The sequence below is a fragment of the Mesorhizobium sp. M7A.F.Ca.CA.001.04.2.1 genome (genome assembly GCF_003998485.1).
In the GTDB taxonomy this organism is placed as follows: domain Bacteria; phylum Pseudomonadota; class Alphaproteobacteria; order Rhizobiales; family Rhizobiaceae; genus Mesorhizobium; species Mesorhizobium ciceri.
The window spans coordinates 1-53,291 of sequence record NZ_RZQT01000036.1 but is presented as its reverse complement, the minus strand read 5'-3'; the positions used below and the strand labels follow the sequence as shown (position 1 = coordinate 53,291).

61 protein-coding genes are annotated in these 53,291 nt (G+C 61.6%); 41 read left to right on the top strand and 20 right to left on the bottom strand.

What is annotated here, in order from left to right:
• The 3 genes from EN955_RS14375 to EN955_RS35370 all read right to left on the bottom strand — a co-directional run.
• Positions 1-250, bottom strand: a 250-nt coding sequence (locus EN955_RS14375; protein ID WP_245492838.1) for a DUF6513 domain-containing protein, incomplete at its 3' end; no start/stop codon positions are given.
• The gene (locus tag EN955_RS14370) at positions 243-794 is read right to left on the bottom strand and encodes a flavoprotein (protein ID WP_013532041.1); all 552 of its coding nucleotides are present in this window, start codon (positions 792-794) and stop codon (positions 243-245) included. The genes EN955_RS14375 and EN955_RS14370, both read right to left, overlap by 8 nt.
• 3 nt (positions 795-797) lie before the next feature.
• On the bottom strand, positions 798-2,627 hold the full coding sequence (locus tag EN955_RS35370) for a (5-formylfuran-3-yl)methyl phosphate synthase (protein WP_024504384.1): 1,830 nt from the start codon (positions 2,625-2,627) through the stop codon (positions 798-800).
• Positions 2,628-2,877: 250 nt separating this feature from the next.
• Between EN955_RS35370 and EN955_RS14355 the strand changes: the two genes are divergently transcribed.
• Genes EN955_RS14355 through EN955_RS14330 form a run of 6 tightly spaced genes read left to right on the top strand, consistent with a single transcriptional unit; the run spans position 2,878 to position 7,920 of the window.
• Complete coding sequence (locus EN955_RS14355; protein ID WP_024504383.1) at positions 2,878-4,107, top strand: ABC transporter substrate-binding protein; 1,230 nt, start codon at positions 2,878-2,880, stop codon at positions 4,105-4,107.
• Between the two features lie 21 nt (positions 4,108-4,128).
• Positions 4,129-5,100: a YVTN family beta-propeller repeat protein gene (locus EN955_RS14350; protein ID WP_013532045.1), complete on the top strand. Its 972-nt coding sequence runs from the start codon at positions 4,129-4,131 to the stop codon at positions 5,098-5,100.
• Between the two features lie 29 nt (positions 5,101-5,129).
• The gene (locus EN955_RS14345; RefSeq protein ID WP_013532046.1) at positions 5,130-5,573 is read left to right on the top strand and encodes a hypothetical protein; all 444 of its coding nucleotides are present in this window, start codon (positions 5,130-5,132) and stop codon (positions 5,571-5,573) included.
• 57 nt (positions 5,574-5,630) lie between these two features.
• Positions 5,631-6,419: an ATP-binding cassette domain-containing protein gene (locus tag EN955_RS14340; protein WP_024504382.1), complete on the top strand. Its 789-nt coding sequence runs from the start codon at positions 5,631-5,633 to the stop codon at positions 6,417-6,419.
• A 35-nt stretch (positions 6,420-6,454) separates the two neighbouring features.
• Positions 6,455-7,291 (top strand): ABC transporter permease, encoded by an 837-nt coding sequence (locus EN955_RS14335; RefSeq protein ID WP_050580490.1) that lies wholly within the window; start codon positions 6,455-6,457, stop codon positions 7,289-7,291.
• Positions 7,292-7,344: 53 nt separating this feature from the next.
• Positions 7,345-7,920 (top strand): hypothetical protein, encoded by a 576-nt coding sequence (locus tag EN955_RS14330; protein WP_245265362.1) that lies wholly within the window; start codon positions 7,345-7,347, stop codon positions 7,918-7,920.
• Positions 7,921-7,936: 16 nt separating this feature from the next.
• Here the strand turns inward: EN955_RS14330 and EN955_RS14325 are convergent, their stop codons facing one another.
• Together EN955_RS14325 and EN955_RS14320 are read right to left on the bottom strand one after the other, a co-directional pair.
• A complete protein-coding gene (locus tag EN955_RS14325; RefSeq protein ID WP_013532050.1) occupies positions 7,937-8,137 on the bottom strand; it encodes a hypothetical protein in 201 nt (66 codons plus the stop codon).
• A gap of 187 nt (positions 8,138-8,324) precedes the next feature.
• Complete coding sequence (locus EN955_RS14320) at positions 8,325-9,263, bottom strand: LysR family transcriptional regulator (protein WP_013532051.1); 939 nt, start codon at positions 9,261-9,263, stop codon at positions 8,325-8,327.
• A gap of 123 nt (positions 9,264-9,386) precedes the next feature.
• On the opposite strand from EN955_RS14320, the gene EN955_RS14315 reads away from it, so the two are divergent.
• From EN955_RS14315 to gph, 10 genes are read left to right on the top strand one after another with little or no spacing between them, the layout of a single operon-like run.
• A complete protein-coding gene (locus EN955_RS14315; RefSeq protein WP_013532052.1) occupies positions 9,387-10,433 on the top strand; it encodes a class 1 fructose-bisphosphatase in 1,047 nt (348 codons plus the stop codon).
• A gap of 8 nt (positions 10,434-10,441) precedes the next feature.
• Positions 10,442-11,314: a phosphoribulokinase gene (locus EN955_RS14310; RefSeq protein ID WP_013532053.1), complete on the top strand. Its 873-nt coding sequence runs from the start codon at positions 10,442-10,444 to the stop codon at positions 11,312-11,314.
• Positions 11,315-11,324: 10 nt separating this feature from the next.
• Entirely contained in the window at positions 11,325-13,337 is a 2,013-nt protein-coding gene (gene tkt / locus EN955_RS14305; protein ID WP_024504379.1) for a transketolase, read from the top strand.
• 11 nt (positions 13,338-13,348) lie between these two features.
• Complete coding sequence (gene fba / locus EN955_RS14300; protein WP_024504378.1) at positions 13,349-14,428, top strand: class II fructose-bisphosphate aldolase; 1,080 nt, start codon at positions 13,349-13,351, stop codon at positions 14,426-14,428.
• Positions 14,429-14,449: 21 nt separating this feature from the next.
• Positions 14,450-15,943, top strand: coding sequence for a ribulose-bisphosphate carboxylase large subunit (locus tag EN955_RS14295; protein ID WP_013532056.1), 1,494 nt, complete (start codon positions 14,450-14,452; stop codon positions 15,941-15,943).
• Positions 15,944-15,961: 18 nt separating this feature from the next.
• On the top strand, positions 15,962-16,396 hold the full coding sequence (locus EN955_RS14290) for a ribulose bisphosphate carboxylase small subunit (protein WP_013532057.1): 435 nt from the start codon (positions 15,962-15,964) through the stop codon (positions 16,394-16,396).
• A 7-nt stretch (positions 16,397-16,403) separates the two neighbouring features.
• Entirely contained in the window at positions 16,404-17,342 is a 939-nt protein-coding gene (cbbX, locus tag EN955_RS14285) for a CbbX protein (RefSeq protein ID WP_024504376.1), read from the top strand.
• Between the two features lie 58 nt (positions 17,343-17,400).
• Complete coding sequence (rpe, locus tag EN955_RS14280) at positions 17,401-18,087, top strand: ribulose-phosphate 3-epimerase (RefSeq protein ID WP_013532059.1); 687 nt, start codon at positions 17,401-17,403, stop codon at positions 18,085-18,087.
• A 21-nt stretch (positions 18,088-18,108) separates the two neighbouring features.
• On the top strand, positions 18,109-18,666 hold the full coding sequence (locus tag EN955_RS14275; RefSeq protein ID WP_024504375.1) for a thioredoxin family protein: 558 nt from the start codon (positions 18,109-18,111) through the stop codon (positions 18,664-18,666).
• Positions 18,663-19,364, top strand: coding sequence for a phosphoglycolate phosphatase (gph, locus tag EN955_RS14270; protein ID WP_013532061.1), 702 nt, complete (start codon positions 18,663-18,665; stop codon positions 19,362-19,364). The genes EN955_RS14275 and gph overlap by 4 nt, the downstream gene beginning before the upstream one ends.
• A gap of 47 nt (positions 19,365-19,411) precedes the next feature.
• Here gph and EN955_RS14265 read toward each other — a convergent pair whose 3' ends face one another.
• The gene (locus EN955_RS14265) at positions 19,412-19,792 is read right to left on the bottom strand and encodes a cytochrome c family protein (RefSeq protein ID WP_024504374.1); all 381 of its coding nucleotides are present in this window, start codon (positions 19,790-19,792) and stop codon (positions 19,412-19,414) included.
• Positions 19,793-20,155: 363 nt separating this feature from the next.
• On the opposite strand from EN955_RS14265, the gene EN955_RS14260 reads away from it, so the two are divergent.
• The 6 genes from EN955_RS14260 (at position 20,156) to EN955_RS14235 (ending at position 24,894) form a co-directional block, all read left to right on the top strand.
• Positions 20,156-20,365, top strand: coding sequence for a hypothetical protein (locus EN955_RS14260; RefSeq protein ID WP_013532063.1), 210 nt, complete (start codon positions 20,156-20,158; stop codon positions 20,363-20,365).
• Between the two features lie 33 nt (positions 20,366-20,398).
• Positions 20,399-21,385 carry an ABC transporter substrate-binding protein gene (locus EN955_RS14255; protein WP_024504373.1) on the top strand — a complete coding sequence of 329 codons (987 nt, stop codon included), beginning with the start codon at positions 20,399-20,401 and terminating at the stop codon, positions 21,383-21,385.
• On the top strand, positions 21,382-22,206 hold the full coding sequence (locus EN955_RS14250) for an ABC transporter permease (protein ID WP_024504372.1): 825 nt from the start codon (positions 21,382-21,384) through the stop codon (positions 22,204-22,206). Before EN955_RS14255 ends, EN955_RS14250 begins: the two co-directional genes overlap by 4 nt.
• Positions 22,175-22,915, top strand: a complete 741-nt coding sequence (locus EN955_RS14245; RefSeq protein WP_024504371.1) for an ATP-binding cassette domain-containing protein — start codon at positions 22,175-22,177, stop codon at positions 22,913-22,915. The genes EN955_RS14250 and EN955_RS14245 overlap by 32 nt, the downstream gene beginning before the upstream one ends.
• 34 nt (positions 22,916-22,949) lie before the next feature.
• Positions 22,950-23,912, top strand: coding sequence for a quinoprotein relay system zinc metallohydrolase 2 (locus EN955_RS14240; protein ID WP_024504370.1), 963 nt, complete (start codon positions 22,950-22,952; stop codon positions 23,910-23,912).
• Positions 23,913-24,030: 118 nt separating this feature from the next.
• Positions 24,031-24,894 carry a quinoprotein dehydrogenase-associated SoxYZ-like carrier gene (locus EN955_RS14235; RefSeq protein WP_013532068.1) on the top strand — a complete coding sequence of 288 codons (864 nt, stop codon included), beginning with the start codon at positions 24,031-24,033 and terminating at the stop codon, positions 24,892-24,894.
• Positions 24,895-25,017: 123 nt separating this feature from the next.
• Here the strand turns inward: EN955_RS14235 and EN955_RS14230 are convergent, their stop codons facing one another.
• Complete coding sequence (locus tag EN955_RS14230; RefSeq protein ID WP_024504369.1) at positions 25,018-25,371, bottom strand: hypothetical protein; 354 nt, start codon at positions 25,369-25,371, stop codon at positions 25,018-25,020.
• A gap of 686 nt (positions 25,372-26,057) precedes the next feature.
• Here EN955_RS14230 and EN955_RS14225 point away from each other — a divergent pair.
• The 8 genes from EN955_RS14225 to pqqE all read left to right on the top strand — a co-directional run bounded on the left by EN955_RS14225 (position 26,058) and on the right by pqqE (position 33,604).
• A complete protein-coding gene (locus EN955_RS14225; protein WP_013532070.1) occupies positions 26,058-27,959 on the top strand; it encodes a methanol/ethanol family PQQ-dependent dehydrogenase in 1,902 nt (633 codons plus the stop codon).
• 178 nt (positions 27,960-28,137) lie between these two features.
• A complete protein-coding gene (locus EN955_RS14220; protein ID WP_127223430.1) occupies positions 28,138-28,662 on the top strand; it encodes a c-type cytochrome, methanol metabolism-related in 525 nt (174 codons plus the stop codon).
• Positions 28,634-29,527, top strand: coding sequence for a quinoprotein dehydrogenase-associated putative ABC transporter substrate-binding protein (locus EN955_RS14215; protein WP_013532072.1), 894 nt, complete (start codon positions 28,634-28,636; stop codon positions 29,525-29,527). The genes EN955_RS14220 and EN955_RS14215 overlap by 29 nt, the downstream gene beginning before the upstream one ends.
• Positions 29,528-29,547: 20 nt before the next feature.
• Complete coding sequence (locus tag EN955_RS14210) at positions 29,548-30,084, top strand: PQQ-dependent catabolism-associated CXXCW motif protein (protein ID WP_337122398.1); 537 nt, start codon at positions 29,548-29,550, stop codon at positions 30,082-30,084.
• 415 nt (positions 30,085-30,499) lie between these two features.
• Positions 30,500-31,438: a pyrroloquinoline quinone biosynthesis protein PqqB gene (pqqB, locus tag EN955_RS14200; protein ID WP_013532075.1), complete on the top strand. Its 939-nt coding sequence runs from the start codon at positions 30,500-30,502 to the stop codon at positions 31,436-31,438.
• Complete coding sequence (gene pqqC, locus EN955_RS14195) at positions 31,435-32,193, top strand: pyrroloquinoline-quinone synthase PqqC (RefSeq protein ID WP_024504367.1); 759 nt, start codon at positions 31,435-31,437, stop codon at positions 32,191-32,193. The genes pqqB and pqqC overlap by 4 nt, the downstream gene beginning before the upstream one ends.
• On the top strand, positions 32,190-32,486 hold the full coding sequence (pqqD, locus tag EN955_RS14190) for a pyrroloquinoline quinone biosynthesis peptide chaperone PqqD (RefSeq protein WP_024504366.1): 297 nt from the start codon (positions 32,190-32,192) through the stop codon (positions 32,484-32,486). The genes pqqC and pqqD overlap by 4 nt, the downstream gene beginning before the upstream one ends.
• A complete protein-coding gene (pqqE, locus tag EN955_RS14185) occupies positions 32,483-33,604 on the top strand; it encodes a pyrroloquinoline quinone biosynthesis protein PqqE (RefSeq protein ID WP_024504365.1) in 1,122 nt (373 codons plus the stop codon). The genes pqqD and pqqE overlap by 4 nt, the downstream gene beginning before the upstream one ends.
• Before the next feature lie 19 nt (positions 33,605-33,623).
• Here the strand turns inward: pqqE and EN955_RS14180 are convergent, their stop codons facing one another.
• Entirely contained in the window at positions 33,624-34,241 is a 618-nt protein-coding gene (locus EN955_RS14180; protein ID WP_024504364.1) for a hypothetical protein, read from the bottom strand.
• On the bottom strand, positions 34,234-34,755 hold the full coding sequence (locus tag EN955_RS14175; RefSeq protein ID WP_024504363.1) for a hypothetical protein: 522 nt from the start codon (positions 34,753-34,755) through the stop codon (positions 34,234-34,236). Before EN955_RS14175 ends, EN955_RS14180 begins: the two co-directional genes overlap by 8 nt.
• A gap of 164 nt (positions 34,756-34,919) precedes the next feature.
• Here EN955_RS14175 and EN955_RS14170 point away from each other — a divergent pair, with 164 nt between their 5' ends.
• Positions 34,920-35,279: a hypothetical protein gene (locus EN955_RS14170; protein ID WP_024504362.1), complete on the top strand. Its 360-nt coding sequence runs from the start codon at positions 34,920-34,922 to the stop codon at positions 35,277-35,279.
• A 14-nt stretch (positions 35,280-35,293) separates the two neighbouring features.
• On the opposite strand, the gene EN955_RS14165 is transcribed toward EN955_RS14170, so the two are convergent.
• From EN955_RS14165 to EN955_RS14115, 10 genes are all read right to left on the bottom strand, one after another.
• A complete protein-coding gene (locus tag EN955_RS14165) occupies positions 35,294-36,259 on the bottom strand; it encodes a DUF3592 domain-containing protein (RefSeq protein WP_024504361.1) in 966 nt (321 codons plus the stop codon).
• Between the two features lie 116 nt (positions 36,260-36,375).
• Positions 36,376-36,984 carry a class I SAM-dependent methyltransferase gene (locus tag EN955_RS14160; RefSeq protein ID WP_024504360.1) on the bottom strand — a complete coding sequence of 203 codons (609 nt, stop codon included), beginning with the start codon at positions 36,982-36,984 and terminating at the stop codon, positions 36,376-36,378.
• A 226-nt stretch (positions 36,985-37,210) separates the two neighbouring features.
• A complete protein-coding gene (locus EN955_RS14150; RefSeq protein ID WP_024504358.1) occupies positions 37,211-38,308 on the bottom strand; it encodes a GH25 family lysozyme in 1,098 nt (365 codons plus the stop codon).
• Between the two features lie 148 nt (positions 38,309-38,456).
• On the bottom strand, positions 38,457-39,245 hold the full coding sequence (locus EN955_RS14145) for a phosphodiester glycosidase family protein (RefSeq protein WP_013532085.1): 789 nt from the start codon (positions 39,243-39,245) through the stop codon (positions 38,457-38,459).
• Between the two features lie 71 nt (positions 39,246-39,316).
• Positions 39,317-40,189, bottom strand: coding sequence for an undecaprenyl-diphosphate phosphatase (locus tag EN955_RS14140; RefSeq protein ID WP_013532086.1), 873 nt, complete (start codon positions 40,187-40,189; stop codon positions 39,317-39,319).
• A 188-nt stretch (positions 40,190-40,377) separates the two neighbouring features.
• Positions 40,378-40,575, bottom strand: a complete 198-nt coding sequence (locus EN955_RS14135; protein WP_013532087.1) for a hypothetical protein — start codon at positions 40,573-40,575, stop codon at positions 40,378-40,380.
• Positions 40,576-40,760: 185 nt separating this feature from the next.
• Positions 40,761-41,159 carry a GFA family protein gene (locus EN955_RS14130; RefSeq protein WP_013532088.1) on the bottom strand — a complete coding sequence of 133 codons (399 nt, stop codon included), beginning with the start codon at positions 41,157-41,159 and terminating at the stop codon, positions 40,761-40,763.
• 187 nt (positions 41,160-41,346) lie between these two features.
• Positions 41,347-42,303, bottom strand: coding sequence for an alpha/beta hydrolase (locus EN955_RS14125; RefSeq protein ID WP_024504357.1), 957 nt, complete (start codon positions 42,301-42,303; stop codon positions 41,347-41,349).
• Positions 42,304-42,343: 40 nt separating this feature from the next.
• Positions 42,344-42,829 (bottom strand): SRPBCC family protein, encoded by a 486-nt coding sequence (locus EN955_RS14120; RefSeq protein ID WP_024504356.1) that lies wholly within the window; start codon positions 42,827-42,829, stop codon positions 42,344-42,346.
• A 199-nt stretch (positions 42,830-43,028) separates the two neighbouring features.
• On the bottom strand, positions 43,029-43,277 hold the full coding sequence (locus EN955_RS14115; protein ID WP_013532091.1) for a ParB N-terminal domain-containing protein: 249 nt from the start codon (positions 43,275-43,277) through the stop codon (positions 43,029-43,031).
• 197 nt (positions 43,278-43,474) lie between these two features.
• On the opposite strand from EN955_RS14115, the gene EN955_RS14110 reads away from it, so the two are divergent.
• A complete protein-coding gene (locus tag EN955_RS14110; RefSeq protein WP_024504355.1) occupies positions 43,475-43,891 on the top strand; it encodes an acyl-CoA thioesterase in 417 nt (138 codons plus the stop codon).
• A 15-nt stretch (positions 43,892-43,906) separates the two neighbouring features.
• Here EN955_RS14110 and EN955_RS14105 read toward each other — a convergent pair whose 3' ends face one another.
• The gene (locus EN955_RS14105) at positions 43,907-44,866 is read right to left on the bottom strand and encodes a LysR family transcriptional regulator (RefSeq protein WP_013532093.1); all 960 of its coding nucleotides are present in this window, start codon (positions 44,864-44,866) and stop codon (positions 43,907-43,909) included.
• Positions 44,867-45,001: 135 nt separating this feature from the next.
• On the opposite strand from EN955_RS14105, the gene EN955_RS14100 reads away from it, so the two are divergent.
• The 9 genes from EN955_RS14100 to EN955_RS14060 form a co-directional block, all read left to right on the top strand.
• Entirely contained in the window at positions 45,002-45,784 is a 783-nt protein-coding gene (locus tag EN955_RS14100) for an ABC transporter substrate-binding protein (RefSeq protein ID WP_024504354.1), read from the top strand.
• A gap of 64 nt (positions 45,785-45,848) precedes the next feature.
• The gene (locus EN955_RS14095; RefSeq protein ID WP_024504353.1) at positions 45,849-46,496 is read left to right on the top strand and encodes an amino acid ABC transporter permease; all 648 of its coding nucleotides are present in this window, start codon (positions 45,849-45,851) and stop codon (positions 46,494-46,496) included.
• Between the two features lie 12 nt (positions 46,497-46,508).
• Entirely contained in the window at positions 46,509-47,168 is a 660-nt protein-coding gene (locus EN955_RS14090; protein WP_013532096.1) for an amino acid ABC transporter permease, read from the top strand.
• Positions 47,165-47,929: an amino acid ABC transporter ATP-binding protein gene (locus EN955_RS14085; protein ID WP_013532097.1), complete on the top strand. Its 765-nt coding sequence runs from the start codon at positions 47,165-47,167 to the stop codon at positions 47,927-47,929. The genes EN955_RS14090 and EN955_RS14085 overlap by 4 nt, the downstream gene beginning before the upstream one ends.
• Before the next feature lie 8 nt (positions 47,930-47,937).
• Positions 47,938-49,581 (top strand): N,N-dimethylformamidase beta subunit family domain-containing protein, encoded by a 1,644-nt coding sequence (locus EN955_RS14080; RefSeq protein WP_024504352.1) that lies wholly within the window; start codon positions 47,938-47,940, stop codon positions 49,579-49,581.
• A gap of 1 nt (position 49,582) precedes the next feature.
• Positions 49,583-50,968: an aspartate aminotransferase family protein gene (locus tag EN955_RS14075; protein WP_024504351.1), complete on the top strand. Its 1,386-nt coding sequence runs from the start codon at positions 49,583-49,585 to the stop codon at positions 50,966-50,968.
• A gap of 3 nt (positions 50,969-50,971) precedes the next feature.
• Complete coding sequence (locus EN955_RS14070) at positions 50,972-51,901, top strand: 3-keto-5-aminohexanoate cleavage protein (RefSeq protein WP_013532100.1); 930 nt, start codon at positions 50,972-50,974, stop codon at positions 51,899-51,901.
• Between the two features lie 25 nt (positions 51,902-51,926).
• Positions 51,927-52,439, top strand: coding sequence for a GNAT family N-acetyltransferase (locus EN955_RS14065; RefSeq protein ID WP_013532101.1), 513 nt, complete (start codon positions 51,927-51,929; stop codon positions 52,437-52,439).
• On the top strand, positions 52,436-53,291 hold an 856-nt coding region (locus EN955_RS14060), incomplete at its 3' end, for a histone deacetylase family protein (RefSeq protein WP_164769877.1). The genes EN955_RS14065 and EN955_RS14060, both read left to right, overlap by 4 nt.

The window sequence follows — 53,291 nt, the reverse complement described above, 5'->3', positions numbered from 1 at the left end:
CAAAGGGCACGCCGAAATGCTCCGACAGGTGTTCGATGTTTCCCCGATAGCGTCCGGGCAGGATGACGCGGTCGACGTCTCCTGTCAGAGTGAGCCGACGCTTCACGATGTCCTCGCTCATCAGCGCGGCGACCTTGACGCCGACGTCGACGATTTCCCACGCGAATTCGGTTCTGCCCAGCCCGGTCAGCAGCCGTTCCAGCCGCGCCTTGGCCAGATGGCCGGTAAGAAAAACCAGCCGCTCAGCCATCGCTTGCGAGTTCGGCCTGGCGCCGTGTGAGCGAGGCTTCGAGATCAGCGAGCGACTCGACCACCAGGGTCCGCTCGAAACTCTTCAACTGTTTGGTATTTTCCAGGTCGATCCTGCGCGGATAGACCTTGACCAGTCCGTGCGGTGCCTGGGTTTCGAGTTCCGGCGCGGTGTCGCAAGCAAAGACGATGGCTGGCACACGGCACTTTCCCGCTTGGGCAAAGACATTGGTGGCGAGCGTGTCGGAAATGCCATGCACGCATTTGGCGACCGTGTTGGAAGTGGCCGGCGCCACCACGACCGTGTGATAGACACCGTGGTAGAATTCGCCGACCGGGATCGCGCTCGCGGTCTTGTCGTGCAGCACGCGCGTCGTCTCCGGGAAATCAAGTTTAAGCTTGTACATGCGCAGGACTTCGTTGGCGGCCTTAGACACGAAGACATCGCAATGTTCGAGCTGGCGAACAAGTGCGAAGCTCTCCGTAAAAAAATGCCCGGAACCCGTCAAAACCCACGCCCAGCGCGGCACATGCAGCTTCACCATCGGCTATCCCGCCTTCTTTGCCGACGACCCTGTTGAAGCCACTATCCGGATGCCGGGCAGCTTGCCCGACGCGAGCATCGCGCCGGCCCCGGCAGCATCCTTCGGACCGGCGAGATGGAAATCGATGCCGTCGGGCAGCATGGCGGCAAAGCCTGGGTCGACAATGCCTCGGGCCCTCAGGCTGTCAGCGGTATCGCTGTCGAAGAATGCACCGGTCTGCTTGATAAGCAACAGTGCGTTTGCGCCAAGCTTGCCGGCAAGCCAGGCGGCCAGAGAATCGGAGGTAATGTCCCAGGAGGCCGGAACATCCAGCGCCGCCAGTGCCAGTGACGACGGCAGCCACACCGGAACCTTCCCCGCCTCCAACACTCGCCCGATCTCGTCCAGCGACCGTGCCGGCGCCAGCCTTTCGTCCCGGTCGAGGATGACATGGCCGAACTGCTCCATGGCCAGGATCGCCATGGCATGAGCGGCGGTGTCGGAAAAATCCATGCTGGTCTGCGTCTCGCGCACATGATCGGCAAAGAGCCCGCCGCCGGGCACGATGACGATCGGCAGCCTGGAACCCGCCAGCGCTGCGATCCAGCTCTTCATCTCCGCCGCATGGGCCGTGCTGCCGCCAAGCTTGACGATGGCCCGTCGAAGCACTTCGGGGCGCTCCTGGCGCGGCCGGAAAACAACGCTTCGGTCTTTTCGGCCAGCAATGCCGGAGGCAGCACCGCGTCCCGCCGATTGGCGCTTGCGTTCGATCTCAACGCCGACGCCGCCAGGGCCGAGCTCGAGCTTTTCCACCCTAACCGTGACGCGCACGACACGCTGGTTCTCCAGGACGTGCGCTGCCACCTGCTCGGCCAAAGCCTCGCTGAGCTGGATATGGCCCCGCGCGACGATGGTGCGAATGCCGTCCATGACGATGTCGTAGGAGAACACATGGCGCATGTCCTCGGGATGGTCGGTGATTTGCAGCACGTCGGCGATCACATCAAAGCGCACTTTTTGAGTATGGCCATGCTCGAAGCTGTAGGCACCGATCTGGACCGGCAGAACAAAATCCCGCACAAAAATCCTGTCCGTGCCCAGTGTCGGGTCGGTGTCCGGCGAATAGCCTCTCGCTGCCAACAGGCGATAGTCGATACTCGATTGATCGCCGGTCCCGGATTCCGCTGGAATCAACTCGCGAATCTGCGAGACCGCCTCGGCGCTGATCGAACTCGTGCGACCGGAATGGCCACACAGCGCCCCCCGAAAGCCGAGAAAATCGGGAGCGAAAGGCAATAGGCGCGGAATATCCGGAGCTTCCAGCGATCCACTCAGGCCGACCATCAGACCGAGCGATTTCGTTCGATCGACGAATCCCGGAATACGCTCCGGCGGCAGATGATCGAGCAGCCGGCCCTTCCCCTTTTGCGCGGTATCAACCATCACGCCGTGGAAGCGATGCCTGGCGAACATCGGCAGAAGCTCGAAGTCCGGCGCCAGATCGGCAAACAGTACGGCAATTAGCTTCGTTCGTGCGGCGAGCGGTTCAAGCACCTGTGCGCAGGCAGAGATATTTGCCGAAGGAAAAAATCCAATCTTCACATAGTCGACGCCGGTCGCCGCGATCTCTTCGGCCTTGATGCGGATCGTTTCGGGTTCCATCGGCAGGTCGCCGCAGACAGCGCTGACCGGAGCCCGACCCGCGATGAAAGAGATCGTTCGGAGCATGGTTTCCATGGACACCGCGCCCAGGGCTCCCGCCTTCGGGTCCTTCAGGTCGACGATATCGACACCTCCAGAAAGAGCGATCTCCGCCTCTTCGATGCCGGTGACGCTTGCCAGCATTCTGGTCATTTGAACAGTTTCTCCAGTTTGGAGGACAAGACGCTTTTATAGAGGCGGTCGATCCCCCTGCGCCACGTCTCGCCGGTGTTGCCATGCGAATCGACGCTGGCGACCTTCCGCACCGTTCTGGCAGGCGCGAAAAGTCGTCCTATAGGGTTTGATAAATTTTGCGGGTCGGCTAAGTTGATCATGGGCACCTTGACTTGGCGCGGGTCCGGCAACCGTCGAACCTCTGCGCAAGAATGGGTAATTACTATCGATGACGAGCGCGGTGCCAGGCACTCTCGCTGCCTTTTTGTGCTTTTTTTCCCTGACCGTCAACGTTTCCGACGCGACAGGCCAGGAAACGGTGGCGAAGCCGGAAAAAAAGATAACTGAAATCAAGATAGGCTATTTGCGGGCCTACGCACCGCAATTGACGCTTTCCATGCTCGACCTGCCGCCACGTGACGAGGGTGTCGCCGGCGCCGAGGTGGCGATCGGCGACAACAACACGACGGGAAAGTTCACCAACCAGAAATTCAGCCTCGACGTGACCGAGGTCAAGCCCGACGGCGACGCGGTTCAGGCATTCGAAGGCATGATCACCAAGGGCGACCGCTATGTGGTCGCCGATCTTTCAGCCAAACAATTGCTGTCGATCGCCGACATCGCCCGCGACAAAGGCGTGCTGATCTTCAACGTCGGCGCCACCGACGACAGCCTTCGCGAGGAGGACTGCCGCATCAACGTTTTCCATATCGCGCCGACGCGCAGCATGCTGGCCGACGCGCTGGCGCAGTATCTCATGGTGAAGAAGTGGCCGAATTGGGTGCTGCTCTATGGATCGCATGAGCAGGATCATCTCTACGCCGATGCGCTGCGCCGCGCGGCAACCCGCTTCGGCGGCCAGATCGTCGCCGAGAAGGAATTCAAGGATACCGGCACAGCCAGGCGCACCGACACCGGCGCCACGCAGATACAGCAGCAGATTTCAGTGTTTACGCAAGACCTGCCGGAGCATGACGTGGTGCTTGTCGCCGACGAAAGCGAGGTTTTCGGCACCTACGTGCCCTACCGCACCTGGACGCCGCGGCTGGTCGCCGGCACGGCCGGTCTGGTTGCATCGTCATGGCATCCCGCCAGCCAACAATGGGGCGGCATCCAGATGCAGAGCCGCTTCCTGAAGACGACGAGCCGGCGGATGCTCTCCAAAGACATGTCGGCCTGGACCGCGGTGCGTGCGGTCGGCGAGGCCACCACGCGCACCAAGGGCGACGATGCGAAAAGGATCAGCGACTATATACGCTCTGACGATTTTTCGGTTGCTGCTTTCAAGGGGCAGAAGCTGACCTTCCGCAAATGGAACCTCCAGCTTCGCCAGCCGATCTTGCTTGGCGATACCAAGTCGGTCGTCTCGACATCGCCACAGGAGGGCTATCTTCACCAGGTCTCCGAACTCGACACTCTCGGTGTCGATCAGCCGGAAACGAAATGCGCTCTCAAGTAGAGTCAATCGGGAGGAATTTGCGTGCAGAAACGAGCTTGCGCATTCGCTATTCTCGCGGCCGGCTTCACGGCCAGCCCGGCATCGGCCTATACGGCTTACGTGTCCAACGAGAAGGACAACACGATGACCGTCGTCGACACGGCGACGATGCAGGTGGTGAAGACCGTCGAAGTCGGCCAGAGACCTCGCGGCATCACCATCTCGCATGACGGCAAATTCGTCTATCTATGCGCCAGCGATGACGACACGATCCAAATCATCGACACCGCGACACTTGAAATCGTCGGTACGCTGCCATCCGGCCCCGATCCCGAATTGTTCGTCCTCTCGCCCGACGGCAAGACGCTTTATGTCGCCAATGAGGACGACAATCTCGTCACCGCCATCGACGTCGAAAGCAAGCAGGTCCTGGCCGAGATACCAGTCGGCGTGGAGCCGGAAGGCATGGGTGTCAGCCCCGACGGCAAGACCATGGTCAACACCTCGGAAACCACCAGCATGGCGCATTTCATCGACACCGGCACGCATGAGGTGACCGACAATGTGCTGGTCGACACGCGCCCGCGCTTCGCCGAATTCAAGCCCGACGGTTCGCAGGTCTGGGTCAGCGCCGAGGTCGGCGGCACCGTCAGCGTCATCGACAACGCCAAACGCGAAGTGGTGAAGAAGATCCAGTTCGCGATTCAGGGACTGCGGGCCGAAACCATCCAGCCGGTAGGCATCGCCATCAGCGCCGATGGCAAGAAAGCCTATGTCGCGCTCGGCCCGGCGAACCATGTCGCGGTGATCAATACCGACACTTATGAGGTGGAAAAATACATCCTCGTCGGCCAGCGCGTCTGGCATCTGGCCTTCACGCCCGACCAGAAAACGCTGATCACCACGAATGGCAATTCCAACGATATCACCTTCATCGACACGGCCACCGACGAGCCGGTCCAATCGCTCACTGTGGGCCAGCAGCCCTGGGGTGTGGTCATTTCGCCCAAATAGCAGACATTGATCATCGGGAGGCTCAAGACATGAAACTTTGCCGTAGGTTTTTCTTCGCCGCGCTCGCCGGATTTGTCCTTGCTCCGATCGTAGCAAACGCCGACGATGCGACGTCAAAACCGTCGCGTGCCAGCAAGAACCTGCCGGAATTGATTATCGGTTCGGCCGATTCCACCTATGCGGTCAATCAGAAGGACTTCGAGCTGATCGCCGGCCAGGGCTATCGCTGGAAGATCACGTCCAAGGGCGGTTTCGAGTACAAGTTCGTGACCGATCTCTTCCGCAATGTCTGGATGGACCAGATCGTCATCAACGATTTGGAAGTGCATATGGACGGCGGACCGGCCTGGCTGGAATTCGACGACGCGGGAACGATCCAGGTGCAGTTCCATACCGTTCGCCCGGGCGAATATACCTGGTCGGTTCCCGACCTTGCCGACAAGGGACTGAAGGGCAAGATTACGATCAAGTAAGACAAAAGGCGATCAGGGGCGCCAATAGGCCAACGCGTCCTGAAGGAGCGATCCGGCATGCAGCATATGAGGACAAGCGGACCGGGAGACGAGGTGGCGGCGCTCGATGTCCGAGCCGTCAGCCATTCCTATGGCCAGAAGCGGGCGCTCAACGACGTCTCCTTCTCGATCGCGCCGGCGACTTTCACCGTTCTGCTCGGCCTCAACGGGGCCGGCAAGACGACGCTGTTCTCACTGATAAGCCACCTCTACGACACGCGTCACGGATCGATCCGCATCTTCAGCCATGACATTCGCCGCGCGTCCGGCGAAGCACTCAGGCGGGTCGGCATCGTGTTCCAGGCACGCACGCTCGATCTCGACCTCAGCGTCTACCAGAATCTCTCCTACCATGCCTCGTTGCATGGCATTGGCGGACGCGAAGCTCGCCAGCGCATTGCCGCGCTGCTGGAAACGGTCGACATGCAGGGCCGCCAGCATGACAAGGCACGCAGCCTCTCCGGCGGTCAGATGCGGCGCATCGAAATCGCCAGGGCGCTGCTGCACCGACCTTCCCTGCTCCTGCTTGACGAGGCGACCGTCGGCCTGGATATCGAATCTCGCGCGGGCATCCTCGCCACCATCCGCAAGCTCGTCCAAGCAGAGGGCATCGGCGTGCTCTGGGCCACGCATCTGATCGACGAAGTCGAAGACGCCGACCATGTCGTCATACTGCGGCGGGGTGACCTGGTCGCCAGCGGCAAGGTGTCGGATGTGATCCGTGCGAACGGCGGAAGTTCGATTCGCGAAACCTTTTCGAAGCTCAGCCGCGTCGATGCGGCGGGCATGACGGAGACGTCGCCATGAGCGCTCCTGCGATGCCCGGAAAAGTCGCCGGCATCATGCCGGTGCGGTCCGAGCCATTCGGCCTGCGCCACTATCTCATTTGCCTGAAAGGCGTCGTCCTGCGCGAGTGCCTGCGCTTCCTGCACCAGCGCGAACGCTTCATTTCCTCGCTGGTCCGGCCGCTGGTCTGGCTGTTCATCTTCGCGGCCGGCTTTCGCCAGGTGCTTGGCGTGTCGATCATCCCGCCCTACAAGACCTATGTGCTCTACGAGGTCTATATCACGCCGGGCCTTTGCGGCATGATCCTGCTGTTTTCCGGCATGCAGTCTTCGCTGTCGATGGTCTACGACCGCGAGATGGGCAACATGCGCATCCTGCTGGTCAGCCCGTTTCCGCGCTGGTTCCTGCTGGTGTCGAAGATGCTGGCCGGTGTGGCCGTATCGATCGTGCAGGTCTACGCGTTCCTGATCGTTGCCTGGTTGTGGGGCGTCAAAGCGCCGCCACTCGGCTATCTCTATGTTCTGCCGGCACTGTTCCTGTCGGGCATGATGCTTTGCGCGCTCGGCATGCTCTTGTCTTCGCTGATCAAGCAGCTTGAAAACTTCGCCGGCATCATGAACTTCGTCATCTTTCCCGGCTATTTCGCGTCTCCGGCGCTGTATCCCTTGTGGCGCATCCAGGAGGCGAGCCCCCTGCTCTACAAGATCTGCCTCTGCAACCCGTTCACCTATGCCGTCGAACTGATCCGTTTTGCCTTCTACGGGCAGATCGAATGGCTGTCGCTGGGCGTCGTCGCCGGCTGCACGCTGCTGTTCCTGGGCGGCGCCATCATCGCATACGACCCTTCGCGCGGTTTGGTGATCCGCAAACAGGACATGGGAGGAAACGCCTGATGGCGCGAATGAGACTTGTTCACACTCTGGTTCTGGTCACCACGCTTGCGTCGATGGAGGGCGCCGCCGCGGCAAACACCGATCCCGACTGGCCCTGCATGCAGCGTAAGGTGCCACAGCTCTCGCTTGGCCAGATCTGGAATGGGCCGGAGCTTCCGGCGACCGCGAAGGATTGGGCGAAGGATCCAGGCGTGTCGGCGCTTGTCGATGCTGTGGCGGCCCGGCGGACGCCGATTGCACAAGCCCAGAAGGAGATCAAGGATTTCGCGACTTCCCTACCGCCCGAGCAGGTCGCAACCAAAATGACGATGCTGGTGCAGGGAATGTTCGATCACATGGACGCCGAGCGTTCGCACGTGATCTCCGGCATCTCCCGCTATGCCCACAAACAGCTGGAAATGGCGGCACAGTTGCGCAAGGAAGCATCCGAAGTGGATGCGCTGCGCGCCAAGGCCGATGCGGATCCGGACGAAGTAGAACGGCGAACCGACCAACTGAATTTCGCGACGCGAATTTTCAACGAACGCGTCCAGTCGCTGACTTATGTCTGCGATGTGCCGACGATAATCGAGCAGCGGCTTTACCAGTTGTCGAAGACTGTCTCGGAAACGCTCGCGGTGAAGAAATAGACCTTGGCCGCCTGTCTCACGACTCTCTGCCAGGCAGCACACGCCAGCGCTGCACGAAATAACCGGGATGCGTCTCGATCCACCTTGCCACCAGCGGCTGCGCCTGCATGAAGGCAGTCCCGGGATTCATCGCCAGACCGTCTACCATTTCCTCGCGTTGTTCGCAGGTCCGCGGTCCATCCGTCAGGCAGACCATCATAACGAGTGTGTAAAGCATTACCCCTTTTCCCCATCGAATTCCCGAACCCATACCTGGGAGAGTTCCGAACAGTCTGCAGGGGTTACACATACAGATCGCTTACGGTGTGAAAGGACGTGGCCCCCGCTCTTTCGCACTGCAACATAACATATCGCTTATATAATACCAACGATCGCGGACTTTCATCCGTTGCGCTCGTGCAGTGTCATCCAGCCTTGTCTGGATACAGCTTTCCGAAAAGGGGCAGGTACATTGCGCCCTTGCGCATCAGGAAATCGTTGAATGTGGCCATCGCCGGCGAGATTGCGTGATCGGTTCGCATCACCGAGAACCATTGTCGGCGGATCGGCATGCCGACAACGTCGAGGATGACAAGCCGGCCTGCCTCGGTTTCCGCAGCGATGGTGTGAGCAGAGATGAAGGCGATGCCCAGACCAGCCATCACCGCCTGCTTGATCGTTTCGTTCGAGGCCATCTCGACACCGAGGTCGTCGATGCGCCCAGGCACGTCGCTCAGGAATATTTCCAACGAGATACGGGTTCCGGAGCCGGGCTCGCGAATAAGGAAATGCTCCTCGGCAATTCGCTCCTTGGAGATATCGCGCGCCGCCACCAAGGGATGGTCGGGCGGCGCGATGATGACCAGCGGATGATCACCGAAGACCGAAGCACGCACCGGAACCTCTTTCGCCGGACGCCCCATCAGCGCGATATCGATGTCGTGGTTCCTGAGGTTGTCGATCGTCTGGGCACGATTGCCGATGGCAAGCCGCATGTCGATGTCGGGATGGTCCTTCATGAACGCAGCCATCAGCCGCGGCGCGAAATATTTGGCTGTGGAAACGACGCCGAGCCTCAAGCTGCCGGTGCGTACGCCCTTGATGGCATCCATCTTGTCTTCGAGCAAACCGAGATGCTCCTCGATAACCTGCGCTGTCTCGACGAAAGCCAGACCTGCGGCAGTGGGACGCATGCCGTCCGACGTTCGGTCGAACAGAGCCAGCTGGAATTCTTCCTCCACTTGTCGCAGTTGGATTGTCAGCGCTGGAGGAGACAGGCCTAACATCTTGGCTGCGCTGACAATTTTGCCGCACTTGATGATTGCCTGGACGGTCTTGAAATGCTTGAGCGTGAGGTTTCTCATGTCGCATACTAAGTTATTTTTACTGACCAGGTAAAGTTATTGAATTTTACTTATCGTGTGACGTTTGTTTCCATTCCTCCAGTCCAGCCGCTCCGAGGAGATGCGGCCGGAGGGGAGGTTACGATGCCAGCGGCAACGCTCGACGCTTTTCTGAACTCCTATCTCGGCCAGCCAGACGAATTCCGCTCGGCCGTTGTGACGACCGTTCGTCAGTTGACACAGGCCGCCATCAAGGTCCGCAACACCATCAACCAAGGGGTGCTCGGCGCCGCCTTTGCCGAGACCCGTGGCGCCAATGCCGACGGCGACGTCCAGAAGGATCTCGACGTCTTCTCCGACGACATCTTCCTCGACGCCATGCGCCGTGCGCCGGTGGCACTTTACGCCTCCGAGGAGCTGGAGCAGCCAGTCCTGCTCGACAGGCAAGCGCCACTCGCCATTGCGATCGACCCGCTCGACGGCTCTTCCAACATCGACACCAACGTGTCGATCGGAACGATCTTCTCGCTCCTGACCGCAACTGGCGCGCCGGACGCTGATCCGGCCGCCTCTTTCTTGCAGGCGGGCGTGAACCAGCTAGGCGCCGGTTTCTTCATCTATGGGCCGCAGCTGGCACTCGTCCTGTCGCTCGGCAGCGGCACGCATGTCTTCGTCTTCTCGACAAGGCTCGGCACCTTCGTCCAGGCCTATGAAAGCCGGATCATTCCGCAACGCACTCAGGAGTTCGCCATCAACGCCGCCAACTACCGGCACTGGGACGAGGCTGTGCGGCTCTATGTCGACGACTGCCTGGAGGGCACCGAGGGACCGCGCGAGAAGGATTTCAACATGCGCTGGATCGCCTCTCTGGTCGCCGACTGTTACCGCATATTGATGCGCGGCGGCGTTTTTCTCTACCCCGGCGATCGGCGCAAGGGCTATGGTCAGGGACGGCTGCGCCTCGTCTACGAGGCCAACCCGATCGCCTATCTCATAGAGCAGGCCGGTGGTGCCGCCACCGACGCGATCACCCGCATCCTGGAAATCGAGCCCGAGAGCCTGCATCAGCGCGTGCCGATGATCTTCGGGTCGGCGCGGGAAGTGGCGCGCATCACGCGCTACCACACAGAGCCGAGCAACATCGGTGAGCGTGCGCCGCTGTTCAGCCGCCGCGGCCTGTTCAGAGCCTGAGCTGCACCATGTCAGCCAAGCACCCCATCATCACCATCACCGGGTCGTCGGGCGCCGGCACGACCTCGGTCAAGCGCATCTTCGAGCTGATTTTCCGGCGCGAGAACATCGAGGCCGCTTTCATCGAAGGCGACGCATTTCACCGCTACGACCGCGCGGCGATGAAGGCAAAGGTGGCCGAGGAGGAAAAGGCCGGCAACCCGAACTTCACCCATTTCAATGCCGCGGCCAACGAACTCGGAATTCTCGAAGAGGTGTTCGCGGAATATGGCCGCCGCGGAACCGGCAAGACCCGCACCTACATTCATGATGAGGAAGAGGAAAAGCAGCACGGCACGCCACCGGGAACCTTTACCGAATGGCGCGAATTCGCTCCCAGCGACCTGCTCTTCTACGAGGGGCTGCACGGCTGTGTCGTCACCGACACGATCAATCTGGCCAAGCATGCGGATCTCAAGATCGGCGTCGTGCCGGTCATCAATCTCGAATGGATCCAGAAGATCCATCGCGACCGTTCGACACGCGGCTATTCCACCGAGGCGGTGATGGACGTGATCCTGCGCCGGATGCCCGACTATGTCCGCTACATTGTCCCGCAATTCTCGCAGACCGCCATCAACTTCCAGCGCGTGCCGATCGTCGATACGTCCAACCCGTTCATCGCGCGCTGGATTCCGACACCCGACGAATCGATGCTGGTTATCCGCTTCGCCAATCCGCGCGGCATCGATTTTCCGTATCTGCTGTCGATGATCCACGACTCGTTCATGTCGCGGCCAAATTCCATCGTGGTGCCAGGCAACAAGCTCGATCTTGCCATGCAGCTGATCCTGACGCCGCTCATCCTGCAATTGGTTGAACGCAAGAGCCGTGTGTCGTGAGGAGGATGCAATGACCAGCCAAACAGCACTGAAGCCCGTCACCACAACCGCTCCCGTCTCGGAGCGCGAGATGGCGAACGCCATTCGCGCGCTGGCGATGGACAGCGTCCAAAAGGCGAATTCGGGTCACCCTGGCATGCCGATGGGCATGGCCGATGTCGCAACGGTGCTGTTCAACCGCTTCATTAATATCGATCCGTCGAGACCGGACTGGCCCGACCGTGACCGTTTCGTGCTTTCAGCCGGCCACGGCTCGATGCTGCAATACGCGCTGCATCATCTGCTCGGCTACGAAGACATGCAGGTCGAGGAATTGCAGCGATTTCGGCAGCTGGGCAGCCGCACCGCCGGACATCCGGAATACGGCCATGCGCTTGGCGTGGAGACCACCACCGGACCGCTTGGACAGGGCATTTCCACGGCGGTCGGCATGGCGCTGGCGGAACGCATGCTTGCCGCCCGCTACGGTGCCGATCTGGTCGATCATCATACCTATGTGATTGCGGGCGACGGCTGCCTTCAGGAGGGAATCAGTCACGAGGCGATAGACCTCGCTGGTCACCTGAAGCTTTCCCGCCTGATTGTCTTCTGGGACGACAATGCGATTTCCATTGACGGGCCGACCTCCCTCTCCACGTCGATGGACCAGCCGGCGCGCTTCAAGGCCGCCGGCTGGGATGTCCAAAGTGTCGCCGGGCACGACATGGCAGCAGTCGCCGCGGCAATCGAGGCGGCGCGGCGGTCGGATCGGCCATCGCTGATTGCCTGCCGCACAGTGATCGGCATGGGTGCCCCCAATCTCGGCGGTTCGGAAAAGACGCACGGCGCACCGCTGGGTGAAGCAGAGATCGCCGCGACACGCGAAAACATCGGCTGGGCCCACGCGCCGTTCGAAGTGCCGGATGATATCCTTTTCGCCTGGCGCGAGATTGCCGGTCGCGGCGAAGCGATGCGGCGCGCCTGGGAGCAGCGGCTTGCCGCCTCGCCGCGACGCGAGGCTTTTGAAAACGCCGTCGCCGCCGAACTGGCCGACACGGTCTTCGACGCGCTCGAAGCCTTTCGTCGCGAACATGTCGAGAAGGCAACCAAGGTGGCGACGCGAAAAGCCTCCGAAATGGTGCTGGAGGCCATCAACGGCGCAACGGAATTGACCGTCGGCGGCTCGGCCGATCTGACGCACTCGAATCTGACGATCACCAAGGGCATGAACCGCATTGCGCCGAGTGACTATGCCGGCCGCTACATTCACTACGGCATTCGTGAACACGGCATGGCGGCCGCCATGAACGGCATCGCGCTGCATGGAGGGTTCGTGCCTTATGGCGGTACGTTCCTGTGCTTCGCCGATTATGCGCGCGGCGCGATGCGGCTCTCGGCGCTCATGGGCCAGCGCGTCATCTATGTGATGACACACGATTCCATCGGCCTCGGCGAGGACGGTCCGACGCACCAGCCGGTCGAGCACCTGGCGATGCTGCGTGCCACGCCCAATCTCAACGTCTTCCGTCCGGCGGATGTCATCGAAACGGCGGAGTGCTGGGAACTCGCGCTGAAGAGCAAGGATCGGCCGAGCGTCCTGGTGCTGTCGCGCCAGAACCTGCCGATGCTGCGTCGGTCGCACAGTGACGAGAACCGCTCCCGCCAAGGTGCCTACGTCCTGCGCGAACCAGCCGAGCACCGTGCCGTCACCCTGATCGCCACCGGCTCGGAGGTCGAGATCGCGGTTGCTGCCGCCGAAAGGCTGGAGACCGAGCATGGTGTCGCCGCCGCCGTCGTGTCGATGCCGTGCTGGGAGCTTTTCGAGGAGCAGGAAAGCGCCACCCGCAAGGCCGTCCTCGGCTCGGCGCCGCGCGTCGCGGTCGAAGCGGCAGCCCGGCTGGGCTGGGACCGCTGGATCGGCGAGACCGGCGCTTTCGTCGGCATGACCGGCTTCGGCGCCAGCGCCCCTGCCCCCGACCTCTACCGGCATTTCAACATAACGTCCGAAGCGGTTGCTGCAGCGGCGCTGAAGCTCATCATCTAGGAGGATTCACAATGGCTCGCATCACCCTTCGCCAGCTTCTCGACCATGCCGCCGAGCACGGCTACGGCGTACCGGCATTCAACATCAACAACATGGAACAGGGCCTCGCCATCATGGAAGCGGCCAAGGCCTGCGACGCGCCTGTCATCATCCAGGCTTCGCGTGGCGCCCGATCCTATGCCAACGACATCATGCTGGCCAAGATGATGGAGGCGCTGACCGAAATCCACCCAACCATCCCGCTATGCATCCATCAAGACCACGGCAACAGCGAGGCCACCTGCCTTTCCGCGATCCGCCACGGCTTCACCTCGGTGATGATGGACGGATCCTTGATGGCGGACGCCAAGACGCCGGCAAGCTACGACTACAACGTCGCCATAACCGAACGCGTCGCACGTATGGCGCATTGGGTCGGCGCTTCCGTCGAAGGCGAACTGGGCGTGCTCGGCTCGCTGGAAACCGGCCAAGGCGAGGCCGAGGATGGCCACGGCGCCGAGGGCGCGCTCTCCCACGACCAACTCTTGACCGATCCCGATCAGGCGGTCGACTTCGTGACCGCAACCCAGGTCGACGCGCTGGCGATTGCCTGCGGCACCTCGCACGGTGCCTACAAATTCACCCGCAAGCCGGACGGCGACATCCTGGCCATGCAGGTGATCGAGGCGATCCACGAGAAGCTGCCCAACACGCATCTGGTCATGCACGGCTCTTCCTCTGTGTCGCAGGAGTTGCAGGACATCATCAACAGATACGGCGGCGAGATGCCCCAGACTTTTGGCGTCCCGGTCGAGGAGATCGAGCGCGGCATCCGCTACGGCGTGCGCAAGGTCAATATCGACACCGATTGCCGCATGGCCATGGCCGGGCAGTTCCGCCGCGTCGCGACGGAAGACCCGCGCGAGTTCGATCCCCGCAAATTCCTGAAGCCCGCCATGGATGCCTTGCGCGACCTTTGCCGGGACCGCTTCGAGCGTTTCGGTACGGCGTCCAACGCCTCGAAGATCAAGGTCATCGCCATGGACGAGATGGCGAAACGTTACGCCGCGGGAAAACTCGACCCCCAAATCGCAACCGCGAAAGCCGCCTGAGCAACAAACAGGAGACCTGTCATGAACAAGATCGACATACTGCCAGCGGGGACGCTCAAGGAAGGCAAGGAGCGCTACAAGTCAGGGGTCATCCCCTACAAGAAGATGGGCTACTGGGAGCCTGACTACAGGCCCAAGGAAACCGATCTGATCGCCATGTTCCGGATCACGCCGCAACCCGGTGTCGACCACGAGGAGGCGGCAGCCGCCATCGCCGGTGAATCCTCCACCGCGACGTGGACCGTGGTGTGGACCGACCGGCTGACAGCTTGCGAGCTCTATCGCGCCAAGGCGTTCAGATCCGAGCCGGTGCCGAACACCGGTCCCGGAACCAAGACCGAGCAACAGTACTTCGCCTACATCGCCTACGACCTCGACCTGTTCGAGCCGGGCTCGATCGCCAACCTGACCGCATCGATCATCGGCAATGTGTTCGGCTTCAAGGCAGTCAAGGCTTTGCGGCTGGAAGACATGCGTATCCCGGTGGCGTATCTCAAAACTTTCCAGGGGCCGGCGACCGGCATCGTGGTGGAGCGTGAGCGGCTCGACAAGTTCGGCCGGCCGCTGCTCGGCGCGACGACGAAGCCGAAGCTCGGCCTGTCGGGACGCAATTACGGGCGCGTCGTTTATGAAGCGCTGAAGGGCGGCCTCGACTTCGTCAAGGACGACGAGAACATCAACTCACAGCCCTTCATGCATTGGCGCGACCGCTTCCTCTACTGCATGGAGGCCGTGAACAAGGCGTCGGCTGCCACCGGCGAGGTCAAGGGCCATTACCTCAACGTCACCGCCGGCACGATGGAGGAGATGTACGAGCGCGCCGAATTCGCCAAGCAACTTGGCTCCTGCATCGTGATGATCGATCTGGTCATCGGCTACACAGCGATCCAGTCGATGGCCAAGTGGGCACGCCGCAACGACATGATCCTGCACCTGCACCGTGCCGGCAACTCGACCTATTCGCGCCAGAAGAACCACGGCATGAATTTCCGCGTCATCTGCAAATGGATGCGCATGGCCGGCGTCGACCATATCCATGCCGGCACGGTGGTCGGCAAGCTGGAAGGCGACCCGCTCATGATCAAGGGATTTTATGACACGCTGCGCGAGGAGCGCACGCCGCAGAACCTCGAAACCGGGCTGTTCTTCGATCAGGAATGGGCCTCGCTCAACAAGGTGATGCCCGTTGCCTCGGGCGGCATCCATGCCGGCCAGATGCACCAGTTGATCCACTATCTCGGCGAGGACGTCATCCTGCAGTTCGGCGGCGGCACGATCGGCCATCCGGACGGTATCCAGGCAGGCGCGACGGCCAATCGCGTCGCCTTGGAAGCGATGATCCTGGCCCGCAACGAGGGGCGCGATTATTTGCGCGAAGGGACCAAGATCCTCGAACAGGCAGCCAGATGGTGCACGCCGCTGAAGGCTGCCCTGGAGACCTGGAAGGACGTCACCTTCAACTACGAATCGACCGACACGGCCGACTTCGTGCCAACCGCAACGCCCAGCTTCTAGACGAAAGGAACCGTCGTCATGATGACCAATCCGGGAAACAAGGTCACACAGGGGCAGTTCTCGTTCCTGCCCGACCTGACCGACGAGCAGATTTCGGCGCAGATCAAATACGCGCTGAAGAACCATTGGGCGGTCAGCGTCGAGTACACGGACGATCCGCATCCGCGAAATACCTATTGGGAAATGTACGGCAACCCGATGTTCGACTTGAAAGATCCGGCGGGCATACTGCTCGAGGTCAATGCTTGCCGGAAAGCCTGTCCGAACATGTATGTGCGGGTAACCGCCTTCGATTCGACCAAGGGCTGGGAAGCGCCGCGCATGTCGTTCATTGTCAACCGGCCGCCCAGCGAACCCGGGTTCCGGCTGCTGCGCCAGGAGCGTGACGGCCGCAGCCAGGGTTATTCGATCGTGCCTTATGCGACCGACAGGCCCGAAGGCGAGCGGAGCTAGCCGAACCATGCTGAACGCGATGACAAAGGACGCTGCCGCACAAGACGCGAGGGTTGATCTGCAGGCCGAGTTCGAGGCGTCCAACATCGACGAGGTGATGGACAAGCTCGACCGAGAACTCGTTGGCCTGAAGCCGGTCAAGACCCGCATCCGCGAGATCGCCGCCCTCCTCCTGGTCGACCGGCTTCGCCGCAGGTTCGGACTGACATCGGGCGCGCCGACGCTGCACATGAATTTCACGGGAAATCCCGGCACCGGAAAGACCACGGTGGCGCTGAGGATGGCCGAAATCCTGCATCGTCTGGGTTATGTCCGCGAAGGCCACATGGTCGCCGTGACTCGCGACGATCTCGTCGGCCAGTATGTGGGCCACACCGCGCCCAAGACCCGCGAGGTGATCAAGCGTGCCATGGGCGGCGTGCTTTTCATCGACGAGGCCTACTATCTCTACAAGCCAGAGAACGAACGCGACTACGGCCAGGAATCGATCGAAATCCTGCTGCAGTGCATGGAGAACAACCGTGACGATCTGGTTGTGATCCTTGCCGGCTACAAGAACAAGATGGACCGCTTCTTCGACAGCAATCCCGGCATGCGTTCGCGCATCGCCCACCACCTCGACTTCCCCGACTATGGCGTCAGCGAACTGAAATCGATCGCCGAGATTATGCTCGCGGAGCAGAATTATCGCCTCAGCGAGGCGGCGTCCCAGGCGCTCGAAGAGTATCTTCCGATCCGCATGAGGCTGCCGCATTTCTCCAACGCGCGTTCGGTTCGCAATGGGCTTGACCGGGCGCGGCTGCGGCAGGCTAACCGGCTTTTCGCATCGCGCAGCCGGGTGTTGACCAAGGCCGATCTTATCACCATCGAGGAATCCGACATTCGCGGCAGCCGCGTGTTCGCGGAAGGGAAACTGGAAGGCGAACCGGAGACGAAGATGCGCTGACAGGACGAAGCGGCCGGCGCAGCGACCAACACCGCAGACAGAATTGGAGACGACGACCATGGTCACCGGGACAATCATCGCACCCTCCGTGCTTTCCGCGGATTTCTCGCGGCTCGGCGACGAGGTCGAAGCTGTCGTGCGGGCGGGTGCCGACTGGATCCATCTCGACGTGATGGACGGCCACTTCGTGCCCAACATCACCTTCGGTCCGCCGGTGATCAAGGCGATCCGCGACCGAACGGACAAAATCTTCGACTGCCATCTGATGATCGCGCCGGCCGACCCCTATCTGGCCGCGTTCGCCGACGCCGGTTGCGACATCATCACGGTGCATGCAGAGGCCGGGCCGCATCTCGATCGTTCCCTGCAGGCGATCAAAAATCTCGGCAAGAAGGCCGGCGTATCGCTGAATCCTTCGACGCCGGAGAGCGTCATCGAGTATGTGCTCGACAGGCTCGATCTGGTGCTTCTGATGACGGTCAATCCAGGCTTCGGCGGCCAGGCCTTCATTTCCGCGGTCATCGAGAAGATCAGGCGAATCAAGGCATTGGTTGGCCACCGCCCGATTGACATCGAAATCGATGGCGGCGTCACGGCCGAAACCGCCCCGCTGGTCGCCGCGGCCGGCGCCAATGTGCTGGTCGCCGGGTCGGCCGTGTTCAAGGGAGGCGCCGAGGCGGCCTACCGCGCCAACATTGGAACCATCCGACAGGCGGCCGACGGTGCGATCCGGAAAGCCGCGTAAACCATTTCATCGGAGGCAAGCATGGCGGCCGTTCCCCCTGTCTGCGATTTCGGCTGGCGCGCGATCGATGCCGTTTTGCCCGGCGTCGACGGCAGGTCGCATTCGATCCTCAGCCAGGCCGGCCCGAACGGCCTGGTCGTGGCCTTCATCTGCAATCACTGCCCTTATGTGAAGGCGGTGATTTCACGTATCGTGTGCGATGCCAACGACCTCAAGGCCGAAGGTATCGGCTTTGTCGCAATCAACTCGAACGATGCCGACACCTACCCGGAGGATTCCTTCGACCAAATGAAGCTCTTCGCCACGACGAACGGCTTCAGCTTCCCTTACCTGCACGACCAGCGCCAAACTGTAGCGCGCGATTACGTGGCGGTGTGCACTCCCGATTTCTTCGGGTTCAACAGCGAGTTGGGATTGCAATATCGCGGTCGGCTGGACGCCTCGCGACGAGAAGCCGGAGCGCCCGGGCTGAGACGCGATCTGTTCGAGGCGATGAAGCAGGTTGCCCGAACCGGCGACGGGCCGCTGGACCAGGTCGCCTCGATCGGCTGCTCGATCAAGTGGAAGGATGACGCATGAACGTCGGCGCAGGTAGGCCGCTTCGATCGCCGAAGGCGATCCTGTTCGACCTCGACGGCACGCTGGTCGACTCGGCACCGGACATAGCGGCCGCCGTCAACGAATTGCTGGCCAGCCGCGATCTGCCGCCGCTGCGCCTGGACCGGGTCAAGGCCATGATCGGCGGCGGTGTCAGGAAACTGATCGAGCGAGCCTTCGCGGCATCGGGAGCGCCACTGCTCGGCAACGCTCTCGATGAGGCAAACCGCGTCATGGCGCCTATCTACCGCCGGCACCTGACCGGCCTGACAAGGCTGATGCCTGGCGTCAGGGAGGCCCTCACCCACTTTCATTTGGGCGGAGTAAGCATGGGGGTGGCAACCAACAAACCGCAGTTGGCGACCCGCGAAATCCTGCTTCATTTCGGATTGACGGAATATTTCGGTGCGATCGTCGGCGGAGACGCGGTGACATACCTGAAACCGGCGCCCGATGCCCTGCTGCTGGCGTTGGCACAGCTAGGCGTCGACCCGGGTGACGCGCTGCTGGTCGGAGACAGTGGCGCTGACCTGGGCGCCGCACGCGCCGCCGGCATGCCCGTCATTCTGCTGCGTGGCGGCTACAGCCACATTCCGGTGGAAGAGCTTGGCGCCGATCTTGTTTGCGACAGCCTTTTCGATCTGCCTTCGGCAATGCAGGGGCTGCAAGCCGATGCGTGATCGAGGCGAACGCCGGCCGAACGCAAGTTCGAACGGCCGGCGGCGCGCTATTTCGAGAATTGCTTCAGATAGGCGATGACATTGGCGATGTCTTCGTCCTGTTTGAGGCCGACGAACGCCATCTTTGTTCCTTTGACCATGGCCTTGGGATCGTGAAGGTAAGTCTTCAGCGTGGGTTCATCCCATTTGACGCCGGACTTGCCTGCCGCGACCATCGCCTGAGAATAGCTGAACCCCGGGTGCGTGCCGGCTGTTCGGCCGATGACGCCGTTCAACGACGGGCCGACCTTGTTCTTGTCCTGGTCGGCGACATGGCAGACCTTGCATTTGGCGAAGACCTTCTCACCCGCCGCCGCGTCCTGTGCCTGGGATTGGCTCGCGATGAAGGGCACAACGGACATGACTGCGAAAAATGCGATTGCGCGCATGGTATTTCCTCATTGATCGTCTGGGTGCCCTGGACGATTTGCGCATGCCGATCCTTTGATCCGTCGGCATGCGCCTTACGCGGTGGCGTGGAAATTCCGCTTCTCCCGTGGAGCCGCGCCGCGTCACCTGGAAGCTAATCGGCATGTTGTGAAAGTCAATCGTACAAAGGTTTAGAGGCCTGGGTTCTCAAGGATCCTGTCCATTCGTCTTTGTTGACGGCTATTGGGCGAGCGCGTAGCTTGACCTCATTCCGGTTTCTCCATTGGCACCTTGAGAAATCCGGCAAGTGGCGGTTTTGTCCTGGCTCCTGGTTGGGCTGGACTCGCCGAGATGGGCGTTTGGGAACGCGCAAGAGGTGCTGAATGGACATGGTCGATCTCATATTGACGGTTTGCCTCAGCGCCAATCCGAGCAATTGCCGAGACGAACATCTCTATTTCGAGAGCCGCGGCACCCTGTTCCAATGCATGTTCCTTGCCCCCAGCGAAATCGCGAAATGGTCTCAAGAACACCCGACCCTCAAGGTCATGCGCTGGAAATGCGCATTTCCGAGCAAGGAACGAGCCATCTGATTTGGCAGCGCGGAACCCTGGGGAGGAGGTGTCATGATGGTTTCACGGCGCATGACGTTGCGTCTGGCGGTTCTCGGGACAGCCGCTGTTCTTGCTACCAGGCCAGCCGTTGCGGCAGCCAGGATTCGCCTCGGTGTGCTGAAGTTTGGAACCGTGAGTTGGGAACTCGATACGCTACGGCAGCACAAGTTCGATGCCGCTAACGGGATCGATCTGGAGATCATCGACTTCGCCGGCGAGGATGCAACCAATGTCGCGATGCAGGCTGGCGCGATCGACATGATCGTCTCCGACTGGCTGTGGGTCTCGCGCCAGCGCTCCGAAGGCGGCGACCTCACATTGTTCCCCTATTCCACCGCCGTGGGCGCGATCATGGTGAAGGAGGGTTCACCGATCCGGACGGTCGCCGATCTCAAGGACAAGAAGATCGGCGTCGCCGGCGGCCCGCTCGACAAGAGTTGGCTGCTGATACAAGCGCTGACCAGACGCGATCTCGGCGTCGACCTGTCGGCAACCAGCGACATCGTCTTTGGCGCGCCGCCGCTGATTTCGGAAAAGGCGATACAGGGCGAACTCGATGCAGTGCTGAATTTCTGGCATTTTTGCGCCCGTCTCGAGGCCAATGGCTTCCGTCGATTGATCGGCGTGAATGACGCGGCAAAGACGCTTGGGGCTCTGGGACCCGTGTCGGCGCTCGGTTACGTCTTCCATGACCAATGGGCGAACGAGAACCCCGATGCCGTCAGGGGGTTCGTGAGGGCGTCCGCGCAAGCCAAGGACTTGCTGGCCAGATCCGATGACGAATGGCTGCGCTTGGCGCCGATCATTCGCGCGGAAGGCAAGGAACTGGAAAAACTGCGCGATCGCTATCGTCAGGGCATTCCCAGACGGTCGGTCGCCGAGGAAGCGGCTGACGCCGGCAGGCTATACCATGTGCTGGCGGCGATCGGCGGCGCGAAGCTGGTCGGCAGCGCGCCGGAGATGGCGCCCGGCACATTCTGGCAGGAACCCTGGAAATGACCGCATTGGAAACCGACGGCACGCGTGATGCCCCGCCGAGCATGTCCGGCCGACGCAGCCTGGCGACGGCACTGGCGCCCGCGCTGACCGTAGCGGTTTCCCTGCTCGGGCTTTGCCTGCTGTGGAACCTTGCGGCAGGCGTCTGGCCAAGCCGTGCCTTTCCAGGACCTGGGCAGGTCTGGCAGGTGCTTCTCAGGGAGGCTGCGAGCGGCGACCTCTTTTACCATCTCGGCGTGACCCTCGGCCGGGTCGCCGCAGCATATATCGTCGCAATGATCATCGGATCCGTCATCGGCGTTTTGCTCGGCAGCTATCGTCGCGTCGACCGTTTTTTCAACCCGTGGGTGATTCTGTTCCTCAACATCCCGGCACTGGTGGTCATCGTCCTCGGCTACATCTGGTTCGGCCTCAACGAGGCGGCGGCGATCGGCGCAGTGGCAGTGAACAAGATCCCGAATGTCGTGGTGACGATGCGTGAAGGCGCCAGGACACTTGATCCAAGTTATGCCGAGATGGCCACCGTCTATCGCTTCGGCCGCCTTGATCGCATCCGCCATATCCTGCTGCCGCAATTGCAGCCCTATCTTGCCGCCGCGTCGCGATCCGGCATCGCCCTCATCTGGAAGATCGTCCTGGTCGTCGAACTGCTCGGCCGCTCGAACGGTGTCGGCTTCCAGATCCATCTCTATTTCCAGCTTTTCGATGTCGCCGCCATTCTTGCCTACACGCTGGCTTTCGTGGCGGTGATGCTTGTCATTGAACTTCTCCTGGTGCAGCCCGTTGAACGACATGCAACCCGTTGGCGCCGTCGTCCCGCTTAAGGTCGACATCGCCGAAAAGACCTTCAGGTCCGCGCGAGGCGTCTCGATCACGGCGCTTCAGGATCTTTCCTTCGAGGTCCGGCAAGGCGAATTCGCCTGCTTGCTTGGACCGTCGGGCTGCGGCAAGACCACGACGCTGCGTATCCTGCTTGGCTTGGACAAAGACTTTTCCGGCTCCTTCCAGTTGCCGCAAGGAGGTTCGAACCGCATCGCCGCCGTATTCCAGGAACCGACCCTGCTGCCGTGGCGAACGGTGGAGCAGAATGTCAGGCTGGCGTTGCCGAAAAGCTTGAGGGCGAAAGATCTCGACGGGCTGTTCGACACGCTCGGCCTCGCGGCCATGCGCTCGCTCTATCCTGCCGAACTGTCGCTCGGCCTTGCGCGCCGGGCAGCACTTGCCAGGGCTTTCGCCACGGAGCCGGCGGTGCTTTTCCTGGACGAACCCTTTGTCTCGCTCGACGAACAGACCGCCGAGCGGCTTCGGCATCTGCTTTTGACCGTGTGGTCGGCACGGCCCACGACCGCCTTGATGGTGACGCACAATCTACGCGAGGCACTGATGCTGTCGGACCGCATCATCGTGCTCGCGCCGCGGCCAACCCATGTGCTCGGCGTGTTCGACGTACGGTTGCCACGGCAACATCGCAATTCGCAGGTGATGAGCGACCTTCTGCGGTCGTTCCATCATAGATTTCCGGACGTCACCTGATCGCCTGCAGGTGAAATGCATATCGGAGGCCTTCATGTCGATCGATCGGCTAAGACGCAGGCTTGTGCGTGGCTTCGCCTGTACCGCCGCCAGCGCCGCCTTGCTGCCGTGCTGCCTCGGACGAGCCGCGGCTGGCAACCTGGGATTCTCGCTCAGGCAGATCGCCGACGGCGTCTTCGCCTTCCAGGGCACGGATGAATTGATGACCGCCGCCAACGACGGTGCGATCTGCAATCTGGGCGCCGTCATCGGTACCGATGCGGTTGCCGTCATCGACAGCGGTGGCAGCCTGATCGAGGCGCACGCCTTTCTCGCCGCGATCGGAAAGGTAACCGCAAAGCCGGTTCGCTTCCTGGTCAACACCCACATGCACCCCGACCACATCTTCGGCAATGCGGCATTCCGGGAGATCGGCGCGACCATCGTCGGTCACCGCAATCTGCCGCGCGCCCTCGACGCGCGTGGCGCGTTCTATCTGCACAACTATCGCGAACAGCTTGGCGAGGCGCTGATGGAGGGGGTCGAGATCGTGTCGCCGACCAGGCTGGTCGACGATCACCTGCAACTCGACCTCGGCGGGCGCACGATCGAACTGCGGGCATGGAAGGCGGCGCACACCGACAACGACCTGACCGTATTCGATACCGCGACCAGAACGCTCTTTGCCGGCGATCTGGTGTTCATGGGCTCCTTGCCGACGCTCGACGGATCACTGCTTGGATGGCTCCGCCAGATGGATGCACTCACCGCGATCGACGCCGCGCGCGTCGTTCCAGGTCATGGTCCTGTAACGGCCGACTGGCCACAGGCACTGGCGGGGGAGCGACGCTATTTCGAGGTTCTGGCGCGCGATATCCGCAAGGCGATCGCCGACGGAACGCCGCTGCGCGAAGCAGTCAAAACCGCAGGCGGAAGCGAACGGGACAATTGGCACCTGTTCGACGATTACAACGAGCGCAACGCAACGGCCGCATTTGCCGAACTCGAATGGGAATAGACGACGCCGACATGCGCCAGGCGGCCGTAAAGCACGGCGATTTGCCAAGGCGTCGCCAAAGGCTTATCCTCAACGCCAGCCTGGGCACCACCTGTCTTGCATTGGTGGAGGCATCGAAATGCAAAATCAAGCTTACTCGAGCCGGCAGCTCGCCTTGCCGCTCGCATCCGTTTTCGCCGCGATCATCTTGACCATCGGCACGTTGCTCGGCTCCTCGGGAGCCGCCAACGCACAGCAAACAACCGCGTCCTCGGATAGAATCTGGCATGACTTGAAGGGCGACGTGTTCGGCGATCGGGCAATTCTGGTCGATACCGGCGTCGTCAGGATCGAAGCACCAAAGCGGGCGCAGGATGCCGCCATCGTGCCCGTCGACATCTATCTCGATCCAGCCAAGGCGCCAGACGGCATCAAATCCGTTACCTTGATCATCGACGCGAACCCTGCACCGGTGGCGGCAACGTTCCAGCTCGGCAAGGATGCCGGCGTGACGCATCTGTCGACGCGCGTGCGCGTCAACGACTATTCCTATCTGCGTGCCATCGCTGAGACGCAGGGTGGTCAACTCCATATGGTACAGACCTTCGTCAAGGCGTCAGGTGGCTGCTCCGCCCCTGCGGTCAAGAACCAGGACGAGGCCAACGCGACAATGGGTCAGATGAAGCTGCGCCAGTTCCCGCCCAAAGAGACGATGACCAAGACCGAGGAACTGCAGTTGATGATCCGGCACCCTAACAATTCGGGGCTGCAGCGGGATCCGCTGACCCAATATTTCATACCGGCGCATTTTGTCCAGAAACTGTCGATCTCCCAAGCCGGCCGGCCGATCCTCTCCATGGAAGGTGGAATATCGATTTCGGAAGATCCCAACTTCCGATTCGATTTCACCGTGCACGGCAAGGGCGAAATCCAGGTTGAAGCGATCGATACGGACGGCAAAACATTTCGCAATCAGTGGCCGCTCGAGACAGCGGGACTCTGAAGTCTCGATATCTTGCGCTGGACTGCCGGTGCTTGCCACTTGATCCCGAAAATGGAGCTCGTTCGGGAAGATCACGCCCAGGCAGAGGACGAAGCTCCATCCGGCTTCCGGATGGAGCAGGCTCTAAAAGCAGCGCACGTCGGCTTCCGACTGCGCGCGCTTCAATTCGGTACGGGCTGCCTTCGCCGGTGCGCTTTCGCGAAACAGCCCCGCGCTTTCGCCTGTGGTCAAAGACATGCTCTTGAAAGTCTCGGCTCTCTCATAGTGGTCGTAGGGAAGGATCGAGGCGATGACGTCGATCGAGCAGGAACAGCTTTCCAGCGCCTGACGTGTCTGGCCGTTCGTCTGCATGCAGCCGAGCACGTAGTCGGCGATCGTTGCTGTCGGGTAATCACCCGCGGCGCCCGCGGGGTTTGCGAAGGCCAGCGGCGCGGCAAGGAGCAGCGGCAAAGTCGAAAATCCAACATATCTGATCACGGGAAAACCTCCGGTTAGCCTAGGCGCGATGCGCCCAGTCGGGATCACCGTGGCAGTTGGCAACGTGCAGCAGAGTCAGTCAAGCGCCCATGGCTTCCGTATGCGACCAAAGGAGGAATGCGGGGCTTGTCGACCGTGGTTCCGCATGGCGGCTCCGTGGCCTGCTCCACGCCCCGACTCCAACGATCATCTCATGCTTGGCCCACTATCGATTCCCAATGGAGCACGCGCATGACCATGCCGAGACATCGAAGCGAATACCTCCAAATAAAATCAACGCTTAGGCGAAATGTAAAAATCAAAAAATAACTAAATTTTATGTGCCCCATCGTTATTTCGCGGTCATAAATACTTTATCTAACAAATACCGTCCTGCTTATTTTCTTATATTGCACCGCATCATTTACGATATTGCGGTGCAAAAACACCAGCAGGCTTTTTTGCTTGCCTAGCCTTTTACGATGACATAGCCTCACCCTGTTTCCGGCTTCAAGGGCGTCACCGTCATTAGGGAGCGGCGACAGTCTTTCGTAGGCCAAGGTGAGGTGGGCAGTAACGGTGCCCTCTGCACATCTGGCTTAGGTCGTGACACGCTGCCGGAAATATTTCCCCCCCGTGAATCGCTTGGGCAAGCCCTTGTGGGCTCAGCAAATGATTCATCACTATGAACCTCGGGAGGAATTCGGATGCGTGTACTTACGAAAGCTACCTATATTCTAACGACTGCGGCGTTTCTGTCGCTCGGCGCGGCCTATACGGCGTCGGCTAACGAGGACCTTGCAAAGCTGGCTTCGGATTCGAAGAACTGGGCAATGCAGACGGGTGACTACGCCAACACCCGCTATTCCAAACTCAACCAGATTACTGCGGACAATGTGAAGAACCTGCAGGTCAAGTGGACCTTTTCCACCGGCGTGCTACGAGGCCACGAGGGTGGACCGCTTATCATCGGCGATGTGATGTATGTCCACACGCCTTTCCCGAACAATGTCTTTGCGCTCGATCTCAAGAATGACGGGAAGATCCTCTGGAAATACGAGCCCAAGCAGGATCCCAACGTCATTCCGATCATGTGTTGCGATACGGTCAACCGTGGCGTTGCCTATGGTGACGGCAAGATCATTCTCAATCAGGCCGACACCACGGTCGTCGCCCTCGACGCGAAGACTGGCAAGGTCGTCTGGTCGGTCAAGAACGGCGACCAGACCGATGGCGGCAAAGGCGAATCCGGTACGGCTGCCCCCGTCGTCGTCAAGGACAAGGTGCTCATCGGCGTCTCCGGCGCCGAATTCGGCGTTCGCGGCTGGCTGGCCGCCTACAATCTGAAAGATGGCAAACTCGCCTGGAAAGCCTATTCGGAAGGTCCGGACGCAGACACCCTGATCGATCCCGAGAAGACCACGCAACTCGGCAAGCCGGTTGGCAAGGATTCCGGCACGAACACCTGGGAAGGCGAGCAGTGGAAGACCGGCGGCGGCACGACATGGGGATGGTATTCCTATGATCCCAAGCTGAACCTGGTCTACTATGGCACCGGCAATCCCTCGACGTGGAACCCGGTCCAACGCCCCGGCGACAATCGCTGGTCGATGACGATCATGGCCCGCGATGCGGATACTGGTGTTGCCAAATGGCTCTACCAGATGACCCCGCATGACGAATGGGACTATGACGGCATCAACGAGATGATCCTCGTCGATGGCATGGAGGTCAACGGCGCCAAGCACGACGTGCTGGTGCATTTCGATCGCAATGGTTTTGCCTACACCATGGATCGCGCCACCGGCGACCTTCTCGTCGCCAAGAAATACGATCCGGCCGTGAACTGGGCGACCGAAGTCGTCATGGACCCCAAGAGCGAACAGTATGGTCGCCCGCAGGTCGTGGCGAAATATTCGACCCAGCAGAACGGCGAAGACACCAACTCGACGGGCATCTGCCCGGCGGCGCTTGGAACGAAGGACCAGCAGCCGGCGGCCTATTCGCCGAAGACCGGGCTGTTCTATGTCCCGACCAACCATGTCTGCATGGACTATGAGCCTTACAAGGTGAGCTACACCGCCGGTCAGCCTTATGTTGGCGCCACCGTGTCGATGTATCCCGCACCTGGCGGCGACGGCAACATGGGCAACTTCATTGCCTGGGATGCGGCCAAGGGCGAGATCGTCTGGTCGAAGCCCGAGCAGTTCTCGGTGTGGTCGGGCGCGTTGGCGACAGATGGCGACGTCGTCTTCTACGGTACACTCGAAGGCTACATCAAGGCGGTCGATAAGGACGGCAAGGAACTCTACAAGTTCAAGACCCCGTCCGGCATCATCGGCAACATCACGACCTACGAGCAGGGCGGCAAGCAGTATATCGCCGTTCTGTCGGGCGTCGGTGGATGGGCTGGTATCGGCCTGGCAGGCGGCCTGCTTTCGCCTGACAACGCCGCTGCCTGGCATGGCGCCGTCGATCAGGGCCGCGCGCAAGGCGACCAAGCCGCTGTCGTTGGTACAGCTGGCCTGGGTGCCGTCGGCGGCTACGCGGCACTTGCCGACTACACGACGCTGGGCGGTCAGCTCACCGTCTTCGGTCTCCCGGATTGATGCGCTGGGAACCTTGAGCATGCCTCAGGTCTTGTGAGACCAAAGGCTTGAAGAACGAGAGCCCGGACATCCGGAAGCCATGGCCGGGCTCTCGATTCGGTTACGCACCCAAAAACACCGATCAATGCCGGTCGCGACAGCAAAACCGTGTCCATTGGCAAATGAAGGAAGCGTTTGAATGTCCGTTCGCATTGTAATTTCGGCTTTCGTCCTGGCTCTGCTGCCTCTGGCAAGCTCGAGCCTCGCCCGGGCCGACGACAGCATGGAAAAAGCCAAGGCGGTAAAGGAAGAAGGCGGCAAGTATTTGGATGCGGATGGAAATCCGACCTACAAGATCGAAAACGGACCCGTCGATTGGTACACGTTCAGCGGCTACCGCCGGTATCATTCCGATTGCCATGTCTGCCACGGACAGGACGCGACAGGTTCGAGCTATGCGCCGGCTTTGGTCAACAGCCTGAAAACCATGGATTACGCCACATTCCTCTCGATCGTCGCCGAAGGCCGCAAGAATGTCGGCGGCGGCAAGGAAAACGTCATGCCTGCCTTTGGCGACAACAAGAACGTCTATTGCTACCTGGACGATCTCTACGTCTATCTGCGCGCGCGCGCGGATGGCGCGGCGCCCCGCGGAAGGCCGCCCAAGCACGAAGACAAGGCCCAGGCGGCGAAGGATGCCGAAGCATCCTGCATGGGTGGATGACATGATCGGCCGCGATGCATTGAAGCTGCGCGTCGTTCTGCCGATCCTCGGCACACTCGCCTTGCTGCCGTCGAACGCGCATGCGCAAAGCGCCGGCCTTGGCGCGGCGGGAGAACTGGTCGACCCTGACATTCTGCGCGTCTGCGCCGATCCTTCGAATATGCCCTTCACCGACAAGAGCGGCGAAGGCTTCGAAAACAAGCTGGCCGAACTGGTTGCCGCGAAAACCGGGCGCAAGTCCGTCTCCTACACCTGGTTTCCCACGATCACCGGCTTCGTGCGCAATACGTTGGGGGCCAACCGATGCGACATCATCATGGGCTATGCCCAAGGCGATGAGCTGGTGCAGAACACCAACGCCTACTATCGCTCCGCCTATGTGCTGGTGCATCCGAAAAGCCACGATATGGAAGGCGTGGAAACGATCGAGGATCCCAGACTCACAGGCAAAACGATCGGCGTCGTTGAAAGCACGCCGCCAACCGCCAACATGGCCGCCAACAAGCTTCTGCGGACCGCCAAGATCTATCCGCTTGCGGTGGATACGCGCGTCACCCCATCAATGGGGGAGGTCATGATCAAGGACATGCTGGCACACAAGATCGATGCGGCGGTGCTGTGGGGACCGATGGCAGGTTACTACGCCAAGGAACTCGGAGCTGATGTGACGATCGTTCCACTGGTGAAGGAAAAAACCGGCTCGCGCATGTCTTACCGCATCACCATGGGCGTACGTCCGTCGGACCAGGAATGGAAGCGGACGCTCAACCGGGTGATCAGGGAAAACCAGGCGGAGATCACCAGGATCCTGCTGAGCTACAACGTGCCGCTGATCGACGAACACGACAACCTGATTACCCAATGAATGGAAGGGAGACTATTTTCGTGCTGGTCGCCGCGAGCCTTCTGGGTCTGGCCGAGCCGACATGGGCTGGCGACATCGCCGAACCCAGCGGTTTCCGGATGGACGACTATCGGGCGCCGGTACCGCGGACGCTGCAAGGCGCGAGGGTGGTGACGACGGTGGAAGCGGAAGCGCTGTGGCGAACGAAAAAGGCGATCTTCTTCGACGTGATGCCGGACACGCCCAAACCGGCCAATTTGCCGGCAGGGACGATATGGAGAGACAAGGTCAGAAAGGACATTCCAGGCAGCATATGGCTGGCCAATGTGGGATACGGCGCTATTTCGCAGGAGACCGCCAGCTATTTTCGCCAAGGCCTCGCGGCCAAGGCCGGGACGGACAAGTCGCGCACGGTTCTGTTCTACTGCATGACGAATTGCTGGATGTCGTGGAATGCGGCGAAACGGGCCGTCCAGTGGGGCTACAGTTCAGTGATCTGGTATCCGCTCGGGGCCGATGGATGGGAAGATGCAAACCTTCCACTGGAGGAGAAGAAACCCTACGCAACGAACAATTGAAATAAGGACTGCAATTATTCTCGATAGTTTGTTTTCAATTTTTCAAAACCTATTGTTTCATTTGTCCATTTTGAAACTTGATGGACGAGCCATTGCGTCGGTGCCCTGCAATGGTTGGCTAACGACAGGATCGGTCCCTTCGGGCTGGTATAAGAGGAGAAATGTCATGAAGAAGAACTGGAAAAAACCGACCATGTGTCAGGTTGCCGCTGGCTTCGAAATTTCACGGTATCTGCCTGCTGAAATTACTCCCAAGAAGTAGGCCGCAGAGGTGCGCGTCCCTGGCGACAGGGGCGCGCATCCCCTCCCCGCATGGGATTTTCGTGAAAGATTTTGACGCACGCAAAGCGCGCGGAGTGTTGTTTGTGACTGCAAATTGCCTGCAGGTCAGAGAAGCCGGCGCGCGGGCATTTTCATGCATTTGAGGATCATCGGATCGGCGGCGGGCGGCGGCTTTCCGCAATGGAACTGCAACTACCGTCTCAGTCGTGCGGCTCGCAACGGCATGGCAAGCGTGCATCCACGAACCCAGTCAAGTGTCGCCGCCTCGGCGGACGGGTTGGGCTGGGTTCTTTTCAATGCCTCGCCCGACATTCGCCAGCAAATCGCTGCAACACCTGAATTGCAACCTGCGGGCGATGCGCCGCTGCGCTCGACACCTATTCGCGCTGTGGTGCTGACCAATGCCGACGTCGATCATATCGCCGGACTGCTCAGCCTGCGCGAGCGGCAGCCTTTCGCCATCTATGCAACGGCGCAGGTTCTGGCGACGCTGGAGGCGAATTCGATTTTCAACGTTCTCGATCCAGCGCTTGTGCCGCGGCGCATCCTGCCGCCGGCGAAAGAGTTGGCCATCTGCGACGCAGAAGGCCGCGATACCGGCGTAATGATCGAGCCCTTTGCCGTGCCCGGGAAGATAGCACTCTATCTGGAGGATAGAGACCATCCGGATGCCAATTTCAGCTCCGACGCAGGTGACACGATCGGAGTCCGAATTGCCGGCATCGGCAGCCGCGGCTCCGTCTTCTATATCCCAGGCTGCGCGCGCATCGATGCGCGGCTACGCGCGCGTCTCACCGATGCCGCCTGTCTTTTGTTCGACGGCACGGTCTACACCGACGACGAGATGATCGTCGCCGGCGTCGGTCAGAAAACCGGCGCGCGCATGGGGCATCTGGCGATCTCGGGAGAATTGGGTTCGATTGCAGGCTTGGCCAATGTGAAGGTCGGCCGTCGCGTCTTCGTCCACATCAACAACACCAACCCCATCCTTGACGAGAGTTCCGCCGAACACGCGGCGGTCAAGGCGGCAGGCTGGGAAATCGCAAACGACGGTATGGAGATGGAATTTTGAGCGACTTCCGCGATGCAGCCAAAGGCGGACTCTCCACGAGCGCTCTCGAAGCCGTGCTGAGGCAGGTTGGCGCCGAGCGCTATCACAATCGCCATCCCTTTCACCACAGGATGACCAGCGGCGCGTTGTCGAAGGCCGAGATGAAGGCCTGGGCGCTGAACCGCTATTGCTATCAGGCGGTCATCCCACGCAAGGATGCCATGATACTCGTACATGCCGAGGATCCAGCGTTTCGTGCCGCGTGGCGCAAGCGGATCGAGGATCATGACGGCGAGGACGGCTGGAGCGGCGGCATCGCGCGCTGGCTGCATCTGGCAACTTCGCTCGGCCTGGACGCCGAGGCCGTGAAGAGCGAAAGGCTGGCACTGCCGGCGACACGCTTCGCGGTGGGCGCTTACCTTTCCTTTTGCACAAACCGGACGCTGTTCGAGGCGGTCGCGTCCTCGCTGACCGAGATGTTCTCGCCACTCATCATCGGCGAGCGGGTGCCGGCAATGCTGGCCAAATACGACTACATCACCGAGGATACGCTGGCCTATTTCAAGCAACGGCCCGAACAGGCCTCGCGTGACGCCGACTTCGCCCTTGACTACGTGCTCAGCCACGCCGATACGGCGGAGCGCCAGCAGCAGGCAATCGATGCACTGGTGTTCAAATGCGATATACTCTGGGCCATGCTTGACGCGCTTCAACACGCCTATGGCGAGCGGGGAAACATACCGCCCGGCGCCTTCCAGCCCGAGGCAGCCCTATGACGGCGCTGCGCGAAAGAGCTGTGGTGTCGTTGCGATCGGTACCTTCGCTGCCGAAGCACGTGCGCATACAATACGATCCCTTGCGGCAGGCATTCGCCGTGCTTTCACCGGAAAAGATATTCTGGCCGAACGATGTCAGTCTCGACATATTGCGACGCTGCGATGGACGGTCCACGGTCGGCGACATCATTGCCGGCCTTGCCGCCGATTATGAGGCCGAACAGGAGGCCGTGGCGACCGACGTCATCGCCTTCCTGCAGGAATGGTCGGACAAGCTGCTGGTGAGGCTATGAGCACGCCCCTCCTCCCTCCAATCGGCATGCTGGCGGAACTGACGCATCGCTGCCCGCTGCAATGCCCTTATTGCTCCAATCCGCTCGAACTGCTCAAGGCCAATCGCGAACTCGACACAGAGACCTGGCTCGCCCTGTTCTCGGAGGCCGCCGATCTCGGAGTGCTCCAGGTGCATCTGTCCGGTGGCGAGCCGACACTGCGCCGCGACCTCGAGCAATTGATCGCCGGGCTTGCGGGGCGCGGCGTCTACACCAATCTGATTACCGCGGGCGTTGGCATCGTCGAGGGCCGTGTCGAGGCATTTGCCGAAGCCGGTCTAGACCATCTGCAACTGAGCTTTCAGGGCGCGCGGCCGGCGACCACGGATCGCATCGGCAACCACAAGGGCGCCCACGAAAAGAAGCTGGAGACGGCACGCCGCGCGCGCGCGGCCGGTCTGCCTCTTACCATCAACGCGCCGATCCATCGCCATAACATCGAGGAGGTGCCGGAATTCATCGATCTCGCCCTTTCGTTGGGCGCGGAGAGGCTCGAGATCGCCAATGTGCAATATGCCGGCTGGGCGTTGACCAATCGCGATCAACTGATGCCGGAGCGTGAAGCGGTCGATAGGCAGGCGGAGATCGTCGCGGAGGCACAGGAGCGGTTGGCCGGCATCATCAACATCGATTTTGTGACGCCGGACTATTTCGCGATCTATCCCAAGCCGTGCATGGGCGGCTGGGCGCGGGACGCCTTCATGGTGACGCCTGACGGCACCGTACTGCCCTGCCATGCCGCACAGACGATCCCGTCGCTCAGCTTCGAGCGTTTCGAACCACGCAGGCTGTCCTCGATCTGGGCCGATTCGCCGGCGTTCAATGCTTTTCGCGGTACGGACTGGATGCAGGAGCCATGCCGCGGCTGTGAGCGGCGCGAGATCGACTGGGGCGGCTGCCGCTGCCAGGCGATGGCGATCGCCGGCGATGCCGCTGCAACGGACCCGGCTTGCGCGAAATCGCCGATCCATGCTCGCATGGCAATGCTGATCGACGAAGCCAGGCGCATTGCCACAGTTCCTTCGAGAGAAGAAGCATTCGTCTACCGGCGGATCGGTGCGGTGACCGAATCCGCCTGACCTGGCGAGAAAGCGCTTCTCACCCCCTCGGCAAGACGCGTAGCGTCTGCTCGTCAAACAATGGCTCGTCCTGGCCGATGCGCACAAAAAGCAGGCTGTACCCCTCACCCGCGGGCACCTCGAAATACTGCATGCCGTCAGGCATTTCACCCCAGTCGCCGCAGGGCGGTTCGGGAATCTCGTCGGAGCTGGCAAGTGCTTTCAGCTCTTTCGCATAGGCGGCGTCGGGGCTGAATGTGTAGCGTTTGACGCCGGCGAGTACCGTGCCCTCGGTGTAAGACGCCAGCACACAGCGGGCGCTGACGGCCTTGTCGGTCTTTTCCAGGAACAGGCGCTGCAACGCAGCCTCGGCGGTTTCGTCAGGCTTGATGTCAAAGACCTCGACAAGAGGGTCAGCCGCGCCGCCGTCGCTGTATTTGATGGCGAGCGCTTTGCCGGCGAATTCGAAATGGATCTGGCGGAAGCCGAAATCGCAGCGCTGCGTCCAGGCGGCCAGCCCGACAGTTTTGTCAGACAATTTTTCCCAGGCGCATTTGTCGATGGGCGGGCGCGACGGCGCCGGCTCGTCCGCCATGGCTGGTATCGTCGCGGATGCAAGCAGGGCACTGGCCCAGATGGTCGATCGCACGCTATTCATGGCTGCATCCTGTTAAAATGAAGGCGTCCCAGGCCGAACCGCCTGGATTGGCATTGGCGAAATCGGCTCCTTCGGTGAAAGCCACGCCGAAACCGGGCAAGAGCAGCCCTCTCGGCGCCGGTGTCGCTTCGCGCGAATTCAACTGCTCGGCGGCGCCGCCGGTCAAGGCATAGACCTGGCCCTCCCATAGCCTGCACAATCCGCTACCGTCCTGCAGGCCGCCTTCCCGGGCGTCGTCGGTGCAGGCGTGGCGAATGGTGCCGAGCGGGAAGGAATTCTTGCCGTTGGTCCAGGTGATGTCGGCGGGCAGGCTCGTGCCGGTGTTGGGCACGGCCAGCGAAAACACTTCGGCCGTCAGCGCCGCCGGCTCGTTGGCGAGCGGCCGGAATTGCACGACGGCACCCGAGCGCGGCTCCTGATAGGTGGCGTGGCTCAGGAGGCATTCTTTTGCCAAGGCCGCCTGCATCGGGCCGAGCAGGCCCAGGAGGAAGAAGGCCAGTATGCGGGTGATCATCCAATGTCTCTGGGAAAGCGTTGAGTCGGCCCGCACAGTCGCATCATCCGCGCAAAAGCATAGCAAAATCCGGAACGGCGGCGTTTGTCCGCTCCTGGACAAAACTTGTCCTCGCAAAATCCCACCAGCCTGTATGGTCGAGCGCACTGATCGAAGGAGTGGTGATGCGGCGTTTGGTGATGACGACGGCAATATCCGCATTCGCCGGTGGCTCCGCGCTGGCGGCGCCGCCTTATGTTGGGACATGGTCTAGCGGCAGGCTGAACTGCCACGCGGCTCCCGACATCCAACGCGAGACTGTGTTCACAGTGGACCAGGCGTCGCTGTCGTTCCCCGATCTCGGCTGCGAGCAGGCGACATTTCGCAAAAGCTCGACCGGCTGGGTGGTGCATGCCAGCCAATGCTACGGTTCCGACCCGTCGATCGAGGAGCCGTTCGCGCGTGTCATCCATATCGTCGGGCATGGGGCCACGCTGCGGTTCACCTGGCCTGGCTTCGACAGCGGACCGCTCGTCCGCTGTTGAAGGCGTCCGGCGCCTCAGACCAGGCCGACCAGAAAGGCGGCGCCGCCGAGAAAGCCTGCCGAGCAGATCCATAACAGCCAGAGCCCCCGTACCCGGCATTCCAGCACCGCCGAGCCGGGGTTGGCGGGGTCATAGTGGACGTCGACCTTGCTGCCTTCGACATACTGCCGTGCCTGGCCGCCGACGAGGCCGGGCAACGAAGCCGTCACGGTTCCGCCGAAGGTCACACGATCGGCGCTGTAGCGCTGGCCGGCGACGTCATAGGAGTAGACGATGCGGGATTTGAAGACGGTGCGCCAGCGACCATGGCCAGAATGGTTTCGGAGCGCCTGCAGGCCCGAGGCATCGATGCGGCCGGCAGTGACCGGCCATTTTGCCGCCTGCTCGGCCAGCGATTTCTGGACGAAGCCCATGCGCAAGGCAAACAGGCCCATGAACAGCAGCAGCGCTCCCGCGCCGAGGTTCTGCGGCTTGGGCAAATGCGGCCTGATCGCCTCCAGGACGCCGCCGACGGAAAACACCAGAACCAGCGCGCCGACCACCAGCCCGGCCGAGAGCTGGATCATGAACTTGAAGGCGCCTTCGGGCATGGTGCGCTCGATCACGGCTTTGCTCGGATCGGCCGGATTGTAGAAGACAGTCACCTCCGCGCCGCGGGGAAACTGGGCAAGGGTTTCGGTGACTTCGAAATTCCCCAAGTTCTCCTTCACGCTGTAGCGCGAGCTTTGAAATTTCTTGCCGCCAACCTTGTATTCGAAGGTGATCGCCGGAAAATTGCGCATTTCGGTGGTATCAGTGCTGTCCGAACCAACGCCCGAGCTTCTGACCTCGCGTGCCTCGACGCGCGACGAGATGATCTTTCCCGGCGTCGGCAGCCAGCGGCTGAGTGCCTTCACCTCTCGCCATTTCATGAAGGTGATGAATGACAGCGCGCCCGCGACCACGCAGGCAAAGCCGACAAGCATGATCTTGAGTTCCAACTCGTCTCCCCCCAGGAGTGCAGCAACCCGCACATAGACAGCATGGCGGTGGCAATGTCTGGTATTTTCGCAAATCTGAAAAGGCTGAGCAGCGCAAACGGCAACAGCCCACCGCGTCATGCAGGATTCACGGCCAGGAACGTGTTCCATTCTTCGCTATTGCGGCCGACGTTGAAATCGTCCCTGATGAGAACCAGCCCGGCGCCTTCGAGACGGGCGGCGAAGTCGTCCCTGCGCCAGTAGACCATGTGATATTCGCCTGATGTCTCGCCGTCGCCATTGCGCATCGAGACGAGGAAGGCGCCGCCCGGGCGCAGCGACCCGGCTATCTTGGCAAGCACCTGGTCGGTCTGGTCGCGAGGCACGTGGATCAGGACGCATAGGGCAAGGACCGCGTCGTAGGGGCCGCCGAGATCATCGGTGATGAGATCGAGCAACTCGCCATGCTTACCACGCGCGGCCTGCAGCTCGAGAAACCGCTTGGTGGCGTCGGTGCGCCGAACCTTGGCGCCCAAATTTTCCAGAAAATCCGCATCGTATCCGGCTCCGGACCCGACTTCCAAAATCCGACCGCCTGTGCCGGCGATTGCCACCAGGCGCTTGAGCGATGCCTGCTCCCTCTCGTTGGGAACATGGCGCACGATGGCATCATATTGTTCCGCATAATCCTCGTAAGCGCTGATCGTTTGACGGCTCCGTGCCAGAGCCTCCGATGACACACCCATCTTTTCCTCCCATGCGTCCTTGTTGGTCAAAGAGCCAGACACTTTCCTCAGCGAATGCTGCCGGCGGAAGCGTGTCCATCGAGCAGTCCGATATCGCGCTTGAAATGGTCCGACAGCGCACGCTGGTCAAGCAGGCCGCGTGAGCGGGTCCTGAAGGGAGCGGCGAAGAGGTCGAGGATCGGCGGACACCCGAGAAAGCGAACGACGCCAAGCCCGATAGCTTGTCTCAGTTGGCGTCGGCTACCGTCTGCCGGCCGCCGGCCCAGGCGCGCCATTGCCGTTCGTCGCCATGGAAGACATTGAGGTCTATACGGCCAGTGACGCCGTGCGACAGGCCGGAGCCGGAATACTGCCAGAACAGCCATTTGCGGCCGGGATAGACCTTTGACGGATGCTGAGCGACCGCACGCAGCCAAAACGGATAGTCGAGGAATTCGCCCCTGAGATTGTCGCGGTAGAAATCGGGCGCGGTGTAGATGATGGGCCGCTGGCCGTAATAGCGCTCCAGCTTGTCCATGAACACCTGCATCTTTTCCAGCACCTTTTCGCGCGACGGCCGCCGCTTGCAGCTGGACTCGCCGTTCCACTCGACGTCGATCACCGGCGGCAGCGCGCCTTCGACCCTGGGCACGTTGCGGATGAACCAGTCCGCCTGCTCGCCCGCCGTGCGGCACCAGTAGAAGAAATGGTAGGCGCCGCGCTTCAAGCCGGCGGCGTCGGCGTTGCGCCAGTTTTTCATGAACATCGGATCGAGGTGGTCGCCACCGTCGGTCGCCTTGATGTAGGCGAAGTTGGCGCCCTGCGCCCGCAGCTTGTCCCAGTTGACGTTGCCTTGCCAACGCGAGACGTCGACGCCGTGCACTGCAAGGCGGCGAGGCGAACCCTTGCCGAAATTGATCGGCTTGGCGTCGCGAAAACCGTAATGGGTGAGCGGCCCGGCAAGCATGGCCGGTGCCGCGCGCGTCAACAGCTTGGGCGGCGACACCAAGGCTGCCGGCTCGACCGGCAGCCCGCCGACATCAGGCACTTGGGGATCAGGCGCATCAGGTGCGGCAAACATCCCCGTCTCTTCCTCCTCCGCCAAGCCGAACGGGCGCGTTTTTTCCCCCGGACCGTTGTCAGACATGGGAGCCAGTCCGGCCCTTGCCGCCCTGTTGCCCCTTGCCGCCGGAGCAGCGGCGATCGGTGCCGGCGGCCGGATCACGGAACTGGTGGTCTCGTTGGAGGGTTTCTGCAAATCCAGCGCATCGACGCCGGCCGTTGACGAGCAGCCGGCAAGGCATAGCGATGCTATCAAAAAACTGACGACGCCCGGAATCCGCATCTGGACCTGTACTCAAAACACAACAGACCGAGGGCGAAACGACAGCCGACGGACAAACCGGATCAGTTATGAATGAGAAATTACCAATAAAGTTTGAATCAAGTTTTTTTCGCCATACCGCATGCGGGTAAGCGCGGTGGAAACTGGCTCAGGATTTCCTGAAGACGCCGATCATCGGCCCGAGATTCCAGTAGTCGTCTTTGCGGCCGATGGCAGGCGCAAACAGGCTGGATATCGTGCCGTCGAGGAACAGCGCGTTATCGCAACCGAGCGCGTCGCGGAAAAGCCGGGCGAAGGCATGGAAGGTCACCGTGCCATTCGAAATCGCAAAGACCGCGACGCCATCCTTTCGCACCCCGACACCGTCGCGGGTTTTCCGCGAAGTGCCGTCGGCCTGGAATTTCGGATGCAGCTTGCCGTCGATCACCAGCATCGGCCCCGATTGCGTCGCATAGTCGACGGTCGGGCGCCTCTTCACGAAGTCCCTGGTGGCGCGGACCGCGGCCCTGCCGTCGCGTATGTAGAAAATGCCGTTTGGCTGCAGGGAAAAGTTGCCGCTTCCCGAACCCGTTTTCACCGACGCCATCTCCTGGCCGCGCTCGACATAGAGACCGACCGGCGCGAGGTTCGGGTGATACATGCCGGCATTGATGCCGAACAGCATCGTGCGCCCGATCGCCTGTTGCGCGGCATGCAGATTGTGCAGCGACTGAAACGGCTTGCCCGCCGCATCCTTCCAGAACAGCTCGAGCTGATATCGTTTCGGATCGACCTCGCAAACGAGATAGCTGGTCGCCTCGAAGGTGAAGTCCCGGCATGGCGGCAGCGAGACAACCCACTGGCCGAACGACGCGCCAAGCGCCGCCACCGACGGCAGCGCCCCCTTGGCCATCGCCAGCAACAGTGGCACCGATTGCAGGAGGGTCAAAAAATCCATGTGCGTACCGGAATCGAAGTTCGAGGTCCGGTACGGATATAGCCCGTTTCAAGCGATACTGTGGAACTGCCTCAGACGAGCCATCCCATGGCGACGCTCGACAACAAGACGATGCCGAGCAGGCCGCGATAGATGACGAACGGCCAAGCCGAGAAACGCTCCAGCACGCGCATCAGCCCCCATATGGCGAAGAAGGCGGAGATCGACGCGACGACCAGCCCGACAGCAAGCACCGACCAGCCATGGGCGTCGAGATGGACCTTGTGCAGTTCCCAGAGTTCCTTGAGGCCGGCGAGCGCGATGGCAGGCAGCCCGAGCAGGAACGAGAAGCGCGCCGCTTCGGCCCGCTTGAAACCGAGCCCCAGTGCCGCTGTCAGGGTCGAGCCCGAGCGCGAGACGCCGGGGACAAGCGCGCCGATCTGGGCGATACCGACGAGCAGCGCATCGGTCAGTGACGCATCGCCCATGCTGCGCCGGTGACGGGCGAAGATCTCGGCCAGCGCCAGCAGGATAGCCATGGCGATGCAGGCCCAGCCGATCACCGTCAGGCTACGCAGCGGCGAATTGCAGGCGTTGAGCAGGCCCGACAGCGCAACGCCGGCGATGACGATGGGGATCGTCGCCAGCACGATCCAGAGCGCCAGCTTGAAATGCCGGTCGGCGAAATCGCGTCGCGCCAGAGCGTCGAGCGATCCAAACAGGATATCCCTGACGTCGCTCCAGAAATAGCTGACCACCGCGGCAAGGGCCGCAAGCTGCATGGCGGCGGAGAAGGCGGAGCCAGGATCCTGCCAGCCGAGCACGGCCGGCACGATGCGCATATGGGCAGTCGAGGAAATTGGCAGCAGTTCCGTGATGCCTTGCACCACGCCGAGGAACGCCACCTTGGCGAACCCCAGGCCGACGAAGCCCGTGTCGAGGCCTTGGGTGCAGATATCGGCCAAAATCGAATTCCATGCATGAGAGATCGGAGTTGGGTGGACCGACCCAAGGTCAATCCCGGGCAAGCCTTATCGTCATGGGCCGGATAATCAATTTACGGATTTGTAAGCTGGCACGCCGAGGTGCACGCCGTTCGAAACCGGCCCACCTTGGGGCCGGCTTGAGGCACACAGGGAAAATCGCAAAGCGACTACGGGCAGAGCCAGAGTTTCTGGCATGTCCTGGCGATCACATGCGCCGGCGGCACTTCGGGCTCATCGGTCGAAGGCCGGCGAGCCCGTTCGAGCAGCATGCGCACCTGTTCGGGACGCACACGATCGCGCTCCATCACAAGCAGGACCATCGGATCGCTCAAAAGCTCGTCCAGGGTGCTGATGCTGTCGTTCATCCGTCGTCTCCTCGAATGCCGTACCCGCGACCCTTAAATAGGACGACAAAGATGGCTCGCCAATGACGCTTTGCCGGCTATCTCGTGTCGATTTGGATTAAATTTTGGCCATGCTTGCGCTCTTCCCTTCCCCTGGCGCTGCGCGTCGATCCACCTTCTTCCACAACAAGGGGAGAAGGGAAAAATTAGCCTGGCGGAGGGGCGCCTTCGTATTTCGGCAGGCCGTCATCAAGCACCAGCCAAGGCTGCTTCGAGGCCGTGAAAATATGCATTTGCGGCTTGAAAACCGTGGGATCGTCGAGCGAACCGGTGGTGATGCCGATAATGCCTGCGGAATCACGTCGGGAGAACAGCGTTGTGCCGCAGCTCGGGCAAAAGCCGCGCTTGAGATCCGGTGAAGAGCCTATAGTCGCCAGCGGCCCATCGATCGTCACGTCCTCGATGCGAAACAGCACGCGTGCGTTGAAGGCGGCGCCGATCGCCTTCTGGCAAAGCCGGCAGTGGCAGACGCGTTCGTTGATGGGAGCCGCGTCCGCGCGGTAGCGCACCGCCTTGCACAGGCATCCGCCCTCATATCTTGCCATTGTCTGGATCCACTGGTGGGAGAGAATAGGCGCGCAACGTATCGGCGGGGCCGATTGGGTCAATTGAAAAGCTTTGATGCAATGTCATCGCTTGTGCTGATGCGAGTTGGGATGAAGCCATGACGCCGAAAGCCGTCATGGAGCCACGGAATGCCGGCTGCCCGCCAACAGCCGGCGGTTTTGGCGTTCACTCCATTTCGCCGACGACCTCGTCCCAGGTCTTGACCTTGGTCTGGCCGTTTAGGAACGGCAGCGCGGCGGCCGTCAGCTCCGGGGCGAAGAAGACGTCGTAATGGGTGCGGTTGGGCAGGATCGCCAGTCGGTTCTGCGACAGGTTCTCGCGCATCCAGCCCGCATCTTTCAGACCGCCGCCGAGCATCTGGTAGAACTTGATCTCGTGCTCGGGCTTGTACATATCGCTGTCGCCATAGGCCAGCATGACCGGCATTTTCAGCTTGGCGACATCGGCCGAGTAATCGCGGTGCTGACGCATGAAGCCGCCCAGCGCATCGAGGAGCTTCGGGAACTCCTCCGGATGCGGCGCCACCGCGACGTAGGATTTGTACATCGGCGTGTCCTTCATGAACTCAGCCGCGGCTGCGCTCACCTGTGCCTGCTGCGGACGCATCTCGTCATAGAAGCCGTCCGTGGCGTAGCCGGTCGATACCAGGACGAGGCGGCGCACCGCTTCGGGATGCTGGACGGCCATGCGGAAGGCGACGCCGCCGCCCAGCGAATAGCCCATGACATCGACCTGGCTGTAACCGAGCGCCTTGACGATGGCGGCCATGTCGTCGCCCATCGCCTCCACGGTGAATGGTCGGTCACCCAGCGCGGTGCGGCCGTGACCCTGCAGGTCGACGCCGATGACGGTGCGGTTTTCGGCAAGTTTCGGCAGGATCGGCGCGAACATATCCGTGGTGCCAAGACCACCATGCAGCAGAAGCAGCGGCTCGCCCTTGCCATAGATTGCATAGTAGTAGTTCAGGCCGTTGATCGTCAGAAGGCCGGACTTTTCCGGCTTCGGCAGTGCATTCGTTTCAGTCGTCATGGCAGGTTTTGTCTCCTCTGCATTGGTGATGCCCGGGCAGGCAAGCAGTGCTGCGGCCGAAGCAAAAATGGCGAGAAACAGGATTTTGAACATATCGATCTCCTCTCCTGTCGATATCAAGGCGTTATGCGGATCAAAGCGTTTTGGCGAGTTCTTCGAGCTGGTCGGCGCACTGTCCCCAGCCCTCGTGGAACCCCATCTTCTCATGCTGTTCGCGGTCGGCGACGCTCCAGTGCCTGACCCGAGCGATGTAGCGGGTCTTGCCGTTGCCCTCGTCCTCGAAGGTCAGCGCGACGGTCATGAACGGCTTTTCCGAAGGCTGCCAAGCCTCAGTGTAGGCGTCGGTGAGGACGATCTTCCTGCCGGCAACGACTTCGAGGAAGACACCTGGGTTGGGGAACTCGTTGCCGTCCGGGCTGGCCATGACGACAAGGCTCGAGCCACCGGCGCGCACATCCATCTCCGCGCGCGGCGTCGTCCACGGTTTTGGCGAGAACCAGCGCGTGATCAGTTTCGGATCGGTCCAGCAGCGATAGACGTTCTCGCGCGGCGCATCGATGATGCGGGCGAGAACCAGTTCGCGGTCGTTGGTGGGGGCGATGTCGAGCTTGGTGGTCATGATGGCGTCCTGCGTTTGATCTGGCTTCCGTCCCAAGGACGAGCCGATGAACCGCAAGCCGACATCGGCCAGCGAAAATTTTGCGACACCGTTTCGATTGACCCGAGGCGTCACTCACCTTCGTCATCCACGGGCGGAGCAGGAACGCAGCTCCGTCGCGGAGACCCGAGGATGACGAAGTGATCGATGGGCCAAAGCCTCAGTGGCGCTTGGCTTGCACCAGATAGGCCTCGATCTCGGTCTCGCCGAGCCACTTTGCCGCTTCCAGCCGGTGCAGGCCTTCGACGAGGATGTGGCGCTTGCCGTCATGGCGGACCTGGATCGGCGTCTTCATGCCGTTTTCCAGAATGTCCTCGGCGAGATGGCGGACGGTCTCGGGATGCAGCGTCTTCTTGCGCGCCGTCGGCACGTAGATCTCGTCGACCTTGACCTTTTGCACTCTGAGCATGCCGACCCCCGTGGCGGAAACGCCGCCACCCCTGAGATAGTCCGTTTGATGGAGGTGGCCAAGGGTGCGGCTAACGAATACGAAGTCCGAAGGCCATTCTCGGTTCGAAGATGCCAGGGACAGCAGATCGTTTGCCTGTCGTCGCGCGTTTCGATATTGCGTCTGCGCGATCGTCGAGGGCCACGGAGCAAATCCCCATGAGCAAATCTCTCGTCACCTTTGTCGGCGTCGCTCATCCCTGGATGTGCGATGTGATGGGGCACGTGAATGTGCGTCACTACGCGGCGATGTTCGATGATGCCAGCTTCCAGCTTCTCGGCCATATCGCCGGACAGGACGACAACCAGGCGTCGCAGATCGGATGGGCCGACGTGCGCACCGAAATCGACTATCGGCATGAAACGAAAGCCGGTGCGCTCATCACCATCCGCTCGCATGTCGTGAAGATCGGCCGCACCTCCATCACCTTCGAACAGGTGATGTTGGGCTCGCTCGACGGCATTGTCCGCGCATCGAGCCGGACGACAAGCGTGCGCTTCGACCTTGCCGCGCGCGCCTCGGTCGCTCTGGACGAGCCGATGCGCGACCGCTCTTCGGCCTTCCTGATCGAATAAGCCTGTCTCCGCCCGTCAGCCTATGTAGATGCGGTCCTCGAGGGGCGTGTCGGCAATCAGCGTCTGCAGCCCTGACAGCAGCGCCTTCTCGGCGCGGTTCATCACCTTGTCCGGATTGACCAGCAGGAAGATGTCGATGGCCGGCGGCGCGTCATAGGGCGGCAGCCGCCACAGCATTCCATCCGCCACATCCCGCCGCGCGACGTGCAGCGGCAGCGGCCCAATGCCCAACCCGGCGACGATCATGCGCCGCACCTCTTCCAGGCTCGAGGACACGCCGACGACATCGGCGTTGAGCCGGGCCTCGCTGCGCAACAGCGCGACCGGCCGCAACGCATCCGAGATGTGGTCGGTCTGGAACGATACCGAGGGCTCGCCCCGGAGATCGGTCAGCGTCAGCCCGGTTTGCCCGTAAAGCCTGTGCTGCGGCCCACAGAAGAAGCCGAAGAACTCGCGGTAGACCATCGCATATTCCAGCGCCGGATCGCGCTGGCTGACCAGGCAGATGCCGAAGGAAGCACGCCGCTCCCTCACCTGCTTGGCGACTTCGGTGCTTGCTGCGACTGAAATGGTGATGCTGGCGTGCGGGTAGTTGCTGTGGAACTCGGACAGCGCCTGATCAAAGAGCGGCGAGACGACATGGCTTGCCGTCGCGATCATCACATGGCCGGTAACATCGTCGCTGATGCCGCGCATCAGCAGCGGCAACTGCGATATGGTGCCGAACACCTCGACGCTCTGCTCATAGAGAAGCCGCCCGACCTCGGTCAGTTCGAAGCGCGTCGCGTCGCGCTCGACCAGACGCCGGCCCACCCGGTCCTCCAGTCGCCGCAGAGCATTGCTGACGCTGGGTTGCTTGAGGTTCAGTCGCTCCGCAGCTCGCGTGATGCCCTTCACCTCCGCGATGACGACGAATGTCCGCAGAAGGTTCCAGTCGAGATCCCAGACCAGCCGTTCGGGGCGTGGAAGTGCCATTCCTGATATCTATGCTCTCTATTCCCATTATCTATTTGCGCAATGATACCGCAAAGGCAATCATTGATGACAGGAAAGCGTCTGCACGCCTCCCAAGAACAAACCTTGCGCGCCATCCAGAGGAGAGGAAATCAGATGAACAGAGTATTTTCCGGCATCGCCGTTGCGGCCCTGCTGCTTGCGTCGACCTTCACTGCCGTTTCGGCCAGGGCCGACGACCTCGAAAAGATCAAGGCGGCGGGCGAGCTGAAGATTTCCATGAGCGGTCAGTATCCGCCCTTCAACTTCGTCAACGACCAGAATGAAGTCGTCGGTTTCGACGCCGATATCGGCAAGGCCATCGCCGAGCGCATCGGTGTCAAGGGCACCATCATCACCACGGCCTGGGACGGCATCATTGCCGGCCTGCTCGCCAACAAATACGACACCGTCGTTGGCTCGATGACGATCACGCCTGAGCGTGAAAAGGTGGTCGATTTCGTCGGGCCTTACTACCACGCCGGCCGCGCCGTTTTCGTCAGCGAGCAGTCGAAAGTGCAGAGCCTCGACGACCTCAAGGGCAAGACCATTGGCGTGACGCTGGGCGAGACGCATGAGAAATGGGCGCGCGAAAAGGGCGGCTGGGATATCCGTACCTACAAGGGCCTGCCGGAACTGCTGCTGGAGCTGAGGGCCGGCCGCGTCGACGCGATAGTCGTCGACAACATTCCGGTCATGGTTGCCGTCAAGGAGACGGGCGAGAAGGTCCGCAAGCTCAACACGCCCGATATCGAAGGCGGCGCTGTTGCCATCGGCATCGCCATCCGCAAGGACAATCCGGAGCTCAAGGCTGCGATGCAGAAGGCGCTGGACGACATGCTGGCGGACGGCAGCTACGAAAAGATCTCGATGAAGTGGGTCGGCAGCGACATCCGCTGATCTCTCCTGGCTTCAGGCGAGCAAAGCCGCCTGAAGCCGAGCGTTACTCCTGCTGGACCCTTTCATGGATTTCTCCTTGATGCAGCGCGTCTTCCCGTTCTTCGTGGAGGCCGCCTTGGTGACGATCGAGATCACGGTGTTGGCCCTGATCCTGGGCCTCGCGGCTGCTTCATTGGCCGCGGCCGCCAAGATGTCGAAATCGGCAATCCTGCGGACCATCGGCACGCTCTATGTCAGCCTGTTTCGCGGCACGCCGTGCCTGATCCAGCTCTTCGTGCTCTATTTCGGCGGCCCGCAGATCGGCATCAATCTGGAGCCGTTCGCCGCCGGCGTTATCGGCCTCGGTCTCAACATCGGCGCCTATATGGCGGAATCGATCCGTGGTGCGCTGGTCGCGGTCGACAGGGGCCAGACGGAGGCCGCCCGCACAATAGGCTTCAGCCGTTTCCAGACCTTGCGCAAGGTCGTGCTGCCGCAGGCCGCACGGCTGATGATCCGGCCGCTCGGGGTCAATACGGTTGCTTTGTTGAAGGGATCAGCACTTGTGTCGACCATTTCAGTCGTCGAACTGACCTACACCGCCCAGCGCTTCATCGGCTCCACCTACAAGCCGTTCGAGATATTCGGCGTTGCAGCCCTGCTCTACATGATCATGGTCTACGCGGTTGCGCGGATCGTCGACCTGCTCGACAAACGCTTCGCCATCGTCTGACCGGAGAGCACGATGCAAGGTTTGGATTTCACCGTCGTCGCGCCCTACTGGGACCTTCTGTTGATTGGTGCCTGGTGGACGGCGGTGCTGACGGTCTCGGCGGGCGCACTCAGCTTCGTCGGCGGCATCCTGTTCGCGGTCATCGTGCTCTACGCCCCTAAGATCGTTGCCTATCCCGTGCGCGCGCTCATGTGGGTGTTCATGGGCACGCCGCTGCTGTTGCAGCTGTTCCTGATCTATTTCGGCCTGGTGCAGATCGGCATCGACATTCCTGCCCTTGCCGCCGGCATTGTTGGGCTCGGCCTGCACTTTGCCGTCTACAATGCCGACATCATCCGCGCCGGCATCGTGGCCGTCGATGTCGGCCAGACGGAGGGTGCGCGCAGCATCGGCTTCGGCAAGTGGCAGACGCTGCGCCATGTCGTGATACCGCAAGCCATCCGCAACACGGCACCACCGATCGGCGGTAATCTGATCGCGCTGTTGAAGGAATCCTCGATCGTCTCGGTCATCGGCATCGCCGAGTTGGTCCATTCGGCCCAGCTGGCGATCAGCGAAACGTTCCGCCCGTTCGAGTTCTACATCACCGCAGCGGCGCTTTATTACATTCTCAATCTTGTGCTCGAGGCGGCTTTGCGTCGGTTTGAAAGACATGTGGAGGTTTCCCGATGAGCACGCAGCGGCCAATGGTCGAGGTTCGCGGCGCGCGCAAATCGTTTGGCGCCGTCGAGGTCCTCAAAGGCATAGGCCTGTCGGTCGATCGCGGGCAGATCGTCGCCATCATCGGCCCGAGTGGCTCCGGCAAGAGCACGCTGCTGCGCTCCATCAACCATTTGGAATCCCTGGACTCCGGTGAAGTCTGGCTCGACGGCGTGCAGGTCAACCAGAAGCTGCACGGCCATGCCTTCGAGCGGCACATCAACAAGGTGCGCCAGCAGATGGGCATGGTGTTTCAGCACTTCAATCTGTTCCCGCATCTGACCGTGATCGAGAACATTTCCATGGGACCGATCATCCTAAAAGGCATGACCAAAAGTGACGCGCATGCGCTGGCGCATAGCCTCTTGTCCAAGGTCGGGCTCGCCGACAAGATCGACGCCTACCCCTCGCGGCTTTCGGGCGGCCAGAAGCAGCGTGTGGCCATTGCCCGTGCGCTGGCGATGCAGCCCAAGGTGATGCTGTTCGACGAAGCCACCTCGGCGCTCGATCCGGAACTGGTCGACGAGGTCAACGCGGTGATGAAACAGCTTGCCGCCGAACACATGACCATGCTCATCGTAACGCATGAGATGCGCTTTGCCGGCGAAGTGGCCGACAGGGTGCTGTTCATGGATGGCGGCGTGATCGTCGAGGAAGGCCCGCCCGGCGACATGTTCCGCGCGCCGCAGAAGGACCGCACGCGCAGCTTCCTCAAGAAATATCTTTCCGCCTGAGGATGACCATGACCAGCCCAAACACGGAATTCCCCGATTTCGGACTGACGCCGGAGCAGCGCCGCCACGCGGTGCGCGGCCACTATTACGAGTGGCCAGGCATGGATGGCGAGCGCGGCGAGATCTGGTGCTACAGCGACCGGTTTTCCTATCGCGCCGGCGAAACGGTGGCTTTGCATGTCAGTTCGACAGCTGCGACGTTCGGCATCACAATCACCCGAGATGGCGGCAGCGAAAACAAAGTATTCGAGAAATCGGGCATCGCGGCACGCTGGCAGGACACACCCGACCAGTGTTCGGCTGAAGGCTGCGGTTGGGACCCATCCTTCGAATTTCGCGTCGGAGCGGGCTGGCCGTCCGGCGCCTATCGGGTCACGCTGACCGCCGACGGGCTCGACGGCAAGCCGATCCAATGCCACCATATTTTCATCGTCTGCCCGCAGCCGGGCCGCAAACCTGGCCGCGTGCTCCAGGTGGCGGCGACAGGCACATGGCTGGCCTACAACACCTGGGGCGGCTCCAACCACTATCAGGGCATCACCGGGCCGGATCGCAACCAGTATTCGCCCATCGTCTCGACGCAGCGCCCCTGGTGCCGTGGCTTCGTCGTGCTGCCCAAGGATGCGCCGCGTGTGCCGCTGGAGGTCGCTGTGCCGCCGAAGACCGTGCCGCGCTATCCGCACATGGAGTGGGCGCTCGCCACCGGCCATTCGAAGAAATACGCTTCGTCCGGCTGGGCCAGCTACGACAGCCATTTTTTCCGCTTCGCCGAACAGGCCGGCTATGGCGTCGATCTCGCCAGCCAGCATGATCTGCATTTTTCGCCGGAAATTCTCGACGTCTATGACTGCGCCGTGTTCGTCGGCCATGACGAATACTGGACCTGGGAAATGCGCGATGCCGTCGACGCCTATGTCGAGCGCGGTGGCCATGCAGCGCGCTTTGCCGGCAATTTCATGTGGCAGACGCGGTTCGAAGACGAGGGCCGCCGGCAGGTCTGCTACAAATATCGCTCGCGTGCCGAAGATCCGGCCTATCTCCCAGACGGCGACGTCACCCGTGCCACCAATTCCTGGGAGGCGCCGGAAATTGGCCGGCCGGGTTCGGCGACCTTCGGGCTCAACGCGACGCGCGGTGTCTATGCCGGCTGGGGCGGCTGTGCACCGCGCGGCGTGCGTGGTTTCCCGGTCTACCGGCCCGAGCATTGGGCCTTCGCCGGCACCGGCATCTACTATGGCGACCTGCTGGGCGCCGACAGCCATGTCTATGGCTATGAGGTCGACGGGCTCGACTTCGAGATACGCGGCGGCCTGCCCTACCCGACTGCGACCAGCGGCGCGCCAGATGGCCTGCAGGTTCTCGCCGTCGGCATGGCATCCCAGGTCGAGGAAAGCGCCGATATCCCGATCGAGGACCAGTTCCTCACCGACGAAGACGGCCGCTTCACCGCCGAAACGTTGTTTGGCGAGGCGAGCGACGCCAATCTGGAAAAGGTCAAACGCGGCAACGGCATGATCGTCAATTTCCCGCGCGGCAAGGGCGAGGTGTTCCATGCCGGAAGCTGCGAATGGGTCGCCGGCCTGCTAAGACAGGACCCGATGGTCGAACGCGTCACGAAAAATGTCCTCGATCGTTACCTCGGAAAGCCCTGACATGTCGAAAGTCCAATCCGCCGTTCAAGAAACCGAAGCCCGGCGAGACTCGCATCTGTTCTATCTGTCCAGCCTACGCCGGCCGCTGATCGACCGCGCCGAAGGCATCTACATGTGGACGCAGGACGGCCGCTGCTTCATCGATGGCTCGAGCGGCCCGATGGTGGCCAATATCGGCCATTCCAATCGCAATGTGCTCGACGCCATGAAGCGGCAGATGGACCGCGCCACCTTCGCCTATCGGCTGCATTTCGAGAACGAGCCGGCGGAGGAGTTGGCGCGGGAGTTGGCCGGCAAGCTGCCGGAGGGCATGGACCGCATCTTCTTCGTCTCCGGTGGCTCGGAGGCGACGGAATCCTGCATCAAGCTGGCGCGGCAATGGGCGGTCGCCACCGGCCAGGCCAGCCGCTGGAAGGTGATCACGCGTTTCCCCTCCTATCATGGTGGCACGTTGGGTTCGCTCTCGATCACCGGCGACGATGCGCTGGCCGAAACGTTCGAGCCGATGATGCGGGTGATGCCAACCGTGCCGGCGCCGAATGCCTGGCGCGACCGCGACAATCTCTCGATTGAGCAGCGCGGCATCCGCTATGCCGACATGCTGGAGGAGAAGATTCTTGCGGAAGGTCCAGACAGCGTGGTTGCCTTCATCATGGAGCCGATCGGCGGTGCGGCGACCGCGGCGCTGGTGGCCCCGGACAGTTATTATCCACGCATCCGCGAGATCTGCGACCGCTACGGCATCCTGCTCATCCACGACGAAGTCATGAGCGGTGCCGGCCGCACCGGCAAATTCCTCGGCGGCGATCACTGGAACTGCAAGCCAGACATCGTCGCCTTGTCGAAGGGGCTGGGCTCCGGATATGCGCCGCTTGGCGCACTCGCCGCACCGATGCGGCTGGTGCAGCCGTTGCTCGCCTCCGGCGGCTTCCAGCACGGCCACACCTATGCCGGCAATCCGCTGGCCTGTGCCGCCGGCCTGGCTGTGCTCGGCGAAATGGACCGGCTCGACCTGATCGCCAATGCGGCAGCCATGGGCGACGTGCTGATGGACGGGCTTAAAGGCCTGGCGAAGCGGTTTCCGTTCCTTGCCGACGTGCGTGGCAAGGGCCTGCTCACCGGCGCCCAGATGGTCGCCGATCCCGAGACCCTAAAACCGATCGACCAGAACAAGAAAGCCACGCAGCGGCTGCTCGACCTCGCCTATGAACGCGGGCTGATCATCTATGGCCGCAGGGTCAAGGGCGGCGTCGACGGCGACAATTTCATGGTCGCGCCACCGATGATCGTCACGGCCGAGCAGGTCGGCGAGATCATCTCCATCATCGGTGACTCGCTGGAGGTTCTGGCCGCCGAGCTCGACCTGCCGGTCGGAGGCCAGGGGTAAGAAATGGCACCGCGAAAAGTCATCATCACCTGCGCCGTCACCGGCTCGGTGCACACGCCGTCCATGTCGCCCTATCTGCCGGTGACGCCGGACCAGATCGCCGCAGACGCGATCGCGGCGGCGGAAGCCGGCGCCTCGATCCTGCATCTGCACGCCCGCGACCCCAGAGATGGCCGCCCGACCGCCGATCCGGACGTCTACATGCAGTTCCTGCCGCGCATCAAGCAGGCGACCGATGCAGTGATCAACATCACCACCGGCGGCTCGTCGCTGATGACGCTGGACCAGCGGCTGGCAGCCCCTTTGCGGGCCGAACCCGAAATGTGCTCGCTCAACATGGGTTCGATGAATTTCGCGCTGTTCCCGATGCTCGACAAGCCGAGGGAATGGCAGCACGAATGGGAACCCAAGCTGCTGGAAGCCACCCGCGACACGATCTTCAAGAACACCTTCGCCGATATGGAAGCGGTGCTGGAAAGACTGGGAAAGGGCTGCGGCACGCGCTTCGAATTCGAATGCTATGATGTCGGCCATCTCTATTCGCTGGCGCATTTTCGCGATCGGGGGTTGGTGTCGGGACCGCTGTTCATCCAATTCGTCCTTGGCATATTGGGCGGCATCGGCGCCGACCCGGACAATCTCGTCCACATGAAGCGGATCGCCGACAAATTGTTCGGCGACAGCTACCAGTTCTCGGTGCTCGCCGCCGGCCGCCAGCAGATGCCGCTGATCTCAATTGCAGCAGCCATGGGCGGCAATGTCCGTGTCGGGCTGGAGGACAGTCTCTATGACGGCCGCCAGCTGGCGAAATCCAATGCCGATCAAGTGCGCCGTATCCGTGGCATTCTCGACGGGCTGTCGCTGGAGGTTGCAACGCCCACCGAAGCGCGCGACATGCTGGCGCTCAAGGGCGGCGACCGGGTGGCGTTTTGAGATGCTGATCTGAGATGAACCTGCAATGATTGCCTCGCCCAAAATCCGCCTCCGCCCCGGCCGAGTGGAAGATGTCGAAACCATCCACGCCGCGATCCTGAAACTCGGCACGCATATCGGTGCGCCGGAGGAGATCATTTCGACAGCAGATGATTTGCGCACCTACGGCTTTGGTGAAAAGCCCGCTTTCTCCACCCTGATCGCCGAAGTGGGCGGCGAGTTTGCCGGCCTTTGCCTGCATTTCCCGATCTTTTCGACATGGATGGGGCGGCCTGGCGTCTATGTGCAGGACCTCTATGTCGAGGATCGTTTTCGCGGCCGCAAGATCGGCGAGCGGCTGCTGCGGCGTGTTGCGGCGCAGTGCCGGAAGGAAGGCGGCGTCTATCTCCGGCTGTCCGTCGACACCGACAATGAAGGGGCCAAGGCCTTCTACGAGAGGCTGGGCATCGCCTGGTCGAGCTACGAACAGACCCAAAAAATCATCGGCGAGGCCTTCTTTGCTTTCGCCGACGCGCCGGAAAACGGGGATCAGGAATGAAAGCCTTCTATGCCGAGGAACAGAAGCGCCACGACCCCAGGGCCTTTCTTTCGAGCGGCGCGGCACAGCCCAATCCGGAAAAGCCGGAGCGCATCGAGAGATTGTTAGTCGGCGCACTATCTGCGGGTTGCACGATCGAGCGACCTCGGGATCATGGGCTCGGCCCGGCCGCGGCGGTGCACACGCCGGAATATCTGGATTTCCTCGAGCATATCTACGCGCGCTGGCAGCGCATCGAGGGCGCTTCGGCCGAAGTGATCCCGAACATCCATCCGATTGCGCGCAATGGCTCCTATCCGGCCTCGGCGGTCGGCCAGGCCGGCTATCACATGGCCGACACGGCTTGCCCGATCTCGGGCGAAACATGGCAGAGCGCGCTGTGGAGCGCCTGGAGCGCGGTCGAAGCCGCCGAGGCGGTGATATCAGGCGCGCCGGCCGCCTACGCGCTGTGCCGCCCGCCCGGCCACCATGCCTTTGCCGATGTCGCCGGCGGCTTCTGTTTCATCAACAATTCGGCCGTCGCGGCGCAGGTTCTGCGCAAACAAGCCGCACGGGTGGCGATCCTCGATGTCGACCTGCATCACGGCAACGGCACGCAAGGCATCTTCTATGCACGGCCGGATGTGCTGACCGTCTCGCTGCACGCCGATCCGGTGCGCTTCTATCCGTTCTTCTGGGGTCATGCCGACGAGCGCGGCGAAGGGCCCGGCCTCGGCTATAATTTCAACCTGCCGCTGCCGCGCAAATCCGCGGACGCGGCGTTTCTCGAAGCGCTCGAGGTGGCCTTCCAGCGTATCCGTGCCTTTTCGCCCGACGCGCTCGTTGTGGCGCTCGGCCTCGACGCGTTCGAGG

What these genes read in the sequence shown, in the direction of transcription:
- rpe (WP_013532059.1), top strand. Translation starts at nt 17,401, where the DNA reads ATGGTCACCGGGACAATCATCGCACCCTCCGTGCTTTCCGCGGATTTC.
- EN955_RS14320 (WP_013532051.1), bottom strand. Translation starts at nt 9,263, where the DNA reads ATGAGAAACCTCACGCTCAAGCATTTCAAGACCGTCCAGGCAATCATC.
- EN955_RS14105 (WP_013532093.1), bottom strand. Translation starts at nt 44,866, where the DNA reads ATGGCACTTCCACGCCCCGAACGGCTGGTCTGGGATCTCGACTGGAAC.
- EN955_RS14145 (WP_013532085.1), bottom strand. Translation starts at nt 39,245, where the DNA reads ATGGATTTTTTGACCCTCCTGCAATCGGTGCCACTGTTGCTGGCGATG.
- EN955_RS14130 (WP_013532088.1), bottom strand. Translation starts at nt 41,159, where the DNA reads ATGGCAAGATATGAGGGCGGATGCCTGTGCAAGGCGGTGCGCTACCGC.
- EN955_RS14275 (WP_024504375.1), top strand. Translation starts at nt 18,109, where the DNA reads ATGGCGGCCGTTCCCCCTGTCTGCGATTTCGGCTGGCGCGCGATCGAT.
- EN955_RS14070 (WP_013532100.1), top strand. Translation starts at nt 50,972, where the DNA reads ATGGCACCGCGAAAAGTCATCATCACCTGCGCCGTCACCGGCTCGGTG.
- EN955_RS14065 (WP_013532101.1), top strand. Translation starts at nt 51,927, where the DNA reads ATGATTGCCTCGCCCAAAATCCGCCTCCGCCCCGGCCGAGTGGAAGAT.
- gph (WP_013532061.1), top strand. Translation starts at nt 18,663, where the DNA reads ATGAACGTCGGCGCAGGTAGGCCGCTTCGATCGCCGAAGGCGATCCTG.
- EN955_RS14260 (WP_013532063.1), top strand. Translation starts at nt 20,156, where the DNA reads ATGGACATGGTCGATCTCATATTGACGGTTTGCCTCAGCGCCAATCCG.
- pqqB (WP_013532075.1), top strand. Translation starts at nt 30,500, where the DNA reads ATGCATTTGAGGATCATCGGATCGGCGGCGGGCGGCGGCTTTCCGCAA.
- EN955_RS14100 (WP_024504354.1), top strand. Translation starts at nt 45,002, where the DNA reads ATGAACAGAGTATTTTCCGGCATCGCCGTTGCGGCCCTGCTGCTTGCG.
- EN955_RS14240 (WP_024504370.1), top strand. Translation starts at nt 22,950, where the DNA reads ATGTCGATCGATCGGCTAAGACGCAGGCTTGTGCGTGGCTTCGCCTGT.
- tkt (WP_024504379.1), top strand. Translation starts at nt 11,325, where the DNA reads ATGACCAGCCAAACAGCACTGAAGCCCGTCACCACAACCGCTCCCGTC.
- EN955_RS14095 (WP_024504353.1), top strand. Translation starts at nt 45,849, where the DNA reads ATGGATTTCTCCTTGATGCAGCGCGTCTTCCCGTTCTTCGTGGAGGCC.
- EN955_RS14215 (WP_013532072.1), top strand. Translation starts at nt 28,634, where the DNA reads ATGCCGAAGCATCCTGCATGGGTGGATGACATGATCGGCCGCGATGCA.
- EN955_RS14345 (WP_013532046.1), top strand. Translation starts at nt 5,130, where the DNA reads ATGAAACTTTGCCGTAGGTTTTTCTTCGCCGCGCTCGCCGGATTTGTC.
- EN955_RS14175 (WP_024504363.1), bottom strand. Translation starts at nt 34,755, where the DNA reads ATGATCACCCGCATACTGGCCTTCTTCCTCCTGGGCCTGCTCGGCCCG.
- EN955_RS14090 (WP_013532096.1), top strand. Translation starts at nt 46,509, where the DNA reads ATGCAAGGTTTGGATTTCACCGTCGTCGCGCCCTACTGGGACCTTCTG.
- EN955_RS14295 (WP_013532056.1), top strand. Translation starts at nt 14,450, where the DNA reads ATGAACAAGATCGACATACTGCCAGCGGGGACGCTCAAGGAAGGCAAG.
- pqqE (WP_024504365.1), top strand. Translation starts at nt 32,483, where the DNA reads ATGAGCACGCCCCTCCTCCCTCCAATCGGCATGCTGGCGGAACTGACG.
- pqqD (WP_024504366.1), top strand. Translation starts at nt 32,190, where the DNA reads ATGACGGCGCTGCGCGAAAGAGCTGTGGTGTCGTTGCGATCGGTACCT.
- EN955_RS14245 (WP_024504371.1), top strand. Translation starts at nt 22,175, where the DNA reads ATGCAACCCGTTGGCGCCGTCGTCCCGCTTAAGGTCGACATCGCCGAA.
- EN955_RS14325 (WP_013532050.1), bottom strand. Translation starts at nt 8,137, where the DNA reads ATGCTTTACACACTCGTTATGATGGTCTGCCTGACGGATGGACCGCGG.
- EN955_RS14290 (WP_013532057.1), top strand. Translation starts at nt 15,962, where the DNA reads ATGATGACCAATCCGGGAAACAAGGTCACACAGGGGCAGTTCTCGTTC.
- EN955_RS14125 (WP_024504357.1), bottom strand. Translation starts at nt 42,303, where the DNA reads ATGTTCAAAATCCTGTTTCTCGCCATTTTTGCTTCGGCCGCAGCACTG.
- EN955_RS14250 (WP_024504372.1), top strand. Translation starts at nt 21,382, where the DNA reads ATGACCGCATTGGAAACCGACGGCACGCGTGATGCCCCGCCGAGCATG.
- EN955_RS14160 (WP_024504360.1), bottom strand. Translation starts at nt 36,984, where the DNA reads ATGGGTGTGTCATCGGAGGCTCTGGCACGGAGCCGTCAAACGATCAGC.
- EN955_RS14315 (WP_013532052.1), top strand. Translation starts at nt 9,387, where the DNA reads ATGCCAGCGGCAACGCTCGACGCTTTTCTGAACTCCTATCTCGGCCAG.
- fba (WP_024504378.1), top strand. Translation starts at nt 13,349, where the DNA reads ATGGCTCGCATCACCCTTCGCCAGCTTCTCGACCATGCCGCCGAGCAC.
- EN955_RS14110 (WP_024504355.1), top strand. Translation starts at nt 43,475, where the DNA reads ATGAGCAAATCTCTCGTCACCTTTGTCGGCGTCGCTCATCCCTGGATG.
- EN955_RS14220 (WP_127223430.1), top strand. Translation starts at nt 28,138, where the DNA reads ATGTCCGTTCGCATTGTAATTTCGGCTTTCGTCCTGGCTCTGCTGCCT.
- EN955_RS14265 (WP_024504374.1), bottom strand. Translation starts at nt 19,792, where the DNA reads ATGCGCGCAATCGCATTTTTCGCAGTCATGTCCGTTGTGCCCTTCATC.
- EN955_RS14370 (WP_013532041.1), bottom strand. Translation starts at nt 794, where the DNA reads ATGGTGAAGCTGCATGTGCCGCGCTGGGCGTGGGTTTTGACGGGTTCC.
- EN955_RS35370 (WP_024504384.1), bottom strand. Translation starts at nt 2,627, where the DNA reads ATGACCAGAATGCTGGCAAGCGTCACCGGCATCGAAGAGGCGGAGATC.
- EN955_RS14235 (WP_013532068.1), top strand. Translation starts at nt 24,031, where the DNA reads ATGCAAAATCAAGCTTACTCGAGCCGGCAGCTCGCCTTGCCGCTCGCA.
- EN955_RS14080 (WP_024504352.1), top strand. Translation starts at nt 47,938, where the DNA reads ATGACCAGCCCAAACACGGAATTCCCCGATTTCGGACTGACGCCGGAG.
- EN955_RS14170 (WP_024504362.1), top strand. Translation starts at nt 34,920, where the DNA reads ATGCGGCGTTTGGTGATGACGACGGCAATATCCGCATTCGCCGGTGGC.
- EN955_RS14135 (WP_013532087.1), bottom strand. Translation starts at nt 40,575, where the DNA reads ATGAACGACAGCATCAGCACCCTGGACGAGCTTTTGAGCGATCCGATG.
- EN955_RS14355 (WP_024504383.1), top strand. Translation starts at nt 2,878, where the DNA reads ATGACGAGCGCGGTGCCAGGCACTCTCGCTGCCTTTTTGTGCTTTTTT.
- cbbX (WP_024504376.1), top strand. Translation starts at nt 16,404, where the DNA reads ATGCTGAACGCGATGACAAAGGACGCTGCCGCACAAGACGCGAGGGTT.
- EN955_RS14120 (WP_024504356.1), bottom strand. Translation starts at nt 42,829, where the DNA reads ATGACCACCAAGCTCGACATCGCCCCCACCAACGACCGCGAACTGGTT.
- EN955_RS14330 (WP_245265362.1), top strand. Translation starts at nt 7,345, where the DNA reads ATGGAGGGCGCCGCCGCGGCAAACACCGATCCCGACTGGCCCTGCATG.
- EN955_RS14085 (WP_013532097.1), top strand. Translation starts at nt 47,165, where the DNA reads ATGAGCACGCAGCGGCCAATGGTCGAGGTTCGCGGCGCGCGCAAATCG.
- EN955_RS14180 (WP_024504364.1), bottom strand. Translation starts at nt 34,241, where the DNA reads ATGAATAGCGTGCGATCGACCATCTGGGCCAGTGCCCTGCTTGCATCC.
- EN955_RS14335 (WP_050580490.1), top strand. Translation starts at nt 6,455, where the DNA reads ATGCCGGTGCGGTCCGAGCCATTCGGCCTGCGCCACTATCTCATTTGC.
- EN955_RS14115 (WP_013532091.1), bottom strand. Translation starts at nt 43,277, where the DNA reads ATGCTCAGAGTGCAAAAGGTCAAGGTCGACGAGATCTACGTGCCGACG.
- EN955_RS14075 (WP_024504351.1), top strand. Translation starts at nt 49,583, where the DNA reads ATGTCGAAAGTCCAATCCGCCGTTCAAGAAACCGAAGCCCGGCGAGAC.
- EN955_RS14310 (WP_013532053.1), top strand. Translation starts at nt 10,442, where the DNA reads ATGTCAGCCAAGCACCCCATCATCACCATCACCGGGTCGTCGGGCGCC.
- EN955_RS14255 (WP_024504373.1), top strand. Translation starts at nt 20,399, where the DNA reads ATGATGGTTTCACGGCGCATGACGTTGCGTCTGGCGGTTCTCGGGACA.
- EN955_RS14340 (WP_024504382.1), top strand. Translation starts at nt 5,631, where the DNA reads ATGCAGCATATGAGGACAAGCGGACCGGGAGACGAGGTGGCGGCGCTC.
- EN955_RS14150 (WP_024504358.1), bottom strand. Translation starts at nt 38,308, where the DNA reads ATGCGGATTCCGGGCGTCGTCAGTTTTTTGATAGCATCGCTATGCCTT.
- EN955_RS14225 (WP_013532070.1), top strand. Translation starts at nt 26,058, where the DNA reads ATGCGTGTACTTACGAAAGCTACCTATATTCTAACGACTGCGGCGTTT.